Source organism: Shewanella sp. MF05913 (assembly GCF_059758095.1).
This window is the reverse complement of the sequence record NZ_JCAYNT010000001.1, coordinates 1-57,671: the sequence shown is the minus strand read 5'-3', so window position 1 is coordinate 57,671 and position 57,671 is coordinate 1. Positions and strand designations below refer to the sequence as shown.

Here is a 57,671-nt window from a genome sequence, read left to right as displayed (position 1 = left end):
GAGCAGATTTAATTAAATTTATGGTGACTCATATGCGCAGCAAAAACTGTGATCGCCTTGTATTATTCAGCTGTGGTGAACAACATCACAGTCAGGCTAGCCTTCGTTCTGATAACATGATTGTCGATTTAAAAGCCTTCAAGGAACAAGCCGATAAGTTTCAATTTTAATCAATCGGTTTTTACGTAAGCGTTCAAGATGAGTTTGTTGATCATAGAGACTTAACATTGGGCGAAACATTATCATTTAAGTATGCTTATTGTATTTAAAGAATATAATAAGCAGCCCATTTAGCCATTGAAATGGATTCACTCAATGTTAATGCGCAAATTGATTAATATTAACTCAACTCTACAATCTGACACGATGGACTATCTAAACAGATTGATTTTTAAGCAAACAGGAATACCGCCCTGTGATTAGCGCTGTGTATTACCCTAACATTGAAAAGCTCTCCAATGTAAAGAGTGTAAACACAACTTACTGAACTGCATGCTATATAAAACTTTAGTGCTACTTAAGTTATTGATAAAAAAGTAACTCTACACCATCTTCTTTAGAATAATTGCTCAATAATCTACCAATCTCGTTTTTTTTGTTAACATGCTTTTGACAAAGACGCAGGTTTCTGAAAAAGTAGACAATTATTCTATTTTATTGCGGCATCGACTGAGAACAAAAATAACAATTATGCCTAAAATTTTACTCTTTACATTGATTTCTATCTTAACTCTTTTTAGTTCATCGCAAACTAAAGCATTCACTGAGTCTGAATTCGACATTTCTCTCAACTACAATTCGTACACAGTTAAAGAGGGGCTATCCCAAGGAACCGTGACGAGTATTGCTGAAGATAATGAAGGATTTGTTTGGGTTGGAACCTTAAACGGTCTTAATCGATTTGATGGTAATAAATTTAAACAATATTTTGCACATGAAAACAATTCAGGCCTACCTAGTTCATTTATTCGAAATATATTAACAACAAATGATGGCGATATCTTAATCGGTACTGACAAAGGCCTTGTCCAGTACAACCCTGAACTAGATAACTTTATAACCCCTAGCTTTAGTCATAGTATAAATAATGAGCCAATTTGGTCATTAGACGAACTGAATGAAAACATTACCATTGGGTTACATAACAGATTTGTAATAGTTAACAATAAATTAAAAAAAATCACATTAGATTACTATGACAAAAGTATAAAAGAAATTAAAAAGGTAATACCTAGTAAAAATAGTGTATACATTAGAAATTACGATGGAACAATATTAAAGATTAAAGATGAAAAACACGAAGTAATTAGCGAACACTCAAATGAACTAATACGAATAGGGAATGACATCTTTTTAATCAACAATTCAGGGATATACAAAATAGATAAAGAAAGTGAGAAATTAATTAAAGTCAGCAATCTTATAATTAATAGTATCTCACAAAAAAAAGATAAAAGTGAACTATTAACCATACTTATTGGGAATAAGCTCTATAAAACAAAAGATCTTATTACACTTAATGCTCTCGGCGACATTAATAATACATCACTAAACTCTAAAAAAATATATATACAATCAGAAAACGACAATATATATATCTCAGATCTTGATAGAGGTTTTTTATCGATAAAAGAAAATAACAACTATGTAAAAAAAATAAACATTCCAGAAGAAAACATATGGTCAATATCTAAAAACTCTTCAAGAATTTTTATTGCGTCAGATGAAAGTTTTATTTCAACATACTCTTTGACTCTGAAAGAAAGAAAAAAAATAGATATAAAACTAACTGAAGGTTACAAGTTAATCGCATCATCAGAAGAATGGTTATATGTAGGTAATGACAATGAACTGGTATCAATAGATCTAGGTAGCAACAAGAAAGAAAATTTAATAAAAGGTCATATAACTCATTTAAAAAATCTAGGAGAAAATAAATTTATTGCAGGTACATTTGATGGTAAAATTTTATTTATAAAAAAAAATAAAATAACAAAAATCATAGATACTAAAACAAATTACCCCGTCCACGACACCTTAATAATTGATGGTAAACTATGGATAGCATCTCAAAGTGGAATATTAATTTATGACAATGGGATTACTACAAACGTATTTAATACTGATTTTGCGATCAATTTACTGAATTTAAATGAAAATATTATTTTTGGTGGAAGAACATCGATATACAAAATAAATACTAAAACTTTTTTTGTAAAAAAAATATCTGAAAACAAAAAACTGACATACTCACTAATAAATAAAAACAACATTTTAACCTCGAGTTCTAGTGGCGAGATAACAATAACATCTCAAGACAAAATCTTATCATTAAAAAAAAGCAATGGTGCTGCAGATGATTATAATGTTCAATCGAGCATTATAATAGGTAGCAATATAATCTTAGGTTCAACCACTGGGTTAAGCCTCTTAAACCCAGAAGAGTTAATAAACTCAACTTCAAATAACAAAATAATAAAGAAAATAAATTTAAACAATTTATACTTATTTAATAACATAATACAGAATGATGGCGGCATCCTAAAAAAACCGCTGAACAACACTAAAGAAATAACATTAAAATACTCAGATTATCCATTCACAATTGAATTTAATATCAATGGTCTTAGTAATGAAAACGTTGAGTTTTATTACTTTCTCGAAGATCTAGAAACAAACTGGCTTTCATCAAAAGGAAATAACTCTGCGACCTATACAAATTTGTCCAAAGGAAATTATACGTTTAAAGTATATGGTGTAGACTTATTTAACAATGAAAAAACTGAAATAAAAACTTTAAAAATAAAAATTACGCCTCCTTGGTGGTCTTCAAATTTAGCAATTTTTATTTATACGATAGTTTTATTTCTTTTTATATTTCTAATTTTTAGAACCATTAATAAACGCCGGCAAATACAAAAACAAATCGCTCAGAGTGAAGAAAGGTTAAAGTTATCACTTTGGGGCAGTGGCGATGAAATGTGGGATTGGGATATTGAAAGTGGCAAAATTTATCGCTCTAATATATGGGGCTCATTAGACTTCCCTCAAGACGGTCGCCGTTCAGGAAACCCTGACGAAGAAAGTAATATTCACCCACTCGATAGAGAGCGTGTCACTAAAGCCCTAAATGATCATTTTAATGCGTTAACAGATCATTTCGAAATAGCATATCGGGTGAAAGCACGTAACCAGCAATGGGTATGGATTTTAGACCGCGCTAAAATTGTAGAGCGCGACCAAAAAGATCAGCCGTTACGTATGACAGGCACGATTAAAGATATCAATAATATTAAGCAAGCCGAAGAACAACTGCGACTATTTGCTCGCGCCATTGAAAACATTTCAGAAGGAATGTTCATCCTCAACGAAAAATACCAGTTTGTTGAAGTCAATGATGCTTGTTGTGAACTAACCGCATCGACTCAAGAGAAGTACCTCAACGAAACACTGAGTTTTAATCGTTACCCTGACAGTTATTCAGAACAAATTCGCACAATCCTAAAACAACAGGGTCGTTGGAGTGGCGAAATTGAATCTTGCAAAGGTACAGATGATTTTTTCTTGATGGAGATCACCATTGACGCCATCTACAACGAGCAAGGCGAAACCAGTCATTACGTGGGAGTGTTCTCAGACATTACCCGCCGTAAGCAACAAGAAGAAGAGCTTAGGAAACTAACTAACAATGACTTGCTAACCGGATTACCTAACCGCTCGAGCTTACAAGTTACTTTAAGTAACCTGGTTAAGAAAGACATTCACCATACTCTGATGGTGTTGGATTTAGATAATTTTAAGCGCATAAATGATTCGTTAGGGCATCAAATCGGTGATGATTTATTGATTGGCGTTGCAGAGCGGATCAAACTAGCCATACCCAAGCACGCAAGTCTTTATCGATTGGGCGGAGATGAATTTGCCCTGCTTGTTGATCAGCATCCAGATATCGGTTCATGTGCCGCTATCGCCACTCAAGTGATTAATTGTTTAAAACCCGCATTTAATCTGAACAACGAATCACTGGTATTGGGGATCAGTATTGGGATAGTGCTCTATCCTGAAGATGAACAAAATGAGCAAGCCTTACTGCGTAAAGCCGATATCGCGATGTATCATGCTAAATCCGCAGGTGGGAGTCGTTATCAATTCTACTCAGAATCATTAAACCAAAATGCCTTGCGCCAATTAGAAATTGAAAATCTGATTAGAGAAGCATTAAAAGACGACTTATTTGAGGTTTACTATCAACCTAAAATTGACGTTAAAAAAGATCGCCTCACAGGCATGGAAGCGCTGGTTCGCTTAAATCACCCAACGCTAGGTTTGATTGGCCCCAATGAATTTATTCCATTAGCTGAAGAAAATGGTCTTATTGTAGAAATTGGTGATGTGGTATTACGCAAAGCCTGTTTTGCTGCGCAAAAATGGTTGGAGTCTGGATTATTTACGGGCCGTGTTGCTGTTAATTTATCGTCAAAACAGTTTGCTCTCACAGACTTGCAACAACGTATAGAGTCAATTTTACGACTGACAAAACTGCCAGCAAAGCATTTAGAGTTAGAAATAACAGAAGGCACTGTAATTAAAAACCCTGAACAAGCCATTAAGGTGATGCAGCAGCTGGCTAAGATGGGCATTAGCTTGGCACTGGATGATTTTGGTACCGGTTACTCATCATTATCGTATTTAAAACGCTTCCCAATTAATTGTTTAAAAATTGATAAGACTTTTGTTGATGATATCGACAAGTCTGATCGCGACCTTAAAATGGTCGATTCAATTATTACCATTGCGCACAATATGGGTTTAACGGTTGTTGGTGAAGGGGTAGAACAAACTGCACAACTTAACATACTAAAAGCATTAAATTGCGAAGAAATTCAAGGATATATATACAGCAAACCAATAAAGGAAGCTGACTTTGAATTAATGCTCACAGCAGAGAAACTCAAATTTGATACGTTTGAACAGACAATAATGAAAAAATAAATCATTCTCTTTAAGATTTGGCATGGTAAATGCTAATTAAAACTCAGTTGTCAAAATAATATTGTTATTTAACCCTGAGCTTGAATTATAAAAGAGAGAATAAAAATGATTAAAGGAATAATTACATTAGCGGTTTTATCTGCATTGTCTGTTGGAAGTTTCGAAATGATCGATAATGTAAAAACGGCTGGTTTCCCTAACGTTAAAGTTCTAGACACCCAAACCGCTGGTTTCCCTAACGTTAAAGTTTTAGAAACCCAAACTGCTGGTTTTCCTAACGTTAAAGTTTTAGAAACCCAAACTGCTGGTTTCCCTAACGTTAAAGTTTTAGAAACCCAAACTGCTGGTTTCCCTAACGTTAAAGTTTTAGAAACCCAAACCGCTGGTTTCCCTAACGTTAAAGTTCTAGAAACCCAAACCGCTGGTTTCCCTAACGTTAAAGTTCTAGAAACACAAACTGCTGGTTTTCCTAACGTGAAAGTCCTAGACACCCAAACCGCTGGTTTCCCTAACGTTAAAGTTCTAGAAACCCAAACAGCTGGTTTCCCTAACGTTAAAGTTCTAGAAACCCAAACCGCTGGTTTTCCTAACGTGAAAGTCTTAAACACCCAAACAGCTTAAGGAGAATATGATGTTTACTTCTCTTAAAATCGCACTTGGTTTAGCCAAACCGGCACGTAAAAAGGTGAAACTACCTGAAGGGTTGAATCATTTAGAAGTTATCCAAGCCAAAGCTTGGTGGAAGTAATTCACACGATGTCCAATCGTGATACCCAATAAAAAAGGAGCTTATGCTCCTTTTTTGTTAATCTACATTATGACTATCAGCAATCATTAATCCGTAATCCGTAATCATTAGCATTCGATTCGATACTTTCCGTAACGCAATAACTTTACATCAGCAAGACGCTTATGAGCGCTAAATAAGGGATAAGTCAGCGGACCGAGTAACAATGCTAAGCATGCCCATCGTTTCACCGCTAATCCTTGCTTATAAGCTGCTAATGCAAATGCAATACAACTGCTTGCACTCGATAATACAAGAATCACCAACAAACTCACCGGCATACTACTAACCTCTGCTATCAAAAATATCGTCCTTAGGACGTACACCAAAGAAGTTATCAAACCTCAGGAAGTTGAACTCACTCATTATACACTCAAGGCACTCTAGACAATCAAAACAAATCAGCCTTTTTAAACTAAAACGTTAAACCAAAAGATTAGACTAAAGAATGAGTATCACACTCTAACTAATGACGTTATTCGATTAAAAATCAGGCAAAGGTATGCCATACGATAACAAATAAGCGGCAAATTGTTGCCGGATTGTTACTTGCCAAAATAAAGGTAGGTCAAAAGTTTGACGCACCGCTAATCGGCAAAAATAGACTCCGTATGTATTTTGATCACATCTTTTATGGCAACTGAATCAGAAATGATGATTTTTATTATCAGGCCTTTCCGCAAACAAGCACACCCTTAATTCTTACCGAGCGATGGTATCTTTATACTGCTAATAATTGGGTAATAAAAAACCGCTCATGATGAGCGGTTTTAGGTTAACGTCTTTCAGTAATTAGCTATTGTAAAACTGGTTGCCGTCACTCGCCATCTTGACTAGTGTGTCACACGGCGCAAAACGATCACCGTAAAGTGACTGGTATCCATGTAATGTGTCGACCAGGTTCTTAGCACCCAATGTGTCGATATAACGGAACGGTCCACCTAAGAATGGTGGGAATCCAATACCAAAGATTGCCCCAATATCACCATCTCTTGCAGAAGCGATGATGCCCTCTTCTAAACAACGAACCGCTTCGTTTAGCATTTGGATGGTACAACGTTCAGCGACATCTTTAGATTCTTTATCTGAAGCAATTAAGATATCGAGCACTTTGTAAACCGACTCATCAACCAGTTTTGCTTTTTTGGCTTTAGGGCCATATTGATAGAAGCCTTTACCATTTTTGCGACCCTTGCGATCGTCAGCCAATAACTTATCAAACGCGGCAGGTGCTTTAAATCGCTCACCGAGCTCTTTCTCTAAAATAGGTGAAATCTTAGCGCCAACGTCGATGCCTACTTCATCAAGTAATGTCATCGGGCCGACAGGGAAACCAAACTTCACTAGAGCACGATCTAAATGCTCAATGCGCTGACCTTCTAATAACAGTTGAGCGGCTTCGTTCATATACAAGGCTAAGATACGGTTAACATAAAAACCGGCACCGTCTTGAACAACAATCGGGGTTTTACCCTGTTTGCGTGCAAATGCCACTGTCGTAGCAATAGTTTCAGGCGACGTGGTTTTATGGGCAATGACTTCAACTAACGGCATTTTTTCTACCGGAGAGAAGTAATGCAAACCAATCACATTTTCAGGGCGACTTGCCGCTGCAGCAATTTGACCAATAGGTAATGATGAGGTGTTTGATGCAAAAATAGTATGTTCACCACATTCACGCTCTACATCTTTAACCATCTGATGCTTAAGCGCTAAGTCTTCAAATACCGCTTCAACAACAATATCAGCGTCTTTGATGCCGGTGTATTCTGTGGTTGTGGTCATCAACGACATAATATTGTCACGGGCAATTGGCGTCATATGACGACGTTTAACGCCTTTATCTAATAATTTATAAGCATACGATAATGCGTTGCTTAAACCCTGCTCTGAAATATCTTTAACACGAGCAGGAATTTTCGCTTTGGTCGTGGTAACAGAGGCAATACCGCCCCCCATTAAGCCACCGCCTATCACCATCACTTTTTTCACTTTACGCGGTACAGCACCTTCAGCGCCGGTTTCTTTCTTCATTTCCGTAGTGGCAAAAAACAAACTACGTAATGCAGCAGATTCTTTTGACATCACTAAATTAGCAAAATGAGTCGCTTCAACCTCAAGACCTTGCACCATGCCTTTGTTCATACCTTGGCGCACACAATCAATGATCTTAGCTGGTGCAGGGTAATTACCCTGGGTTTTCTTCATCACTTGTTTGCGAGCTTGATCGAACATGATGTCGCGCGTAAACGAACTAGACTCTAAAAACTGGTTAATTTTAGATTGCTTAACAGGCTTAGCAGCTTGCTTGCCTTTTTTAGCAAGCTCTACTGCGGTTTCAACTAAAATTGAATTTGGCACAACGTCATTCACTAAGCCCATTTTTAACGCTTGTTTAGGACGAATTTGTTTGCCAGTCAGCATCATATCTAATGCAGTCGCAATGCCGACTAATCGTGGTAAACGCTGTGTTCCACCGCCACCAGGCAATAAACCTAATTGCACTTCTGGCACACCTAGCATGGTTTTTTTATCGTCACTGCATACACGTAAATGACACGCTAACGCTAACTCTAAACCGCCACCTAAACACGCACCATTAATGGCAGCTACAACAGGAATAGACAACCCTTCAAGTTCAGAAAAAACCACATGACCTTGTTGAGACAAAGCTTTCGCGTCGGCTTCACTTTTACATGCTGCTAGCATGGTAATATCAGCGCCAGCAACGAACGAATCAGCCTTACCTGAAGTCACAACCAAACCTTTAATGCTACTGTCAGCTTTGATCTCAGCCAGTATTTCGGTGATTTCAGGCCCAAATTGTTCTTTTAAGGTGTTCATGGTTTCACCAGGAACATCCATAGTTAAAATGGCAATACCATCTTCACGACGCGCTAAATTAAATGTCTTTTCCATGCTCATTACTCCACCTCTAAAATCATTGCTGCACCTAAACCACCAGCGGCACAAGCTGTTGCCAAACCAGTACCACCGCCACGACGTTTAAGTTCACGACACACTTGAGTAATCAAGCGAGTGCCAGTGGCTGCAAATGGGTGACCATAGGCTAACGAACCACCTAGCACGTTAAACTTGCTCATATCGATTTCGCCAATCGCGCGATTGCGCCCTAGCTTTTCTTCAGCAAACTTTTTAGACCCAAACATCTGCATGTTAGCTAATGTTTGTGCAGCAAATGCTTCATGCATTTCAATTAAGGTTAAATCTTCTAATTCCATACCCGCACGCTTAAGCGCTAATGGCGTTGCATAAGACGGGCCCATTAACATGTCTTGCCATACATCGATAGCGGTAAAAGCATAACTCTTAATGTAGCCTATCGGTTGATAACCTAAAGCTTTAGCACGGCCTTCGCTCATTAAAATAATCGCCGATGCACCATCGGTTAAAGGCGTACTGTTTGCGGCTGTTACGGTGCCGTGCTTGCGGTCAAACGCAGGACGTAATTTGGCATAAGACTCAAGCACAGAATTTTCGCGGATATTATTGTCGCGGTCGATAAACTGTTTATAAGGTGGAATGTGTGCCGTCATCACTTCTTGTTGAAGCACGCCAGAATTCCATGTTTCAGTCGCTAAAGTGTGTGAACGATGAGCTAATGCATCTTGATCTGCGCGACTTATATTGTATGTCTTAGCCATTTGCTCAGCCGTTTGCCCCATAGACAAACCGGTTGAATATTCTGCTACCGCTGGCGGTACTGGCATTAAATCTTTTAAGCCGAGACGACGTGCTATCGCAAACTTTTGCTTAAATGTGCGTGCTTTATTAAGGTCGACCAATGCGTGAGCTAATTTTTTCGACACGCCGATGGGTAATACAGACGATGAATCTGACCCACCCGCTAAACCAATTTCAATATTTCCGGTCATAATTGACTCAGCCACGTTGACCGCCGACTGGAAACTCGTCGCACAAGCACGGGTAACTGAATATGCATCGGTGGTGACATTCATACCGGTACCCAATACGATTTCACGCGCAATATTTGGCGCTGCAGGCATTTGAACAACCTGGCCATAAACTAATTGTTCAATAAGTTGAGGGTCTATTTCAGAGCGAGACAGCAACTCATTCACCACCATTTTGCCCATATCCAGCGCAGAAACACCATGGAAAGCAGTGGCTTGTTTAGCAAATGGAGTTCGTAAACCGGCAACAATCGCAATGCGTTCGCCCCGGGAATTCGTTACCTGTTGTCTATCACTCATATGTCATCCTCTATTATTGTTAGCTCATCAAGGCAGAGCCGATAAGTATTCTATTTTGCCAGATTATCTGGTCAGACCATCAAAGTGTGATCTGATTCTAACTTTTTATTGAATAGTTTTAAACAGGCGTTTACAACTATCTGATTCATTAATAGTTAAAATATGTTAATCCTACTAGCCAAAAACCCATAGAATTCATAACATAGGCTTCAATAACCCCAATGCCAACTAAATAAATTGAGTACAGCTATGCCGTTAAGTCGTTTCCACTCACTGCGCGCCTATTTAGATACTGTTGTCTTAGGTCAGCCCGTATTAACCGAAAACCTATTAATTGCACTTATTGCCAATGGCCACTTATTAGTTGAAGGCCCTCCAGGTTTAGCAAAAACCCGTGCAGTTAAAGCGCTTTGTGACGGGGTTGAAGGTGAGTTTCATCGCATTCAATTTACGCCAGACTTATTGCCTGCCGATTTAACTGGCACCGATATTTATCGTCAACAAACCGGTACATTCGAATTTGAAGCGGGGCCGATTTTCCATAATCTTATTTTAGCTGACGAAATTAACCGTGCACCGGCAAAAGTACAATCAGCATTATTAGAAGCGATGGCAGAAGGCCAAGTGACAGTGGGCAAAACCAGTTACCCATTACCACCACTCTTTTTAGTCATGGCGACGCAAAACCCATTAGAAAACGAAGGCACGTACCCACTGCCTGAAGCGCAGCTTGACCGTTTTTTAATGCACTTAAACCTTGATTATCCTAGTGCCGAAACTGAGTGCCTTATTTTGCGTCAATCGCGTAAAGAAGCACAAACGCATCAACTGCCAACAATCGACCCAGTTGCTCAAGCCGATGTTTTTGCGGCGCGCGATCAAGCATTAGAGATTTATTTAGCCGATCCGCTAGAGCAGTACATCGTTGAAATTATTATGGCCACTCGTCAGCCAGCACGTTACAGCGCCGAGTTAGCCAAATGGTTAGAATATGGCGTCAGTCCGCGTGCAACTATTTCATTAGAGCGCTGTGCCCGCGCCCGCGCGTGGTTACACAACCGTGACTTTGTCTCACCTGAAGATATTCAAGCCGTTGCACCTAATGTATTACGCCACCGTCTGCTATTGAGCTATCAAGCACAAGCAGAGGGTGTGACAGCGGATCAGGTTATCAACCATATTCTTAGCCAAGTAGCCGTACCTTAAAGGCGCAATTGCATGTTGATATTAGTAAGTATACTCGCGCTATGATTCACGATACTCAGTCATTGCCGCTTTATAGCGATGGTGTAAACCTCACCGAGCAAGAACTCATTGCCTGCCAAAGTCTGTCGCGGGCGATCCCCGATCGTCAATCGCGGGCTAAAGCCGCCTTGTCAGGGCATCGTAGTAGCCTGATTAAAGGTCGCGGTATGGAGTTTGCTGAAGTACGTCATTACCAAAATGGCGATGACGTCCGCACTATTGACTGGCGCGTCACTGCGCGTACTGGTGTGGCACACACAAAATTGTTTGTTGAAGAGCGCGAACGCCCTATTCTGCTGCTAATAGATTTAAGCCACAGCGCTTATTTTGGCTCACAACTCCTACTGCAATCTGTGCAAATTGCTCACCTTGCCACTACGCTAGGCTGGAATGCGATTAACCATGGCGACCGCCTAGGCGCACTGATTGCCAGTGAATCTACTCATTTAGAACTTAAACCTCGCAGTCGTCGCCAGGGTATTTTGCAGTTAACCTCAGGGTTAATTGACGTTCATCAACAACAGTTAAGCCAAATTAATCAGCTTGTGTCAGACCCTGACCATATGTTTAAAGCGTGTCAGCGGTTACAACGTATTGCTAAGCCGGGGTCATTGATTTGGATTATTAGTGACGGCCAACATATTAATCAGCAGTGTTTAGCCCCGCTTACAGAGTTGTCTCGTCACTGTGATATTGGCGCATTTTTGGTCACCGATCCTCTCAGGCAAGGCACATTAGCTTTGCCCAAGCAGTTCACTTTACCCGTGCGAGATGGTCAACAACAGCTATCGTTAACTCGCCAAAGCTATGAAGCATGGTTGGCAAACCAGCAATCACAACAACAGCAATTTATTAACCTAATGAATTTAATTAAAGTACAACCTAAATTAATTGATGCAGCAAAACCGCTCAGTGCCCAATTGGATATTTTACGTTAAATGACAAACTCAAATTCGCCAATGCCGCCAATAACAACCGATGCCAATGCGTCGCCATTAGCACAGTTGCAAGACATCAAACTTCCTGAACAGATTAGCTCAATGCCAATCGCACCCGGTTATTGGATAATTGCCGTATTCATTATTGCCGTTGCGATTTGGCTTGGTTATCAATTTTATAAAAAATATCAATATCATGCGCCAAGAAGAATGGCACTCACCCTGTTGAATCAATACGATATTAACGACGATGGCTTTGCCGCGCAGGTCAACAGCTTACTTAAACGTACTGCCATGACTTATTTACCTCGCGAAAACCTAGCCAAACTCAATGGTCAACCGTGGTTTGATTGGTTAGATACCCGCCTGCCTGACAAACAACAGCAAATCATAGGCCCATTACTGGTTAAGCGTCACCAGGCCAGTGGTCTAACGTTGGACGAAAAACAGCAATTGGCGTCACTTGCAAAAACATGGCTTAGCAACAAACACACCTTTAGCGACGCTTCGTTAACGCTTAACAATAATGTGCAGGAGGCCTAATGTTAGCTTTATATTGGCCATGGTTACTGCTGTTACTGCCTTTACCACTTTTGATAAAACAAACCAAAACCACTGATGTCGGCGGACACTTACACATACCCGGTATTGCGACAACCACCACGGTGACTCATACCCATAAAAATAAACAAAGCCGAAAACGTTACTGGGTAATGTGGACCTTGTTATTACTTGCCATCGCCAGACCGCAATGGTTAGGCGATCCCATTGAGTTGCCTTCAAAAGGCCGTGATTTAATGATGGCCGTTGACCTTTCAGGTAGCATGCAAATTGAAGACATGGAAATTAATGGCCAAACCGTTAATCGCTTTACCTTAATTCAACACGTACTCAGTGATTTTATTGAGCGTCGTAAAGGCGACCGACTCGGGCTTATCTTGTTTGCCGATCATGCTTATTTGCAAGCACCCTTAACCCAAGACAGACGCTCAGTAGCGACTTTTTTAGACGATGCCCAAATTGGTTTAGTCGGTAAACAAACGGCAATTGGCGAAGCTATCGCATTGGCGGTAAAACGCTTCGATCAAGTCGACGAGAGTAACCGCGTATTAATTTTATTAACCGACGGCTCAAACAACGCTGGTAATATTGAACCTGAAGTGGCAGCGCAAATTGCAGCTAAGCGTAACATCACCATTTACACTATTGGTGTCGGTGCAGAAGTACTTGAACGCCGCACTATCTTTGGTAAAGAACGCATTAACCCCTCAATGGATTTAGATGAAACGCAATTGAAAAAATTAGCCGAAATGACCAATGGTTATTATTTCAGAGCCCGCAACAGTGAAGAGTTAAACAGCATTTATCAACAAATCGATAAACTAGAACCGGTCAGTCGCGACCAACTGAGCTATCGCCCTAAAAGTGAATTGTTCTATTGGCCTTTATTATTGTCATTGCTCATCAGTTTATTCATTGTGTTACAACAGCAATGGCCAACGGTTTTTACTCCTAAAACCAAGGAGACAAACTGATTATGTTGCATTTTATTCGACCAGAGTGGCTATTTGCCCTACTCCCAGTAGCCTTAGTCAGCTTATTTTTTTGGCGCAGACACAGCCAGCAGTCGGCGTGGAAGCAATATATCGCGCCTCATCTAAGTCAGCTGTTAATCACGCAAGGTACAGACAATAAAAGCCAGCCTAAATGGTTGTTAATCGCGTGCTGGATTATCGCGGTTATTGCCTTAGCGGGACCTGCTGTTAATAAACAAAACTTACCCGTATTTGCAACAGAGCAAGGCCGAGTGTTGATCATGGACATGTCATTATCGATGTACGCCACCGATTTAAGTCCCAACCGTTTGTCCTATGCGCGCTTTAGAGCCACTGACTTATTAGCAGAGTTAAAAGAAGGTGAAACCGGCCTTATTGCCTACGCTGGTGATGCATATACCATCAGTCCTTTAACCCGCGACACGGCAACCATTCTTAATTTATTACCGACACTATCACCAGAGATTATGCCGACAAAAGGATCTAACCTCTCTTCAGCACTGACACTTGCCGAAAATCTACTGGCGCAAGGCGGACATGTACGTGGTGATATTATTTTAATGACCGACGGAGTGTCAGATGCCCAATTCAATCAAGCCGCTAAAGCATTAAAAAATAGCCGCTACCGCTTATCCATTATGGCATTTGGAAGTAAACAAGGTGCGCCAATTAGTTTAGGTGATGGCCAATTACTGCGCGACAACAGCAATGAAGTGGTGGTGGCTAAAACAGATTACGGTTTATTACAAAAGTTAGCTCAACAACACCAAGGGATTTTAGTGCCCGCACAAACCGACGGCAGCGATATCAACACGCTCACCGACTGGTTAGCCATTGATGGTGATGCCACCGAAACAGAACTTGCCGGTGAATCTTGGCAAGATTTAGGACCTTACCTCGCAATGTTATTGGTATTACCTATGCTCATCAGTTTTCGCCAGGGATTATTGACACTTCTATTAAATCCCGCTTTTTTACTTGGCAGCCTTATGGGGTTAACGGCTATCAATAGCCAACCTGCACACGCATCGCTATGGCAAGACTTATGGCAGACTCAAGATCAACAAGCACAATCGGCGTTTGAACAAGGCGACTTTACCCAAGCCGCTGATACCTTTAAAGATCCACAATGGCAGGCATCTGCACATTACAAAGCCGGTGATTATCAGCAAGCCCTTGAAGGTTTTGAGCAAGATAGCAGCGCCAATGGTTTATATAATCAGGGTAATGCATTAATGCAACTAAGCGACTACCAAGAAGCCATTAAGCGTTATCAGCAAGCTATTGAATTACAATCACCTTTTACTGAAGCTCAACAAAATTTAGAAGTCGCAAAAAAGAAACGTGATCAACAAAAAGAACAATCGTCAAATCAAGATGAATCTGGCGAGGGTGAGCAATCAAACGATTCAAACTCAGATCAATCTAGCCAAGACAAGTCATCATCGTCTGAGCAATCACAATCTGATGAGGCCGACAATCAACAAGACGGGCAGCAATCAGACAATAATCAACAAAGCGATGCTGACAATCAACAACAGCAATCGCCGCAAGATGATGCGAGTGAGCAGGCTAATGACTCACAAAGCAATCAATCACAAAACAATGACCAACAAAGTAATCAATCACAAAGCAATGCTTCAGATGATTCACAGCAAGATAGCCAGCAACAATCAGGCTCTGAACAACAAGCGGATAAAGAGCAACAGCCTAATGACAATAACCCAGCGTCAAATGAGCAATCTGCTGCCGACAGCGGGCAAAATGATCCACAGTCACAACAAACAGGCCAACAGCCTAGCGACAGTGAACCATTAAGTAACGAAGCCAGCATGCAAGCTGCAACTGAAGCCGCCGAAGAACAAACTAACCAACAACAGCAGCAAATGAGTGCAAACGCAGCGCCACAAGCGCCGACAGAAAAACCATCAGAAACATCTTCTGAAGTGATTTCAGCATCGCAAGTGAATCCAAATGATTTACCTGCAGATATGCAACGGGCATTACGTGCCATAAACGAAGATCCACAAGTGCTCATTCGCAACAAAATGCAGCTTGAATATCAAAAGCGTCGTCAAAATAGTCAACCGTCAAAGGATAATGAACAGTGGTAATCAGAACTCTATTTAGCCTATTGCTATTTATTATTGCTTCACCCGCTTTTGCACTTAGCCAAGTGCAAGCCACCGTCGATAGAAATCCCGTGGCTGAAGGTGAATACTTTGTATTGGATATCGTGGCCGATGACGATCTCAATGCCGGTGCACTCGACACATCCGTCTTACTTGATGATTTTATTGTGGGTAGAACCAGCGTCGGTCGCAGCACTAAAATGGTTAACTTTGACACCACGCGCGAAACCCGCTGGCAAGTCTTATTGTCGCCAAAAACCACCGGGACTGTCATCATCCCAGCATTTAATATCAAAGATGTCAGCTCAACACCCATTGCCTTGAAAGTGATGCCATCGGGCGCATCAGCAGATGAAGTACAAAATGTCTTCATTAAAGTACAAACCAATGCTTCTGAAGCGTATGTGGGCCAATTAATTACATACAAAGTTAAATTATATCTGGCAGTAGAGCTACAGCGCGGCGTATTAAGTGCCCCCGCCGTTGAAGGCGCTCAAATTAAACAAATTGGCGAAGACAAAGACGGCAGTGAAATACTCGACGGACGTCGCTTTAGAGTCATTGAGCGCACCTACGGCATTATTGCCGATCTGCCTGGCGAGCTTGTCATCAATGGCGCAAGTTTTTCCGGTGATGTCTTAGTTGAAGCGCAGCGTCGTGGTGGCATGTTTGGCTTTAATGAAAGCCGACCGATGCAAACAGAAGCCGAGCGTGAGGTGATTCAAATCAACTCAACACCACCCAGTTATCAAGGTAAATGGTTGGTGAGCGACATCGCCATGTTAAAAGAAACCTGGCCAGAAGATGTCACCGAATTTGAGGTCGGTAGCCCAATTACCCGTACCATTAGCCTTATTGCCTCTAATACTGACGACACTAGCCTGCCCGATATTGATATCCCGCTAGCGGAAGGATTGAAAGCATACCCAGAAAAACCGCTTAGACAAACTTTTGTGCGCGACAATCAAGTGGTGTCGCAATACAGCCTGACGACCGCCATAGTGCCAACAAAACCTGGCACGTATGTCCTACCTGAAATTCGCGTGCCATGGTGGAACCCGCACCTTAAAAAGCAACAGTTTGCCACCTTGCCACAACGCACCATCACAGTGATTGGCAGTAGCGCAACCACTACCGATATTCCCGCAGCAGATAGTTTCACTCCAACAACAAACAGTGAATACTGGCCAATCGTCAGTGCTGTGTTTGCGGTGCTGTGGTTAATCACTCTCGTGTTATGGCGCAGAGCGGTGGCGGCAAGTTACTTATTCAACCCAGATGAAAGCCCAAAAAAAGCGAATACACCGCGAAAAACAGCCACCACAGGGCTAAACGCGATTATTCATGCATGTGACAGAAATGACAGCAGCGCGGCCATTACTGCAGTACAAGCCTATTTTAGCGAACGTTGTGGTTCAGCCATGACCTTAAGCCAAATCAGCGAATTATCACCGGCTTTAGCCCTTGCCATTAATAAATTGCAAGCAGACAAATACAGCCGCCAGCCTCAAGCGATGGATAAAAAATCATTGATGGATGCTATTTTGGCGTATAAAGAGCAGCCTCATTCCAAATCAACATCCCTCATCGCAGACCTAAATCCTTAATGGCTTAGTCTTTCACCTCAGTGTCCAGTAACGGCTAAGTAAAGCATCAACGATGGTGCTGAGGTGATTTATCTTGCTATTGCCGCTCGGGCTTTTTAAGCTACTGGACATGTTTAACTAAAAAAAGTTAAAAAATGTTCGGATCCCTACGAAAGAAAAAGACAGATGTCGCGGTCTTATCTGACATGGTAACAAAACAACGACGATACGATAGCCTTGTCAGGGCACTTCACACCGACATTTTCCGTTACGCCTTTTGGCTATGCGGAGATAAACATGTTGCAGAAGATATCACTCAAGAAACGTTCTTACGAGCGTGGCGTGCTTTGGATTCTTTAAAAGATGATAAAGCCGCAAAAGCCTGGCTCATTACCATTTTACGACGGGAAAATGCCAGACGTTTTGAGCGCAAACAATTTGACTATAGTGATGTTGAACAAGAGTTACTTGAAGATGTTTTTTCGTCAAGTAATGAAGATCAAACAGAACAATATTGGCTTCGTCGCCAAATAGGTAAGCTCGATATCGAATACCGAGAACCTTTGTTATTGCAACTGATTGGTGGATTTAGTGGCGATGAAATTGCCGATATGCTCGAATTGAACCGCAATACGGTCATGACGCGCCTATTCAGAGCTAGAAACCAATTAAAAGAAGCATTAGAAGCACCAGAGGTAAGAGGTCAATCAAATGGATGATCTACAATTTCGTCGTCAAGCATATGGCGATCCAAACAATCAATCCGACGAGTTTTTAGCGCACCTTGCTGAAAATGAAGACGATGCTAAATTTGTCAAAGACCTAAAAGCATTTGACCAAAAATTGACTCAGGCATTGGCTATTGATGTACCTGAAGGACTGGCTGATAAATTATTATTGCGACAGCAATTAAGCCAACACCAACAGACCAAAAAGCGTGGCCGATATATGATGGCCATGGCAGCATCGGTTGCTTTTGTCGTGGGCGTCAGTTTTAGCATGTTACGGTTTACCCCAGTGAATTTATCTGAGAACTCATTAGCACACGTTCACCATGAAACTAAAGCATTAGTGATGGAACAAGACATAGGCTTTAATGATGTTAATTTTAAACTGGCTAGCCTAAAAGGTCTGAGCGACTCTAAATTCATCAAACAACCGGGACGAGTGTTTTACACCTCATATTGTGATTTCCAAGGGGTAAAATCACTGCACTTGGTGATGGCGGATGAATTAGGTAATAAAGTCACTTTATTTATTGTGCCTGCTGAAAGTCGCATGGTATTAGAAGAAGCCTTTGCAGACAATCAATACAAAGGACAAAGCTTTCAAACAGCAAATGCCTATATGGTTCTTGTTGGCGAGCCTGCATCTGACTTAGATTTTGTCAAAAAAGAAGTCGAAAACACCTTTATTTAACACTGAAGTTGTATCACTAAAAATCCGCTATTCCATTGAATAGCGGATTTTTTTTGATCATGAAAAAATCAAAGTGTGAGCCAGCGCAAAGTTCTGCTAGGATTGCGACATAAAAATAATCTACAGGACGAAAATATGGAAATTCAAACACCAATCATCATTACATTTGTTGGATATTTAATCCTAATGATGGGCATAGGCTACTGGGCTTATCGTAAAACAGACACGGTAGACGACTATATACTTGGCGGCAGGAAAATGGGCCCGGCCGTAACAGCACTGAGTGTGGGTGCTTCCGACATGTCAGGCTGGTTATTATTAGGCTTACCTGGCGCGGTCTATCTCAGCGGTTTAGGCGAAGCATGGATAGGCTTTGGCTTGATTTTTGGTGCATGGCTAAACTGGTTATTTGTCGCCAAGCGCTTACGTATTTACACCCAAATGGCAGATAACGCCCTCACATTGCCAGACTTTTTCGAAAATCGTTTTAATGACAGTCATGGTTTATTAAGATTAGTGTCTGCTGTGACCATTTTAGTGTTTTTCACATTTTATGCATCTTCAGGCATGGTAGGTGGCGCAATATTGTTTGAAAAAGTTTTCGGCCTCGATTATACCGTCGCCTTGATTATTGGCTCGTTCATTATTGTGTCATACACATTTGTAGGTGGTTTTTTTGCCGTAAGTTGGACTGATTTTTTCCAAGGTTGTTTAATGTTATTGGCCTTGATTATTGTCCCCGTAGCCATATTTAGTCAGCCCGATACACAAGTTGGTTTTGAACAAATAGACCCTGAGATGTTGTCATTTATTAACGACAACACCACGGTTTTAGGTTTAGTGTCTTTATTGGCTTGGGGCTTGGGTTATTTTGGGCAACCGCATATTTTGTCGCGTTTTATGGCCATTGGCGATCCAAAAGATTTAGTGCTGTCTCGTCGTATTGCCATGAGTTGGATGATGTTATCGTTAGTTGGTGCCTTGGCCACTGGTATAGCTGGCAGTTTGTACTTTGCCGCTGAGCCATTAGAAAACGCTGAAACGGTTTTCATTAACTTAGCACATGTAGCCTTTAACCCATGGATTGGTGGCTTACTGATTGCCGCCATTTTATCGGCTATTATGAGCACGATCGACTCGCAACTGCTGGTTTGCTCGAGTGTGATTACCGAAGATTTTTACCTTAAATGGTTACGCCCTAAAGCCAGTGACAAAGAGCTGATGCTGGTAGGACGCTTTGGTGTTATCGCCATTGCTTTAGTGGCTGGCATTGTGGCCTTAAACCCTGACAGCAGTGTGCTAGGGTTAGTGAGCTACGCTTGGGCAGGCTTTGGCGCAGCATTTGGGCCGGTGGTCTTAATGTCATTGTTTTGGCGTGGCTATAGCCGCAATGGTGCAATATTAACCATTCTTGTTGGAGCGATTACCGTGGTGGTATGGAAACAGCTTACTGGCGGCTTATTCGATTTATATGAAATCGTTCCGGGCTTTTTATTAGCCACATTAGTTGGCGTTGTGGTGAGTAAACTGTCACCTCCTGCCCCTAAAACAATGGCTGATTTTGATAACTTTAATGCTGCGTTAAAATCATAATTTGCTAACGACTTTGCGCTTAATTAATCATTAGCGCCTAATCCACCATTCGCATTTGGATAACACAATTGCACTTGGGAAACACAATCTCGCCCTGAGGTTGTGTTTCTTTTCCCGCCGGCTTATTTACCCTCTTGTTTTTTAACGTTTATATTACATTTTGTACAAATGAATGTTTTTTAATTAATGTATTTCTTAAAAATGTGAGTGAAGCGTATTTACATATACTGCCATGCTATCAAACACCTAGGACACAGTCACAAAGCATAATTAACTTAATATTAACAACAACTAACATCTGGTCGGAGTTGTTAGTGGCATACCACTTACCTAAGATGCACCAGACTTTACGCTGTGAGTGGTCCAACAAGTTAATTCTTGTTCGTCACAGTAATAATAAATGGGAAATAATAATGAATAAGTTCAACAAGACTCTTCTTGCTACAGCAGTATTACTTGCTAGCACTCAAGCTTCTGCTGCAGGCTTTCAACTTAATAGCCAATCAGCAACAGGCATTGGCCGTGCAATGGCCGGCGATGCAGTTATTGCCGACAATGCCTCAGTGTTATCACGTAACCCAGCAGCAATGGCATTATTTGATAACTCCTCATTATCTCTAGGTGCTGTGTACGCCGATATCGATGTGTCTGTGTCTGATGTAACGGGTTCATACGGTGGCCAGGCTGTTGACTATGGCAGCGAACACGATGCTGCAGACTCAAAAGTCATTCCTAATTTTTATTATATTAATCCAATCGATGATAAATGGGCCTTTGGTGTCGCTGCATTTAGTAACTATGGTACAGGTACAGATTTAACTGCATTAGCAGACCGAACGCCAACCGTTGGCGGTAATACTGTGCCATTACCAACACCGGTAGACTTACTGGGTAACACCGAAGTGGTTACCATTAACTTAAACACCAGTGTGTCATACCGTATAAACGAGCAGTGGAGCTTAGGTTTAGGCCTTGATGCCGTATATGGCAGCGGAACGTTGACTCGTACCACAGAAAACCCACAAATAGGCAGTATTGTTGACGTTGAAGCCGATGGTTGGGCGTTAGGCGGTATTGCTGGTGTGGTATATGAAATGAATGAAAATAATCGTTTTGGCCTAAGCTACCGTTTAAGCCCAACATTAACCGCTAAGGGTGATGTTAATTATGCTTATTCAGAATATAACGAAATTGATATCCCAATTGCCGATATTGCTCAGTTTGCCGGTTTTCACCAGCTAACCAATGATTTTGCAGTGCATTACACCGCACAATGGACTAACTGGAGCAAGTTTGACCGGATCGAAGTGATCGACGGCGACAACGGTGTTTCGCAAACTGACTTAAAAGAATACCACTGGAAAGACTCGTGGTTCTTAAGTTTAGGCGCGACCTACAATCTTACAGAAGATTGGACATTACGTGCAGGTATTGCCTCAGATGAAGGTGTTGTTGATCAGCACTCATCATTGTCAATCCCAGATTCTGATCGCACCTGGTATACCGCCGGCGTTAGCTATGATTTAACCAATAAATCTAGCATTGATTTTGGCATTGCATTTGTTCGCGGTGAAGATGTTACCGTATTAGAAAACAGTGCCATCCTGCCTATGGTACCGGGATTAGACAGCGAGATTTCAGCACAAACTCGCTCAAATGCGGTGTATTACTCAGTGCAGTACAACTACAGTTTTTAAGCCTGTCGGCATGTTAAATGCCTAACATGCAGCAGTGGTAAACACTAATAGGGTTTACCACTTCTGATCTATCCAACTAAACCGCCTTTAACTGGCGGTTTTTTTATATCTATTAGGACTAATATATAAATTTTTCTAATACACCTATTGCGTAAAAAACCAAAGTCCATTAGAATTTTCTTATAGACTTTATATAGGTGCTACCATTATGTCTCGCTTACTCACGTCATTTTCTCTTATTGGTGCACTATGCACTGCGATTTCTTTTCCGATATTTGCGGCATCTGAAGCATTTGATACACTGACAATACAATATTCTACTCATGCACAGCCACGCGTATTTGACGCAAAAGTAGAAGCAGTTAAAGCGGCTACGGTATCAGCACAAACCTCTGGTCGAATTATTAATATTCATTACGATGTGAATGATTTGGTACCTCAAGGCGCTGCATTACTTGAAATTACCAATAAAGAACAAGGTGCAGGACTGGCAGGCGCAGAAGCGGAACTCGCAAAAGCCGAAGCCGTAAACAGTGAAGCTCAAGCACAGTACACGCGTTATAAAGAATTATTTCCCAAAGGTGCCATATCAAAAGGGGCGATGGATGAAGCAACAGCAAAAGCAAAATCATCCGCACAAGCAGTAAGCAGTGCTAAAGCTCAGCTTGTTAAAGCCAACGAAAGCTTAAATTACACGATTGTCAGTGCGCCTTTTAGTGGCCGTGTTACCCAGCGTTTTGTCGAACAAGGCGAAACCATTTCATACGGTCAGGCACTGTTTTCTGGTTACGACACTCAACATCTTAGAGTGGTGTTTCAAGTATCACAGCAAGATTTACTCAGCATTCAACAACTTGAGAATATCCGCATTCAATTAGCTAACGGCAAGGTCATTGAGGCGAACGATATCAATCCATTTAACTTTGCCGACCCGATCACTCACAGCCATGCTGTACGCGTCAATTTTATTAACCCAAACGACACCGACAACCTTGTTGGGCAATGGGTAAAAGTATTGTTTGAGCAAACGAGTCAACCAAGCTTAATGGTGCCAATGTCTGCGATTCATCAGGTAGGTGATCTCACCTCTGTATACCGCAAAAACGGTGACAAAATTGTACTCAGCCAAGTGCGATTAGGGTTTATGGATAGCGCCAAACAACAAGCTGAAGTGTTATCGGGTTTGATGCCATCGGATGAGATCATCATCGACGCGGCACAATACTTAATTAATGCCAATGTCACCAAGGTGAAGGAGTAATTTATGTCACCTTCAGAGCGCTCATCTCGTTTAGGCATCTCAGGCAAAATCGCCAGTGCGTTTCAACACAGTGCAATAACGCCTTTATTAGCCATATTGGGGTTATTGTTAGGTATTTTTGCCGTCATCATTACCCCTAAGGAAGAAGAGCCGCAAATCGATGTGACCTTTGCCGATGTATTCATTCCATACCCTGGCGCTACGCCAACCGAAGTTGAAAACCAAGTTACCCTTCCGGCTGAACAGATTATTTCAGAAATTAAAGGCATTGATACCCTGTACTCATTTTCGCAACCTGACGGGGCATTAATTATTGCGATTTTTGATGTCGGTGTACCACGAGATGAAGCCGTGGTTAACCTCTACAACCAGTTATATTCCAATAGTGATAAATTTAATTATGCTGCCGGAATTGGTGAACCGCTCATCAAGCCTCGTGGTATCGATGACGTGCCGATTGTCGGACTCACTTTATGGTCGAAAGACCCTAACATGACAGCGGAGCAGCTAACCTCGGTAGCCTCTGTGGTAGAAACGGAGCTTAAACGGATCCCTGGCACCCGCGAGATATACAGCCAGGGCCAACATGAGTTGGTGTTAAATGTGCGCTTAGACCCCATCAAGATGAACAGTTATGGCATCACATTTACCGACATCAGCAGCGCGTTACAAGACAATAATCAGACGTCTGCATTAGGGTCACTCACGCAATACAATCAAGAAATCAAACTGCAAACCGGCGAGTTTTTACGCAATATCGATGATGTAAAGAATTTATTAATCAAGGTCAATCAAGCCACCACAACGGGCGCTGCTGGCGTAGTGTATTTGGCAGATGTTGCCGACATTCAATTACAAAGCGACATTCCTAAACAAAGTGTATGGCATGTTAATCAACAAGGCAGTTACCCCGCTGTAACCATAGCCATCGGTAAACAAGCTGGCCAAAATGCCGTCGATATTGCCAATGCAGTGTTGGCCAAAGTTGAGGCGGTCAATAATGTGCTGATCCCTGATAATGTTGAGGTGGCTATCTCACGTAATTACGGCCAAACCGCCGGTGACAAGTCCAACACGCTTATTTTTAAACTGATATTTGCGACTTCTGCTGTAGTGCTATTAGTACTGTTCACTATGGGAGTTCGCGAGTCCGCGGTGGTGGGTATTGCCATTATCATTACCCTCGCTATCACTTTGTTTGCCTCGTGGGCGTGGGGATTTACCTTAAATCGCATCTCGTTATTTGCGCTTATCTTTTCCATCGGGATTTTGGTCGACGATGCCATTGTGGTGGTTGAGAATATTCACCGTCATATGGCGCTCAGTAATAAATCCATCAGCGAGCTTATTCCGCATGCTGTCGATGAAGTGGGTGGCCCCACTATTCTAGCAACGTTCACTGTTATCGCGGCGTTACTCCCCATGGCGTTTGTATCAGGCTTGATGGGGCCTTACATGAGCCCTATTCCTATTAATGCCAGTATGGGTATGCTGATATCATTGTTAATTGCTTTTATCATGACCCCCTGGTTAAGTAGTCACTTGCTCAAACCACATAAACATCACAGCAATGATGATCATAATACCGAACAAGAAACGGCACTTTCCCGCTTTTTTACAACGTTAATGAGTCCATTTTTAATCGGTGAACATGCCTCTAAAGCCCGTAAAGGATTAATGCTTGTTATCACGTTGCTTATTGCATTTGCCGTGGCGTTACCGGTATTTCAAGCGGTAGTGCTCAAAATGCTGCCGTTTGATAATAAGTCTGAGTTTCAAGTAATGGTTGATATGCCTGAGGGAACACCAGTTGAGCAAACTCAGCGTGTACTGCAAGAGTTAAGTCAATACCTGACAACCGTTGAAGAAATTGAGCACATTCAGCTTTACGCTGGTACTCATGCGCCAATGAATTTTAACGGTTTGGTAAGACATTACTTTTTACGCAGTAGCCAAGAACTAGGCGATATTCAAGTCAATTTGGTGGATAAAAAGCACCGCGATCGCGACAGTCACACTATTGCATCATCAGTACGTGAACCCTTACAACGTATTGCCTTGCAATATAACGCCAACGTAAAAATTGTTGAAGTGCCCCCTGGACCACCGGTGTGGTCACCCATTGTGGCGGAAGTGTATGCTCCAACAACACAATTACGAGAGCAAGCCGCCAATGACTTATTACAGCGGTTTAAAAATACTGATTATGTCGTCGACATGGACATCTTCTTACCCGCTCAACAACAGCAATGGCAAGTCGTGATAGACCGCAGTAAAGCGCGTTTACTTGGCGTGTCTTACAACAGCATTATCGATGCGATTAACAGTGCAGTTAATGGCAATGACGCCAGTTATTTGCACATACCTGAACGTAAGCACCCTACGCCAATTCGCTTACAAGTCGATGAAGCTGCAAAAGTGAATTTACAGCAAGTACTGCAATTGCGGGTGGCAAGTCAAAACGGCGCTCAAATTGCCCTTACCGAACTGGTTACAGTTAAACAACGCACCATTGATGCACCTATTGTTCACAAAAACATGGTCCCGATGATCATGGTTGTTGCTGATATGGCTGGCCCTACGGGTAGTCCATTGTACGGGATGTTTGACATGGTGAGCCAAATTAACCATGAAGCAGAACAAGGTGAGCTTAACTACCCTATTGAACAACATTTAGTTAACCAGCCAGATGGGTTAACTGATGTGGCCATTTTATGGGATGGCGAATGGAAAATCACCTACGAAACCTTCAGAGATATGGGCATTGCTTATGCCGTTGGTATGATTGCGATTTACTTACTGGTCGTCGGACAATTTAAGTCTTATGTCGTCCCCTTAGTGATTATGGCTCCTATTCCATTAACCATTATTGGTGTTATGCCGGGTCATGCATTATTAGGGGCGCAATTTACCGCACCGTCAATGATTGGCATGATTGCACTCGCCGGGATTATTGTTCGAAACTCGATTTTGCTGGTCGATTTTATTAACCAGCAAACGGCTGCCGGCTTGCCATTAGAGCAGGCTGTCATTCACTCTGGCGCGGTCAGAGCCAAACCGATTATGTTAACCGCGATGGCGGCCATTATTGGTGCCCTATTTATTATCGACGACCCTATTTTTAATGGGTTAGCGATAAGCTTAATTTTCGGAATTTTTATCTCAACCATTTTGACGCTAATTGTGATCCCAATACTGTATTTTTCAGTGATGAAATCAAAAATGGCTGCAAAAATTACTCAGTAGTTATTTTGTTATTGGGCATTAAGCCCAAAGGAGCTCTCGATGTCGTTAGAAAGAAGTATTATGGCCTTTGCTGGCTTTATGATTTTGTTGTCTTTAGTGCTTATGGCAACCGTTAGCCAACATTTTATCTGGCTTACTGTGTTTGTTGGCGCTAACCTATTCCAAAGTGCATTTACAGGTTTTTGCCCTGCAGCGATGATCATGAAGAAATTAGGGATTAAAACGGCAGCGCAAATAGCCTTAAACAAATAACCTCTGTAAAGGTTAACAATAAGGAATCTTGTGTTGAAAAAAGCTATTCTAATCACAATAAAACCAATATTGGCAGCATTGTTTATGGTGTCGGCGTGGTGTGCAACACCGGCGTTGGCAGTAGAGCAACAACCCAATGTGGCATGGCAAAAAATTAATAATAGCGCAACGTTAATCGATGTGCGCACCCCTGAAGAATTTGCAGCTGGTCATGTGAAGGGGGCTATTAATATTCCATTTCAAAATATTGTGACAGAGCTCGGAAAACTCAACCTCGCCAAAGATACTGAAGTCGTATTGTATTGCCGCAGTGGTCGCCGCAGCGGTATTGCTCAAAGTGCATTAGTCGATCAAGGTTATACCGCCACATACAATGCGGGTGGAATTGACTCATTAATGTCTGCACAATAATCATTTATGGCCTTAATCACATTAGGGCCATATATTTCTACATGATAGCCTCACAATCGAATGTCGACACTAAAGCCATTGCAACTCGTCATGTTTTATCTTCTTAATGATGGCCTTCTGACTGACTAGCTGATGCCAAATAAAAATACACGAATAAGTGTCACATAATCCAACTTTTTAGTTAAGCGCTTTCATCGAACACAACCCCCTACAAATGCAGTAAAACCACGCAACAACCTCACTCCACAAGAGAATACTAATTCAATAAAATCTAATAAAAATTCAAAATCAATATGTTAGAACACTTGTTAAAAAAGATCTTTTGTTAACATTTTATTTACAACAGGTTAATTTTTGATTACATTTTATTCCGTTAAGCAAACATAGCTTATCGATAAAACATAATTAGAAAGACAATATTTAACCCTGATAACATGGAAGATAAAATGAAAAAAAATCAACATAAGGCTGTTGTGCTTAGCATGACAGCATTGGCGTTAGCCATCTCAACTCAAGTCAATGCCGCACCAAGCCCGTTAACCCTTTCTTTAACAAATCAACAGATTGAACAACAGCCCCCTTTGCCTAAGCGTTATATCGTTAAATTTAGAAACGACAATGCAGCGCAAGTGATGAGTAATATTGCACTTAGCCAAAGCGCTAACGATGTCACTGATACCAGTAGTATGGACTATCAACCTCGTACCAATGAAGTCTTCAGCCAGCTAAGAGCGCTTAACAGTGTTAAAGCACGAGAAATGAAACGAATTGGTCGAAGCAATAGTTATTCAACCAAGCTCGACAGCACGTCTATTAGGGCATTGCGTCTGCGTCAAGATGTCGAATACGTAGAAGAAGATTTACCGCGTCGCTTATTAGCTGAAACCACCCCGTGGGGGCAAACTTATGTCGGCGCGACAGTATTGAGTGACAGCCAAGCAGGAAACCGTACCATTTGTATTATTGATTCGGGTTACGATCGCAGTCACAACGACCTAAGCGGCAATAATGTCACGGGGACCAATAACTCAGGTACCGGCAACTGGTATCAGCCAGGCAATAATAATGCGCATGGTACACACGTTGCGGGCACCATAGCGGCGATTGCCAACAATGAAGGCGTGGTGGGTGTTATGCCAAACCAAAATGCCAATATTCATGTAGTTAAGGTGTTTAACGAAGCCGGATGGGGTTATTCTTCTTCACTTGTTGCGGCTATCGATACCTGTGTTAATTCAGGTGGCGCGGATGTGGTCACAATGAGTTTGGGCGGCAGCGGCTCAACCACCACCGAGCGTAATGCATTAAATACCCATTTCAATAATGGCGTATTATTGATTGCTGCTGCAGGTAACGCCGGTGACAGCAGTTACAGTTACCCAGCATCGTATGACAGCGTGATGTCTGTTGCTGCGGTAGACAGCAATCGCGACCATGCTGCATTTTCACAATACACCGACCAAGTTGAGATTTCTGGCCCGGGTGAAGCGATTTTATCAACGGTGACTGTCGGCGAAGGCCGCACTGCAGATATCACTATTGCTGGCCAATCTTACTTTAATAATGGTGTTGTTCCGCATAATCGCTTAACGCCATCTGGCAGTAGCTATGCGTCAGCACCCATTAACGCAAGCGCTACTGCGACATTGGCAGAGTGTAGTGTCAATGGCACAAGCTTTAATTGTGGCAGCATGAGTAATAAAATTTGTTTGGTGGAGCGTGTAGGTAATCAAGGCGCTAGCTACCCAGAAATCAACGCCGTTAAAGCGTGTAAAACCGCAGGTGCAAAAGGCATTATTGTTTACAGTAACACCGCATTGCCTGGCTTACAGAATCCGTTTTTAGTTGATGCAAACAGTGAAATTACAGTGCCATCTATGTCTGTTGACCGCGCAACAGGTTTAGCGCTACGAGCCAAAATTGGCCAATCGGCTACGGTTTCAAACTTGGGCAATCAAGATTATGAATACTATAACGGCACGTCAATGGCGACACCGCATGTGTCGGGCGTCGCAACATTAGTGTGGAGTTACCACCCAGAATGCAGTGCGACTCAGATCCGTGCAGCACTAAATGCAACGGCAGATGACTTAAATGTGGCAGGCCGCGACAACAAAACTGGCTTTGGTATGGTCAATGCTACTGCTGCAAAAGCTTATCTAGATGAATCATGTACTGGCCCAACCGATCATGGTACCGGCTCAGGTGATAACGAGCTTGAAAAAGGGGTAGTTAAAACCGGTTTAGCTGGGGCAAAAAGTGATGAACTTTATTATTCGCTTGATGTACCAGCAGGGGCAACAAATCTAAGCTTTACCATGAGTGGTGGTACGGGTGATGCTGACATGTATGTTCAGTATGGCGCTTCGCCAACCACGAGCAGTTACGATTGTCGTCCGTGGAAAAGCGGTAATGCAGAGTCTTGCCCTATTGCTACGGCGCAATCAGGAACCTATTACGTGATGGTACAAGGTTACAGTGCCTTTAGCGGCGTAAGCTTAGTGGCTAATTATACTGCGGCAAGTTCTGGCAGCGGAACGGGTGGTCCAGCGATTTACACCAATACAAACAACTATACCATCCCAGATAACAACACCACGGGGATCACTAGCCCTATCACGGTAAGCCGTACGGGCAACTCTGGAACGGTATCGGTGTCGTTAGGTGTGATCCACACCTATATTGGCGATTTAAAAATCCAACTGATTAGCCCAACAGGCCAAAGCGTTGTGTTACATAACAATACCGGTGGCGGAACCGACAATATTACCCAAACGTACAGCGCAAAAATGACAGGCGTTGAGTCGAGCGGTGTATGGACACTGAAAGCGGTTGATAACGCTAACAGAGATACGGGTTATATTGATACTTGGACTTTAAGCTTTCAGTAACAGTCTTTGTTGAATTAAAAATAGCCACATTATGTGGCTATTTTTTTGTTCAACAATGCGTAAAATATTAAAAGTGTGGTTGTAATGTATTTAATACCGCAGGCTGTTGAATTTTACTGATCACATCAAAAATCGCTGCAAATGAATTGGGAGTACTGACATCGACCGCTAATTTTAATCTGCGAGCAATATCATTAGCTGATAGCACACCACGAATAGCATGATTTTTTCTATCTAACACTAAACAATGCTGCTGGCCCGCTGACTTTAACGTTTCAATTACGTCGCCAATTCTGGCATAGCTTAAGTCGTCATAATCGATAGCTTTTAACTGATCTTTGGCAATCATAAAGTCTGTGACGTTAAGTTGTTCACGTTGGTGCCCTTCAGCGACGCGTTTTAAAATCTCTTGGTTGTGTAAAGATTCAAAGCTTATCAAGCCAATAAATTCATTTTTATGATTAACCACTAATTTAAGACGTACATGAGACTTTTGCATCAAGCTTTCAACTTCTACAGCAGATGCATTAGATTCAATCACTAACGGGGTCACTTTCTTAAAGTCAGTGAAGATATTGACAGCAGAAGAAAGGATTGATATATCTTCGTGTGCTTCTGGAGAGGTTAACTCGTCGATTTTCTCTACTGGGTATAATGCTAATTTTTTCACAATAACATCCTTAATCAACTACCACCGCAGAATAACAAAATCATTGTTAATCAAACGGATAAGATAAACATATTGTTTGAAACATGCTTTGATTATCTGCCTGCGATTTTATTAGTACAATACCCTTTGAATTAAACTTTATTCATAATTAGTAAATTAAGGTTAAATTCACATTGTAATGATATGCAATGTGCTAAGCGCTTAGCGGCATTAAAGTAGTCGCATTAAAAGGCGCTTATCATTAAAAGCTTATCTTGATGTTTAAAAAGCGAATATTTTTGGTGAGATAAATACCTAGCTCATATGCTAATTAATCTGCTAACTAACCTGATAACTAATATGATGTGATAACCAATCTAATGTGATAACCAATTAATATGATAACCAATTAATATGATAAATAATGCAGAGTTAACACAGCGATGAGACATCGCTGTGTTTGATTAAATAATGTTTGAGCCTTAACACGAGAGGAAGCGTTAATATTAACTGCCTGACTCCCTCAGGATAAAGTAGGCCTAATGCGAATAACCAAAGGTCGAGTACCCCAAGTGCTCATTACTTAAGCTTTTCAGGTTCTATCATGACGCTGTTGTCTTTGTCAGAAAACCATACTTGCCCTTCACTAATACTGACTTGAAGCGCCATATTACGAGTGACAAAGACCTCGAGTTGCTTAACGGCTTCTTCAGGAAAGTTAACTACCGACAAGTTGTCATAACGACTTAATGCTTGTTGGTTTTGTTGCCACCAAATAGGCACACTGCGCCCGCCATAGGTATACAAAATAACTTGCTTGGCTCGGCCACTGGCTTTACGTAACCACTTTTCATCAGCTTGACCAAACTCAACCCACAAGTTAATTTCATCGCTTAAACTTTTATCCCATAATTCGGCTTCGTCATCGACACATAACCCTTTGCTAAACGCTAATGACTCCGATGCATTTAGTGCATAGGCTAATAATCGAACCATCATCCGCGTATCGGTTTCTGAAGGGTGCTGAGCAAGTGTAATAGCATGATCAGCATAGTAATGACGATCCATATCAGCAATTTGAAGTGCAACTTTATATACGGTAGCTTTGGCGGCCATTAGGCGATCTCAATAGGCATAAAAAAGCCGAGTCTACTACAAACTAGACTCGGCGTGTTAGTTGAGCACGCTTAAAACGTTATAACGCACCCGGTCGCAAATGTTTTGCCATCGGGAAATAAGCAATTAACTGAGCCACTTTGTCAGGGCTGGCGACAATCAGCATACGCTCGCCTTGCTCATAATGATCCGCAATCTCACTTAATTTAGGAATAGAGGTTCTATTTGCATCTCGGCGCAACAACTCATTGGTATCGCTATCAACGGCTTCATCACTAAAAATCACATCCAGTTTTTGCAATAATGGCATTGCCGCTATCGGTAACAAGTTTGCTGGAGTGTGCTCGGTCAACAATAAAATTTCACCTTGACGACTCATCTCTTGAAAAGCATCTGCATAACGCTGTTCAGTGAGATTATCGAATTTATCTTGATTGCTGTTAAAGAAGCGCTCCCAAAAGAGTCGGCGGTCTTTACCGTCGGCGAGGGTTTGCTGAACTTCCTCGCGTTTACTGGCCACAAAGTCAAATAATGGGGCTAAAGATGGTGGCAACATGGTTTCTAAACGTGAGCGGATAGTCCGAGCAAAAACAGGCGCAGCACCCGCGGTGCTAATCGCAACAACTAAGCGGCCACGGTCGACAATTGAAGGGGTAATAAAGCGACAATACGACGGATTATCGACCACATTGACCCAGATACCACGTTCATTGGCTAAGTCAGCAAAATCCATATTAAGCTGTTCATTTGCTGTGGCTAAATACACGATATCCACATGTGCAATATCGGCATCTGTCACTGCACGACGTGATAACGTAATACGTCCCTTTGCATGATAGGTCTCAATATCTTTAGCAACGTCAGGTGCAATAACATGAATAATGGCATCTGTACGCGACAACAAATCGAGCTTTCTCGTTGCCACCTCACCTGCGCCAACAAGCAACACACGTAAACCTTGAGTATCAACAAACAGTGGAAAATATTGCATTTAAATCTCAGTCTTGAACAATAGGGAATTGATGTTGGATCCAGGCTCGATAACCCCCAACCATAGAAGCAACTTGGGTATAGCCCATCAATTGCAAATTATAAGCTGCCAATGCAGCACGCTGGCCTGCACCGCAGTAGAGCAAAACTGGCGTATTTTTATCCGGAAAACGGTGTTCAATATCTCGTTCAATAATACCGCGACTTAAATGCTTAGCATTAGGCAAATGCCCCTGCAACCATTCATTGTCTTCACGTACATCGATTAATTGCCATTGTTCTTGTTGCTGATACTGCTCGATAGTCACTAACGTAACATGGGGCATAACTGATTCAACTAAACGAGCAAATGCAGGAGAGGCTTGCATAACGAGTCCTTAAAAAGATAACGCCACTTGATACAATGGCACCTACATACGTCAAAACCATAAAAAAGGTTTATTCAATAGCTTAAGAAAATAACAATTTTATACAAGTGTTTAGATAGATTTTATCTGTCTGTTTCAGTGAATGTTACGTAATATTCGTTAATCACTCATTAAAATAACAGTGGGAGGATTCATATCAGTTAATTGATATAGCTTATGAGTGTATACCCAATCACAGTCACCCACTTGGCTATAACATTCAGTTATGCGTTTCACTCTTTTGCGCGCTGCACTGCCAGCATAATTCAAAGCTGCCTTCATTTATTTCATGGCACTGAACACATTGCCATTGTGGCTGTTCTATTTCGAGGGCATCAAGTAACGTTTGTGCAGCTGCTAACTGGGTGTTCATCACCCATAATTCGACAGTTTGCATTTCGATAGGAAGGCCACCCACGCCACCTATCAGCGCTTCACCTTTAAGATCAACTTCAATACCACTGGTTTCCAGTAGCCCTTTCCATGTGTGAGCCTGTAACAGATTGCCACCGGCCAATAATACTTTTCGTTGTTCCATGCGTTATCCTACTGCATTGCTCTGCTGGCAAATTTTGTTTAATCCTACTGCCTCAACTAAAATCTGTCGAGTATTGTTTATAATACCAATCCGCATTAAGTAAGTGACCACTCAGAATGCGTCCAGCGTTTTTTGATTACGGCATCGCAATGCTGTCATGGATGTTCCCTTTCAAATAGCGACAACGCAAAGTAAAACTGCAGGGGCATTCCTTTCTGGCGAGTGTAAAAAAGGCTTACACTGCATTGCATGACTTCGAAAGAGAACCACTATTCATTCATGCACCTTATTTAAGCCCTTTTACACTCTCGCTTAATCATCACTTATTAACACGGAATGGTATAAATTGGACATTTCTGTTAAACAATGATTACCTTAAGCTTATCGATAACATAGAGCAAAGCTCGTGTTCAAAAGGACTCAACATGACCAAGGTTGTCTTAAAAGGCGTTTTTCAAATCACCCAATGGAATGAAACGTCATACGCAGAGCATGACGATGGCACGAAGCAAACGATTGCAAACATAAAACAAACTTACTCTGGAGACATCACCGGCTTGGCGGAGATCCGTTATGTAATGTCATATCAACAAGATACTACTGCGGTATTTACCGGTATAGAGGAGCTAACGGTTACAACACCAGAAATCACAGGCCGGATCATATTTCAGCATAATGGAACATTTATCGCAGGCGTAGCTCAAAGCCAATTTACGGTTATTGCGGGTTCCGGCACACAAAATCTGACAGAATATATTGGTCAAGGCGAGTTTACGTCAACCGAGAATGGTCAAGCTGAATATGTGATAACGTTTAACTTACCTTAATAGTGGATTAATCACTGCATAACGTTCGCGTTATATCACGCCAAAAAACACGCTATAAAATAAGATTATTATAGCCATGCTTATTTGTCAGTAAAAAGTATTAGCCTACACATAGATAATGACTTTATTTCAAAGAGAGTATTTTGAACACTTGAACGCAATGGCACAAAAACGGTGTATCAATGGCTTAGATTTAAATAGATGCCTCATTATGAGTAGCAAGTTTATATCTTAATTAAAGCTTGAATGCTGGCCCATCTTAGCGTTGAGTTATGGTCTCAACTTGAGGCTAACTCATTGTTGATTTACATAAATAAAAACATTTCTGACCTCAACCATACTCATTAAAAAATGAATAAAAACCACAGACTTAATTGTTAAATGGTGACATATACTCTACACTCAGAAATTCATTATAAACGGGTTACTTCAATTAATAGCTCGTCAAAAAAACAATATAATTCACTATTAAGAGCCCTGACTAATGCGAATATCCAAAATAATCTTGCTTTGTTTAAGTTTATTGGTCGGGTTATATCTTTTAGTTATATTAACGCTAAACCAAAGTTTACAAGTCTTTAATCGCGATAATAACAACGTCAATTTACAACAATTCGATCAACGTAATGTGACCCCAGTAAACAATCATTGGGCAAACATGTTGTTGAACTACAAAATTGTGTCCGACAACGAAAAAAACTATGTTGTGTTGTCAAAGATTGATAATAAAATAAAAGTAATCAGTCTTGATGAAGCCTTTAATAACATTATGCTATTCAGCAACTTGCCTTTGTTGCTTTTAGGCAGTTTTGCCATAGGCATTCCGTTTTATATTACTCGCCGACAAAAGAGAAAGCTTGATAAGTCTTTAGAAGTGGTCAACAACGAAACCAATAAGCTATTGGCAGCCTTTAATATTACTCCGCCTCAGGTTGAACAACAAAATACTATCTCTAAACTGAGCCTGGCACTGATTGAGCTCAATAAACAAATTCATGAGCAACAGCATAAAAATATCATTAGCCAACATCAAGATAAATTGACAGGACTGATAGACCGTCATGCTTATTTACAACACCTGCAAACTCAACTTGAAAAAGCCCAAGCCCTAAAGATAAAACAGGCATTATTGTTTATCGACCTTGATGGCTTCAAACAGGTGAATGACTCGTTTGGCCACAGTTTTGGTGATGAAGTATTAATTCAGGTAGCCCAACGACTTGCGACTGTGGTGCGAAACCGCAAACTCAGTCATTTTGCACCAACATTAGGCTTGGAGTTAAGTTTATCGCGATTAGGTGGTGATGAGTTCTCGATATTTATTGAAGACTTACAAGATGAAAACATCGCTATAGAAGTTGCTCAAAATGTATTACAAGAAATAGAAGGCGATTTTGTATTAGGCAATAAGTTAATTAAAATTGGTGCAAGCATTGGGATTGCGGTTTATCCCGACAGTGCGGCAAATCCCAACACCTTATTACAAATGGCCGATGTTGCAATGTATCGCGCTAAAACGGATGGACGAGGTATTTACCGTGTTTATTCGCCTGAAATGGGCAATAAAATGCGTCGTTATCACTATTTACTTGAAGAAATGCGCCTGGCTATGGCGAGCCAAAACTTTAGTTTATCCTTTCAACCCATTGTGAATGTGAACGATTTCAGCATCGATTACTTTGAATGCCTCGTACGCTGGCACCATCCAACAGAAGGCTCTATTTCGCCTGCTGAATTTATTCCCATTGCAGAAGACTCTAACTTAATCTTAGAACTGGGTAATTGGATCATGATTGAAGCCTGTCGCCAAATGGCGGCTTGGTATAATGCAGGTATGAATAAGGTAAGAATATCTGTCAATATTTCTGGGGTGCAGTTAGCCCATATCCCGCTTCATGATTGGGTGATGGAAATCATTAATAAGGTCGGATTACCGCCTAAAGCACTATTATTGGAAATCACCGAGTCTTGCTTTATTGATGCTTCTGAAAACGTGATATCAGATTTAGAAAAACTGCGTCAAGCCGGAGTGTTAATTGCCATTGATGACTTTGGTACTGGCTTTAGTTCGCTGTCCACCTTGGCTAATTTACCTGTGGATGTGATTAAAATTGATAAACTGTTTATTGACCAAGCTAACATTAACCCAAAATATGAAAAGATTTTAAATTCAATTAGTGGCTTGGGTAAAACCCTTGATTTAAAAATTGTTGCTGAAGGTGTTGAAACCGCGCCACAGTTTGAATTAGTGAAAAAGCTCGGCATTGATTGCATTCAAGGCTATTTAATTAGCCGTCCAGAAACCTCTAAAGATGTCGGCAGTAAAATGATTAGCAAAAATTTTAATCATATTGCAATGACAGGCACTGGTGTATATGCGCCGCAAGCCACTAAAGCTCCTGTAGTACAAATAAAAGCGGGTTAGATGTTTTATGATATCAACGACATTACGTCGTGATAAAGGACGTTAGGCGATGATAAGCATAAATACTCAAACCGCTAACCGCAAACTGATTAACATTAGTCGATTAAACACTGCGGTAGGAACATTTAGGCTAACGGTAAACAATGATCGCTCGCTTAAATTAGTTACCGTAGAGATATTGAGTACCGATGGCTGGGAAGCCTTAGTCATCGAAACTGACACGCCTTGGTATCAAACCCTAGTTACTGCCTGTGAACAACATCTTCGTGAACAATCTGCTCAGCGATAAAACCAACAACATCCAGCCTAATACTTCATGCTAGCAACGATAACGTTTTATACCAATCCGCATTAATAAGTGACCACTCAGAATGCGCTCAGTGGTGTTTGGTTAAGACGTCGCAATATAGTTATGGTTGTTCCCTTGCAAATAGCTAGTACGCAAAGAAAAAGCTGCTGGGGGCATTGATTTCAGGCGAGTGTTAAAACACATTTAATAATTGATAACGATAAAACAACAAACCCCAGCAAGCTGGGGTTTGTTGTGAGCAATTGAGCAGTAACAATGCGTGTTAAGGCACCATTGAAGGCTGATCTGCGCCCTCTTTCTCAATCTCTACCGGTAGCATGTGTTCGCGGTTAATACCCAATTTAATGGCTAAATAACTCGCCACGTAAATTGATGAGTATGTACCCACAAAAATACCCAATAGCAATGCAGTCGCAAAGCCGTGGATCATGGTGCCACCTTTAAGGAATAGCGCAATAACCGTAATCAAGGTCGTACCGGTAGTAATAACAGTACGGCTCATAGTTTGAGTAATTGAGGTATTCACAATTTCTTCAGGTGTGCCTTTACGCATTTTCAAGAAGTTTTCACGAATACGGTCATACACTACGATGGTATCGTTAAGTGAGTAACCGACAACCGTTAACAAACCAGCTAATACCGTTAAGTCAAACTCCAGCTGTAATACCGAAAACACCCCTAAGGTCACAATCACGTCGTGAGCGAGTGCCGCAACAGAACCTGCTGCTAGGCGCCATTCAAAACGAAATGAAACGTAAATAAGAATACAGATTAAGGCAACGATAACCGCGAGGCCGCCTTGTTCTGCTAACTCTTTACCGACTTGTGGACCCACAAACTCAACACGCTTTTGCACTACACCAGCATCAATTGATTGAGCCGCCGTTAATACTGCAGCCACCTGAGCATCACTTTTCAGTTCGCTTCTTACAGGTAAACGCACTAAAACGTCGCGGCTAGAACCAAAGTTCTGTACCACTGCACCTTCAGCGTCATCCGTTGTCATGGTTGCACGCAACGCATTTAAGTCAACCGGTGCTGAAAACTCCATCTCAACAACAGTACCGCCAGTGAAGTCTAATCCCCAGTTAATGCCCTGCACGCCTAGCGACACAAAAGAAGCAATCACTAAGACAAGCGACATAACACTGATAGGAAATGCATGACGAAGAAAGTCGACTGTGTTTTTTACTGAAAATATCTGAAACATATTCAACTTCTCCTTTAGATAGATAATGACTTAACGCGCTTACCACCCCAAATCGCATTGACGATTGAGCGTGTGCCAACAATGGCTGTAAACATCGAAGTCGCGATACCTATCATTAAGGTAACAGCAAAGCCTTTGACCGCACCGGTACCCACAGCAAACAAGATAAGTGCTGTCATAAAGGTGGTGATGTTAGCATCGGCAATGGTTGAAAACGCATTACCATAACCTTCATGAATGGCTTGTTGTACGCTTCGACCGCCTAGAATTTCTTCTCGGATACGTTCAAAAATAAGCACGTTTCCGTCAACAGCCATACCGACTGTTAGCACCATGCCAGCAATACCAGGCAAGGTTAATACCGCACCAGGGATCATCGACATTACGCCCACAACCATAATCAAGTTAGCCATCAATGCAAGGTTGGCGATAAAGCCAAATGCACGGTAGTAAACCATCATAAATACCAGCACAACAACCATGCCCCATACCATTGCTTGTACACCGTTTTCGATGTTTTCAGCACCTAGGCTTGGACCAATAGTACGTTCTTCTACGATTGTCACTGGCGCAATAAGCGCACCAGCACGAAGCAGTAATGCAAGGCTCTGGGCTTCACTGTGCTCAAGACCCGTAATCACAAAGTTACGACCTAAACGCGCCTGGATCGTCGCAACCGAAATGACTTCTTCAATACGTGTCATTTTAACGGTGCCATCAGGATTACGTAAGCCGCTGTCTTTGTACTCAATAAACAATGTTGCCATTGGTTTACCGATGTTGTCTTTGGTCACGTTAGAAAAAATCGAGCCGCCTTTCGCGTCAAGATTAATCGCAACTTGCGGACGGCTGTATTCATCAAATGCCGGTTGTGCACCGGTAATATGATCACCCGTTAGCATCACTTCTTTTTTCAGAACGGCAATGCCACCTTCACGGCGCTGATACACTTCAGCTCCGGCTGGTACGCGGCCACTCGCCGCTGCACTCACATCAGCTTTGTCGTCAACCATACGAAACTCAATCGATGCTGTTGCACCTAGAATCTCTTTTGCACGGGCGGTATCTTGCACACCAGGTAGTTCAACAATAATGCGCTCAGCGCCTTGACGTTGTACTACCGGTTCGGCAACACCTAACTCATTAACACGGTTACGAATAGTCGTGATATTTTGTTGTAATGCTTCTTCCTTAATTTGCTTAAGGTATACATCACTCATCGTTGCCAGTAATACAAACTCTTTATCAGTGCTTGCATCGGTATAGACCATATCGTTGCTGCGAGTTTTTAAATAATTCTCAGCTTTGCTAACCGTATCAGCATCACGAAACTTAATTGCAATGCCTTTAGGGGTTTTACGAACACCAGCGTAACGGATGTTTTCTTCACGTAGTTGGCTACGGAAATCAGCCACTTTGGCTTCTTCCATTTTGCGGATCGCTTCGCCCATATCCACTTCCATTAAGAAGTGAACACCACCACGTAAGTCCAAACCTAACTTCATTGGCGAACCACCAACAGCTTCAAGCCATTCAGGGGTTGCTGGCGCTAAGTTAAGTGCGACGGTAAATTTTTGTCCGAGTTGCTCAGCAATGGCCTCTTTAGCCACTAACTGTTGCTCAGGGTTTTGTACTCGAACTAACAATTGTCCGTTTTCAAGCTCAGCACGCTTAATTGCAATGCCCTTACCTTCTAACATTTGTACAACGTTGGCTTGAGTTGACGCAGTTACTTCTGCACCACGAGTTGCCACTACCTGAACTGCATGGTCTTCACCAAACAGATTCGGTATGGCATAAAAACCACCAATGGCGATGATAAGCACCACCATGATGTTTTTCCACATTGGGTATTTATTTAACACACCATAGCCCTCTTGGCTTATAACGACTGGATAGAACCTTTAGGTAATACCGCTGCGATGTAATCCTTTTTAATCGTAATTTGGTTGTTATCGTTAATAGCTAATAACACGTAATCACTTTCTTCGCTGATTTTGGTTACTTTGCCTAAAATACCACCGCTAGTTAACACTTCATCACCTTTTGAAATTGCTGCCATTAGGTTTTTGTGTTCTTTAACGCGCTTTGACTGTGGACGGAAAATCATGAAGTAGAAAATCAACCCGAACATCACAAGCATAAAAATTAACTGCATGGTTTCGCCACCGGCAGCGCCACCCATTGGGCTTGCATAAGCATTTGAAATTAACATAGTTCTCTCTTCTTATTAGCTAAAATTAATCGATTAACTCAGGTACTTCACGACCAAGACTGGTATAGAACTCCTTCACAAAGGCGTCTAATGTACCTGTCTGAATTGCGCCGCGCAAACCTTCCATCAACATTTGGTAGTAACGTAGGTTGTGAATGGTGTTTAAACGCGCACCGAGAATCTCATTACAACGATCTAAATGGTATAAATAAGCACGTGAATAGTTTTTACAGGTATAACAATCACATTTAGCGTCAAGCGTTGCGGTATCATCACGATGACGCGCATTACGGATTTTGATTACCCCTTCACTGGTAAACAAATGGCCATTACGGGCATTACGTGTTGGCATGACACAGTCGAACATGTCAACGCCACGACGCACACCTTCTACTAAATCTTCAGGCTTACCTACCCCCATTAAATAGCGAGGCTTATCAGCAGGGATCTGCGGACAAACATGCTCTAAAATGCGGTGCATATCTGCTTTAGGCTCTCCAACCGCTAAGCCACCAACGGCATAACCATCAAAGCCAATGTCTAATAATCCTTTGACACTTTCATCGCGCAAATCTTCGTAAACACCGCCTTGGATAATGCCAAACAGTGAATTAGGATTTTCTAAGCGGTCAAACTCATCACGCGAACGTTTTGCCCAGCGTAGTGACATTTGCATTGATTTACGCGCTTCGTCATGTGTTGCAGGGTATGGCGTACATTCGTCAAAAATCATCACGACATCAGAACCTAATGAATCCTGAATTTGCATTGATTTTTCTGGATCTAAAAAGATTTTTTCACCATTAATCGGTGAACGAAAATGCACGCCTTCTTCGGTGATTTTACGAATGTCGCCTAAGCTAAACACCTGAAATCCACCCGAATCAGTCAATATTGGACGTTGCCAGTTCATAAAGTCATGCAAGTCACCATGTTTGCGCATGATTTCTTCGCCAGGGCGTAGCCATAAATGGAAAGTATTACCCAATAAAATGTCTGCACCAGTGGCACGCACTTCTTCAGGCGTCATACCTTTAACGGTACCGTAAGTACCTACAGGCATAAATGCTGGCGTTTCTACTGTGCCACGGTCAAATATCAAACGTCCGCGTCGCGCACGTCCATCCGTTGTGTCTAATTCAAATTTCATAAATCACCTTGCCAGATAAACAGTCTGACTTGTTTAGTTTCTATAGTAATGAGGGCAAATTTTAATGCTTCAAGGTTAAGAACACATTAAAACATCAAAACGCCCACTGTTTGCGGGCGTTTATTGGCGGCTATTGTAAATCAATTTCGGCTATTAGGGGGCTTTTTTCGTCACAAACATGGCATCGCCATAGCTAAAAAAGCGATATTTTTGCGCTATAGCATGTTGATACGCAGCCATGACCTCATCGTAACCAGCAAACGCACTGAGTAACATGATTAACGTTGACTCGGGTAAGTGGAAGTTAGTCACCATCGCATCAACAATCTTAAACTGATAACCAGGGTAGATGAAGATATCAGTATCGCCGCTAAACGTTTCAAGAGGCGCATCACCACAAGCGCGAGCAGCACTTTCTAGCGAACGTACTGACGTCGTACCAACGGCGACAACTCGGTGACCATTGGCTTTCGTTTGTGCAATAAGATCGACAACATCTTGCGAAACATTTGCCCATTCAGAATGCATTTTATGTTCAAGCACATTATCAACACGAACAGGCTGAAATGTCCCCGCGCCAACATGCAAAGTAACAAAGGCAACATTGACGCCCTTTTCTTTTAACGCGGCTAACATTGCTTCATCAAAATGCAAACCAGCGGTAGGCGCAGCTACGGCTCCTGGCGTTTGATTATAAACAGTTTGATAACGCTCTTTGTCCGCATCTTCATCAGGACGGTCGATATACGGAGGAAGAGGCATATGTCCGACTTGCTCAAGGACGGCTAAAATAGTGTTATCGCCTAATAATTCTAGTTCAAATAAAGCATCATGACGCGCAAGCATCTTCATTTGATAACCTGAATCTAAGTGAATTAATGTATCCACTTTTGGCGATTTTGAGCTACGAACATGGGCAAGGATACGCTTATCATCAAGCATACGCTCAACTAGGATTTCAAGCTTGCCACCTGTGGCTTTTTGGCCAAATAAGCGTGCTGGGATCACTCGGGTGTTATTGAACACCATTAAGTCACCTGGGTTAATTAACTCAAGTAAATCAGTGAATTGCTTATCCGCTAACTGTCCGTCTATACCATTAAGGGTTAATAGACGCGACGCATTGCGCTGTGCCGTTGGATAGCGAGCAATAAGCTCATCTGGAAGGTCAAAAGAAAAGTCAGCAACGCGCATAGTAATATCTCAACAGTAAAAACGGCCGCTAGTCTATGGCGAGCGCAAGTTAAGATCAAGTTTACTGATTACTTTGTCGGCTTTTGTAGTGATGTGGGAGAGTTGAGACTGTTGTGTTCCAACGTTGCCGTTGTTGGCTGCGCTGTCGTTTTATCAGACTTAAAAGAATGAACTTCGTAACGCATATCAATCTGTACTTTATTTGTTTTAGCCGCAATCGGCCTGCCGAAGATTTTTTTAAGCCAGTCTTTCATCATCCATGATCCCTAAATAAAGCCTTAATTTTTATAATCAATTAGCTAACACTAATTTATAGCCGTTATTCCAACACAGTACACAATACTCCATGACATTTGTGTATAAAGCGTTATGATTGAACCAAGCAGCTTGTCATTATTGTAATGCTTTGTTACAAACGGCTTGTATCATACTGTAAAATAATAAAATTAGAAGCACAAAATATGAACTTTTTAGCTCACTTACATTTAGCTGACATAAGCGATACCCACCTAGTCGCTAATTTGTGCGGTGATTTCGCCAAAGGAAAAATTGAAGATCACCCTCAACATCTTCAACAAGGAATTTGGTTGCATCGTCAAATAGATCAAGTCACTGATAGCCATGAAATTATTATCGATTTATTGAAACAATTCCCTAAAACGTCTCGCCGAGTCGCCCCGATATTAATCGATTTAACGTTTGACCATTACTTAGCGTTTTATTGGGAAGAATACCATCATCAAGAACTCGATGTCTTTTGCCAAAAAGCCTACCAGGAACTTAATACCACTGCTGAATTACCTGCAAGTTTACAAGCTATCGCACCTAAAATAATCCAACAGGATTGGTTGAGTAGCTATCAAACGAAGCAAGGGTTAAATCAAGCGATAAAAGGGGTTAGCCAGAGATTGTCAAAACCGGAACTATTTGACCATGCGATACGTGACGTTGATAAACTTTACGTTGAGATTGAAATAGCGTTTCGAACTTTTTACCCACAGTTAATGGCTTACAGCAAGATCTACAGTCGTAAAACCCCAAGCCAATATTTACCCTAAGATGAAGTAAGCTCTCAATATGCCAATATGGATAACCCGTGTAATAAAGACTGTCGGTAGCAACGTTCGTTCACCGCGTTTTTGGCTATTGGCTTTACGAGACAGCGCAATATTCGCGGTGCTGATGTTTGCCGTTGCCAGTTACCTTCATCGTGACATGCAAACAGGTACAGCTCCTCCTATTAATGCCAGCTTAGTAAAGGGCGACTTAATAAAAAGTAGCTTGGTCAATAACCATTTTATCAACAACGATAAGGTGTCACTCTTTAATACTGCTGCGCGGGCCAATAAAGCAACCTTAGTGTATTTTTGGGGAACATGGTGCCCAGTGTGTAAAGTCACCTCGCCAATGGTCAATAATGTGGCTAACGCTCAAGATTACCCCGTTGTTTCTGTTGCTGTCGCTTCTGGTTCAAATGCCGACATTGACGCTTTTATGCAACATAATGATTACCAATTTGCGGTCATCAATCAACACATCAATGGCAACGATTATAGCCAACAATGGGGGGCAACCGCCCTACCTGCAATTTATATTGTCGACAGTAACAATCAAATTCGCTTTGTGACATCGGGGGTCACCAGCAGTTGGGGCATGTCTCTTCGCTTGTGGTTTGCAAGCTTGTAGTTAACCTCTACTTGAGATATTAAATGGCAGCATGTTGTTATTTGATCCTAAACATTCCACTTATATCCTCTATTGACGTTATCTTATTTTCGTTGCTTAACAAATTTTGTTAGTATGCGCGCGTTACTTTCAGGCATAACTTTAGTTTATTAAAGAGACAATTCCATCATGCACATCTTTACTTATCGACCACCGTCAATTCCTTGGTTGGACATCCGTTATAAAGACCGTGATATTATTGTGATTAATAAACCTTCTGGATTGTTATCAAATCCAGGGCGCTCACCAGACACCCATGACACCGCGATAACGCGCTTACAGCAACGTTACCCAGAAGCGATTTTAATCCACCGTTTAGATTGTGATACTTCTGGCATTATGATTTTTGCGCGTACCAAAAAAGCGGAATCTCACTTAAAAATTCAGTTTCAAAACCGCCAAGCCAAAAAAGTGTATATTGCTGAAGTATTTGGCCAGGTATTGGAACAGCAAGGTAAAGTGAATTTTGCACTCGGCCCAAACCCTGATACCCCCCCTTTTCAGATGTTAACCGAGTCAGGTAAAGCAGCGCTGACTTATTTTGGTGTGCTAGAACTCCGCAAAAATTCAACCTTAATGGAACTTAAGCCTCATACTGGCCGCACCCACCAATTAAGGGTGCACATGCTGGCGCTGGGTCATCCTATATTAGGTGATGAGTTTTATGGCGATGCAGAAATCATACAAGCCAGTAAACGCCTCAATTTACATGCGCAATCATTAACCATTACACACCCGTACACCCAAGTTGAAATGAACTTTTTTAGCCAACATCCATTCTAAAAGCCTGAACTCAGAATAAGAATAACGGTATAAATTAATCACAAAAATGCCGGCGCCACAGTTATCCCATGGGCCGGCATTTTTTGTACACTATAATTTAACTTGCTTGAGCCGCTTCTTTCGCTTCGGCAGCTTCACATGCCGCAGCCGTAAAGATAACGTCAGTAGAGCTGTTTAACGCAGTTTCAGCTGAGTCTTGAATAACACCTATAATAAAGCCTACCGCGACAACCTGCATTGCAACGTCATTTGAAATACCAAATAAGCCACAAGCTAATGGAATTAACAATAACGACCCACCAGCCACACCAGACGCACCACAAGCTGATACCGACGCAACAATACTCAATAACAACGCGGTCATAAAGTCGACCGGAATGTTAAGTGTGTGTGCTGCAGCAAGGGTTAACACGGTAATGGTAATAGCCGCGCCGCCCATGTTGATGGTCGCGCCTAATGGGATAGATACAGAGTAAGTGTCTTTATGCAACTTTAACTCTTCACACAACGCCATGTTAACTGGAATATTGGCTGCACTCGAACGAGTAAAGAAGGCCGTTACGCCACTTTCACGTAAGCACTTTAGAACCAATGGATAAGGGTTGCGCTTAATTTTAGCAAATACAATGAGTGGGTTAACCACTAAGGCAATAAATAACATTGCGCCAACGAGTACCGCTAATAACTGAGCATAACCTGCTAGTGCTTCGAAACCTGTTTCAGCAAATGTAGCGGCCACTAAGCCGAAAATACCGATTGGGGCTAAGCGAATCACAAAGCGAACAATATTGGATACGGCATCGCTTAGATCTGACAGCATTTGCTTAGTGCTTTCACTGGCGTGATGCATGGTAATACCTAACCCTGCGCCCCACACTAAAATACCGATATAGTTACCAGTTAACAATGCGTTGACAGGGTTATCGACAATTTTAAATAATAACGTATTTAACACCTCGGTAATACCTTGAGGTGGGTTAGAACCTTCAATTCCGGTTGCCAGTAATAATGTCGTTGGAAATGCAAAACTGAAAATAACCGCAGTAAACGCCGCAGCAAAGGTCCCTAAAAGGTATAAACCAATGATTGGGCGCATATTGGTGTGACTGTTTTTCTTTTGATTAGCAATCGATGATGCGACCAATACAAATACAAGTACGGGTGCAATGGCTTTTAGTGCGCCAACAAACAGCGAACCTAAAAATGCCACGCTGTGGGCACCGGTTGTTGAAACACTGGCTAAGATCACTCCCAAAATGATCCCGCTGATAATTTGTAGCACTAAGCTACCGCTAGCGATTCGAGCTAACAGTGATTTTTTCTGATTCATTGCTTAACCTATGATTATTATATTAATGGCTTTTTAATCGTTAGTAATCGCTAAAGCTAATGCAGTGGTTAAGAGCGTAGTACCTTATAAAACAACTGTTGTTAGCCTATAAAGCGATACACAAATTAACCTATATCTCTGAAAATTATTATGTTGTTGGCATCCATGTTAACAATTTAACTCAACATAAGCGTTTCAGAAATAACTCAACGGTTTTAGCTTTAGGCTATCACTAGGCGCGGTGCACCGAAAAAGCCTTGTAGCTATATATCAGGATGGAACATAAGAAGTCTAGTGTTGAGCACAAAAGAGTAAAAAAAATCAATCGTTGTGGTTTAAATGAACAATAATTTATCTGTTCTATATAAAATGCAATCAAGTTGTTAAACATGTTGCAAGCCCAAGGCTATAGAAAATATTGATGTTTTTACTGTTTATCAAACAACTTGTTTTGTTTGAGCGCCGCGCAACATAGCGTCAATCAACTCTTTGGCATCAAACTTAGTTAATGCTTCATTAGCCCCAACTTGCTTAGCCTGACTCACGCTGATCTCACTAGATAATGATGTGTGTAGGATAATATAAGCATTGGCGATATCGGGATTATTTTTAACTTCGAACGCGAGTTCATAACCATCTAAGCCAGGCATTTCAATATCACTGACAAGTAAATCTATCGGCGCACGCTCTTTTGCAGCTTGCAACATCATTTGCAATGCTTCGTGGCCGTCTGATGTCACTTGATAGGCAATGTTGATTGAATCTAATGCATCAGATAACTGCTTACGAGCCACTTTTGAATCATCGACTAAGAGAATGCGTAACGGTTTGAGTTTCTCTCGTTGAACGTCGGTCAAAATAGCGCGATTAGTGATGGGATCGTCAGGAAATATTTTTGATAATAATAACTCTACGTCAAGAAGCTGTACTAGTTTGTCATCAAACCGAGTCACTCCAGTTAAAAAAGCATTTTTGCCTAAATTATCTGAAGGTGCCTCAATGTTGCGCCAATTACACTCAATGATTTTATCGATTGCGCGCACTAAAAAACCAATCACCATGCGTTGGCAATCGGTAATGATGATGTAACAATCTTGACGTTCTTGATCTGTCACAGGCTTAAAACCAATGCCAGCAGCCATATCAATAACAGGAATCGTCATGCCACGGATTGTTGCTGCGCCCATAATAGCGGGATGAGAATGAGGGATTTTGGTTAACGGCGTATACGGAACAAGCTCACGAATTTTTAAGGTACCCAATGCAAACTGTTGGGTTTGGTTCAACCTAAAAAGCAATAGACCTTGCGATTGATTCGCTTTGCTCATTTTTGGACTCATTGTTTCCCCTTGTTCACACGTTTGTCTTTTTCACTATAGCATTTATCGCCAAAGTTTAGCGTGCCTTTAACACATACGGATCACAATACAAAAAAATTCACAGTGATGACGATTTCACAAAAAATAAAGGGAAACATTGAGATAAATCTTAACGATCTATCTTGATGTTTCCCTTACACTCGGTGTTGAGTGTGTATTCAATCTGCTTGCAAGTACCTTAACAAACAGAATGACTTATTAATTTGATGCTGACTGTAACTCATAAAGCACATCATAAACAAATTGATCCCAGCCATCTGCATCAAATGCTAAACCACTGGCATTACGCACCTGGCTTACTGCATGTACAGGGGCGGCACCATTTTCCATCATGTAATACGCCATCACCATTTCGGTGCGGTTAATACCAGAGCGACAATGCAATAATACCGGTAATCCCTCAGCTTCACATTGACGAATAAAGGCCAAAATTTGCGGCAAAATTTCCGCACATACCGCTAAATCTTGCGGTTTAGGTGGAATGTTGTCTGGTAAATTAAAGACCCTATGCTTTAAACCTATTTGTGCCATGGCAGCAGTATCACAGCCTTCACCATTGTTTAATGATGCAATCGCGCCAAACCCGGCTTGCTTTAACTCTGCTAAGTCCCATGCATCTTTATTAGGACCACTTCGCCCTGCGATTTGATCATCAACTAACCAAAAAATATGTTTCATATTACCTACTACTAATCTGGTTTTTTAGCCCAAATATCAACATTAATTGGGGGTGACTTTTTGCGTTTTTTCTTACCTGTACCTTCCGCTTTTGCAACGGGTTTAGGTTGTTCTAACACAACATCAGGCATATTATCGTCGGCTTCGAATCCGCCAACTTGTTCACGTTCAAGACGAATTTTATTCTTTTTCTCAATAACTGAGAAATGATGATACTCATCATGCGATAACAAGGTTAACGCTAAACCAACCTCTCCTGCGCGGCCACTTCGGCCAATGCGATGCATATAATCTGCTGGACTGCGTGGTAAGTCAAAATTAATTACTACGGGCAGTTTTTCAATGTCCAAACCCCGCGCGGCTATGTCGGTTGCAATCAATACCTGTATCTCTCCAGCTTTAAAGCTTTCGAGTACTCGACTACGTGCACCTTGCGCTTTATCACCGTGAAACACTTCAGCGCTAATGCCACGTTTAGCCAACTTTTGCGCTAAGTGATTACAGCTATTTTTAGCACTGACAAAAATCAATACTTGGCGCCACTGATGTTCTAGTAATAAATGCGCAAGCAAAGCGGTTTTCTTCTCGCGGTTAACCGTCATAACACGTTGTACCAGAGTACTTGCTTCAGCGCTTTGTAACTGTACTTCTAAAGGCTCAACCAATAACGCTTGAGTTAACTGGCGCACTTCTTCAGGAAATGTGGCCGAAAACAGCAGTGTTTGCTTTTTCTTTGGCAGTAAGGCGATAAGTTGCGATAACTCTTCAGTAAAGCCCAAACTGAGCATTCTGTCGGCTTCATCAAGTACTAATGTGGTCACTGCAGATAACTTAATCGCATTGGATGACACTAAATCTAATAATCTACCGGGTGTTGCCACAACAACATCTGCACCGCCACGTAAAGCGAGCATTTGAGTATTAACCGATACACCACCAAACGCAGCAACTACTTTGATGTCGCCATTTAAGTGCACGGCATAAGATTTAAAACTGTCGGCGACCTGTTTGGCAAGCTCGCGTGTCGGCACTAATACCAAAGCACTGGCAAAGTTTCCTTTGGTGGCATTAACATTGGTGCGTTTCATTAACTGCTGCAATATCGGCAATGCAAACGCTGCGGTTTTACCTGAGCCAGTATTAGCGCCTGCTAATAAATCTTTGCCCGCTAAAATACTGGGTATTGTGTGGGCTTGAATCGGCGTAGGCTGAAGATATTGAAGCTCTGCCAATCGAGCCAACAACGAAGTGTTTAGGCCAAATTCTGCAAAGGTGGTAGCTAATGAAGCTTGTGTCATGGATCTGATGCGCTCAACAATGGATAACAATCGGACATTTTACCGCACTTTGGCGCATCAGTCAGATTAATTACGATTTATTCGCTCGCTTCTAGGTTAAGCAACCATTGCTTCATGCCCAGACCATAAGCATAACCGGTTAACTTACCGCCTTTACCTATCACGCGGTGGCACGGAACAATAATAGCGATAGGATTAGCGCCATTAGCCGCACCAACGGCCCTAACCGCTTTGGGCCGACCTATGATATTGGCTATATCGCTGTAACTGCAGCTTTCACCAAAAGCCAGTTCACTTAATGCTTGCCACACTTGTAGTTGAAACTCAGTACCTTTGGCGGCTAGCGTGACACTAAACTGCTGCCTTGTGCCGGAAAAATACTCTGCTAACTGCTGGATTGTCACCTCAATATGTCGTTTTGCTTCAGCGGTTAATGAGTCATCTTCGTGATGACTCATTAACGTTGTCGATGATTGAATCATCACATCTGCACAAATCAGCGCTAAATCATAAACTTGTAAATGGGTTAAACCATGCTCGGATGCTTTGAGCGAAAGCAAACCCACGGGGCTAGAAACAATAGCGTGTATTCTTGGGGGAGCAATTATTGGCATCATTTTACTCTTCTGTTGGGTTCAGTGGGTCTTCATCCCATAACTGAAACGTTAAATAACTGCCCCAAGGGCTGACAAGTTGGCTAATTTCTTTGGCTATTTGGGCATATATTTTAGTTGATTCAATAGGTTTGTTAGCGAGTTGATGCAACGCATAAAGGCGATTTTTTATCACCAAATCAGTGGCCAAAAATACATTAGGGTCACTTAAGCCTCGCATTTGAGCATAAGCCACCGTCCATGGGCCAATACCTTTAACCGCTAGCCAATCTTGTGGTGTAGAGTCTGGATATTGCTCAACAAATTGGCCCAAAGCAATCAATGCGAGTTTACGTGCTCCAGGCATTTTTAACTCATCAAGTGAGGCTTGGGCGATGACTTGGGGTGAAGGAAAGAGTCGCCACGTTTTGCCGTTTATGGTGAGTGCGTCACCATAATACTGCACTAACGTATTGAGTAACTTAGTCGCTTGCACCACACTGACTTGCTGCCCTAAAACCGCCCTGCATGCAGCTTCAAATACATTACCTGTGCCGGGGATCCGTAAACCAGCATCCACTTTAGCCCCTAGAGATGAAATAGGAACGAATGCTTTTTCAATGACCTGCATATCTGCATCCAAGTCGAATATAGACCTGATTTTGGTAACAATTTTGTGCAAATGCTTCACGTCGTCTACGTTAACAAAATAAATGCTCACATCAAGTTGCGATTTTTGGGCATTCGGACTCACCGAAAAGACACCGTTAACACCAAAGAACGAAAAGCTTCTCGCATAACCGCCGTTTCCATCAATGACCTCCATGTGTTCGACTTGGCGAAAAGCATAAAAGCGATTCATTTTTTGCCAATTTAGTGGCGGTCGATAGGCTAAGGCGAGTTGAATAGGGTTCACTGACATGACTTCATTATCCGAATGGATTTTCGTTAATGTCAGTGTATTATGCTGTTTGCGTAAATCTGATGGTGTAAGCATAAGCTCTTGTTTAAAAACTTCATTAAAACGTCGAATACTATTAAAGCCTGCCGCCATGGCGACATCAGTCATAGATAATGACGTTTGATGAATAAGTTGTTTTGCAAACATCAATTGCTGATAAATCGCAAACCGTTTAGGCGAGGTGCCGACACCTTGATTAAAAAGCTGACTTAAATATCGACTAGTGATCCCAAGCCGATCAGCAAGCTCAGTGATCGTTCCTGCATTATCACCACTTAAAAATCCCTGCTCAATTAATGTAATTGCACGATTTAATGTGGTGTCAGTACCCCACCAAGCATGCGAACTGGGTGCGCTATCGGGACGACATCTAAGGCAAGGTCGTAAACCTGCATTAGCGGCTTTTATTGCAGAATCAAAATAGCGGACGTTTTTTTCATGAGGGGGCGGAGCCGGACAAATTGAACGACAATAAATCCCCGTTGTTAGCACTCCGGTAAAGAATTGACCATCAAAACGTGCGTCACGACTAAGCCTAGCCTGCTGGCATACTTGTGCTGTCAATGTGCAATCTATTGAAGCCCCCATCAATTGGCGTAACCTATACCTGCAACTGAATAAAAATAAAAAGCATACTGAACATTCATCTTAAGAGTCTCGTATAACGTGCCATTGGGTTATTTTACCTAAGGCAAAATACCACACCTAGCGGAAAACGGAACTCAATCGCATTTGTATACGGTAACAATTTAACCCATTACATTTGTCATTTTTACGTTATCCTATGCATCAGAAATCTCACTAACCATGTTAGAGCAATAGATGTTTAAATTTTTTGAATCTTTGACCCAAGCTTTACCACCAGAAGAACCGACTCAACCGCCTAATACCTTATACGCATTCTGTCGTCATTATACTCGCGGGTTTGGTTGGCCATTAATTGTTATGTCTGTACTCACGGCAATGCTTGCCATTCTCGAAGTGTCGTTATTTGGATTTATGGGAAAATTAGTTGATTGGTTAGTCACTAAGAACCCACAGACATTATGGCAAGATGAACATGTAACCTTAATTGGTATGTCAATTATTGTAATATTTGTTATCCCTTTTTTAGTCTGGTTGCATGCATCCATTGTCTATCAAACGTTGCTCGGCAACTACCCAATGGCCATTCGCTGGCAGGCACACCGTTATTTACTTAAGCAGAGTATTTCGTTTTATCAGGACGATTTTGCTGGCCGCGTAGCCACTAAAGTGATGCAAACCTCGTTAGCTGTGCGCGAAACAGTCATGAAATTATTAGATGTACTGATGTACATTTTGATTTATTTCACCTCGATGCTAGTCATGATTGCCAGCGCCGATGTACGCCTTGTATTGCCTATGCTGATTTGGTTAGCCGCCTATGTTGCTATTCAATGGAAATTAGTGCCTAAACTAAAAGCTGTAGCCACTGAGCAAGCTGATGCCCGTTCAACAATGACGGGCCGTATTGTTGACAGTTACACCAATATTTCCACCGTAAAATTGTTTTCTCATACCAAGCAAGAAGCGGATTATGCGCGCGACAGTATGAGCATCTTTTTAAACACGGTTTATGGCCAAATGCGTTTAGTCACAGTGATTAACGTGTTAGTTCAAATCATTAATTATTTATTGGCATTCACTATCACTGCTGTTTCAATTTGGCTATGGGCAGACAGTGCCATTACCGTTGGCGCAATAGCAATTGCTGTGAGCTTAGCACTGCGTTTGAACGGCATGTCTCAATGGATTATGTGGGAAATTAGCTCGTTATTTGAAAATATCGGTACCGTAACTGACGGCATGAATACTTTGTCAAAACCTATTGCGATTCAAGATAAACCAGATGCAAAGGACATTGTTGTTAACCACGGTCAAATTGATTTTAACCAGGTAAGTTTTCATTACGGTGAGAAAAAAGGGGTTATCGATGCGCTTGACTTACATATTAAACCAGGTGAAAAAGTCGGTTTAGTGGGTCGTTCAGGTGCAGGAAAATCGACATTAGTGAACTTACTGATGCGTTTTCATGATGTCGAGCAGGGACAAATTATTATTGATGGCCAACCATTAACGGACATTACTCAAGATTCATTACGTGCCAACATTGGCATGGTGACTCAAGATACATCACTACTACATCGCTCGATTCGCGAAAATATTCTTTATGGCGATCCACACGCTAGCGAAGAAAAATTGATGGCCGCAATTACTCAAGCCCAAGCATTTGATTTTATTGATACGTTAACGGATCCTTTCGGTAATAAAGGCTTAGATGCACAGGTTGGTGAGCGCGGCGTTAAGTTGTCTGGTGGTCAACGCCAGCGTATCGCAATAGCAAGAGTCTTACTTAAAAACGCCCCGATATTATTACTCGATGAAGCCACTTCAGCGCTCGACTCAGAAGTCGAAGCAGCTATTCAAGAGTCTTTATACGAATTAATGGAAGGTAAAACGGTTATTGCGATTGCCCATAGGTTATCCACCATTGCAGCAATGGACCGTCTGATTGTATTGGACCAAGGCAAAATTGTAGAACAAGGCACTCATCAAGAGCTGATTAAAGCTAATGGAATATATTCACAACTCTGGTCACATCAAACTGGTGGTTTTTTAGGGTTAGATTAATGTCATAATTTTCAGCGTTGTAACACCAGGAAGCCATTCTATTTGAGTGGCTTTTTTACGGCCAAAATATGAAGAAAATTATCAGTACAATTGAATTGTAACAATCGGATTAGAATAATCTAAACAAAATTTAATTACCAAAATGAGATATGAGTTTCTTAAATATGGAAGGATATTGACTAAATTTGAGGGCATAACGAAGAATATGGTGGTCGCTACTGGGCTCGAACCAGTGACCCCCTCCTTGTAAGGGAGGTGCTCTCCCAGCTGAGCTAAGCGACCTGGGATATAACGTAGATATTATGGTTTGATATGGTGGTCGCTACTGGGCTCGAACCAGTGACCCCCTCCTTGTAAGGGAGGTGCTCTCCCAGCTGAGCTAAGCGACCTGGGATATCAAGCTTTAAACGCATAAAATATGGTGGTCGCTACTGGGCTCGAACCAGTGACCCCCTCCTTGTAAGGGAGGTGCTCTCCCAGCTGAGCTAAGCGACCTGGGATATTTTACGTTTGAGTCCGACCTTTCTATTGGAGAAATGGTGGTCGCTACTGGGCTCGAACCAGTGACCCCCTCCTTGTAAGGGAGGTGCTCTCCCAGCTGAGCTAAGCGACCTGGGACTCTACACATCATTTTATCAGATTACATGGTGGTCGCTACTGGGCTCGAACCAGTGACCCCCTCCTTGTAAGGGAGGTGCTCTCCCAGCTGAGCTAAGCGACCTGGGATGTAATCAACATAAGAATATCTTCATCAATGAAGATATGGTGGTCGCTACTGGGCTCGAACCAGTGACCCCCTCCTTGTAAGGGAGGTGCTCTCCCAGCTGAGCTAAGCGACCTCATGCTGTGTGGGGCCGTATTATAGGGGGCAAGTAAAACCTGTCAACGCTTTTTAATTAAAAAAATGTCAGTCGACCTAAAATTGTTCGCTTTGATGCTTTGTTAATCAATAGATTGTTATAGATTATTTATATTCATAATCAAACTTGAATTGATTAATCGCTCTTATAAATAGCAATAACAAACTTTGTATTCAATGGCTAAAATGGATTGTTATCGTCAAGCATTCAAGCCTATTCTTTTCACTATAGATAAAGTAAATTTAAAAACTATCTCAGGTTTGCCCCCCCTCACCATTTCAACTACTGAATTTGACTGTTAGAATAGCAACACATTTTTTTGTTTGTCTTTATTTAGACGTTTATAAATAGGTTAGTGTCCGATTATGACTACTAAGACGCGTTTTGCTCCAAGTCCAACAGGCTTTCTTCATGTAGGTGGTGCTCGTACTGCACTTTATTCATGGTTGCACGCACGTGCTAACAATGGTGAATTCGTGCTTCGTATTGAAGACACTGACATTGAACGTTCAACTCAAGAAGCATGTGATGCCATTCTTGATGGTATGAACTGGTTAGGACTAACATGGGATGAAGGCCCTTATTACCAAACTAAACGTTTTGATCGTTACAACGAAATTATCGAGCAAATGCTAGATACCGGCACTGCATACAAATGCTATTGCTCGCGTGAACGCATTGAGAGCATGCGTGAAGATCAGGCTGCGCAAGGTTTGCAACAAAAATATGACGGTTGTTGTCGTAACCTTGCACCTCGTGACACTGACGAACCTTTTGTCATTCGCTTTAAAAACCCAATTGAAGGCAGTGTTATATTTGATGATCACGTTCGTGGTCGAATCGAAATTTCTAACGATATGCTTGATGATTTAATCATTAAGCGTACCGATGGCGTACCGACCTATAATTTCTGTGTTGTAGTAGATGACTGGGACATGGGTATTACCTGCGTTGTACGCGGTGAAGATCATATCAATAATACGCCACGCCAAATCAATATCCTTAAAGCATTAGGCGCACCGATCCCTGAATATGCACATGTGTCGATGATTCTAGGTGACGATGGCGCCAAGCTATCTAAACGTCATGGTGCTGTGGGCGTTATGCAATACCGTGATGATGGGTATCTACCAGAAGCACTATTAAACTATCTTGTTCGCTTAGGTTGGTCTCATGGCGATCAAGAAATATTTTCAATGGAAGAGTTGAAAACGCTGTTTAAGTTAGATGATATCAATAAAGCTGCTTCAGCTTTTAATACTGATAAGCTCATTTGGTTAAACCAACATTATATCAAGTCTCTCGATCCTGTTTATGTCGCATCACATTTGCAATGGCATATGGAAGATCAGAAAATTGATACTAGTAATGGTCCAGCGTTAACTGAAATTGTTACCGCATTATCTGAACGAGCAAAAACATTAAAAGAATTAGCCGCTTCAAGCCGTTACTTCTATGAAGATTTTGATAACTTCGATGAAGCACAAGCTAAGAAGCATCTACGCGGCGTGGCACTAGAGCCTTTAACATTGTTCAATCAAAAGTTATCTGAACTAAATGATTGGAGTGTAGAGAATATTCACAACGTTATTGAAGCGACAGCGACAGAACTTGATGTGGGCATGGGTAAAGTCGGTATGCCTTTACGCGTTGCGGTTACTGGCGCAGGACAGTCTCCTGCGTTAGATTTAACCTTGTTCTTAATCGGAAAAGAAAGATCTGCACAAAGAATATCCAAAGCGATTGAATTTGTAGCAGATAGAATAAATTCCTAAAAAACGAGTTGACACTTTTGGGTATGCTGCATAGAATGCGCCTCGCAGTTGAGACATGATGTTAGATTTTTTCTAGTAGCATATTCAAAAGCATTAAGTAAGACGGGGTTATAGCTCAGCTGGGAGAGCGCTTCGCTGGCAGTGAAGAGGTCCACGGTTCGATCCCGTGTAGCTCCACCACTTACTTAACAGTCTTTAAGTAGATGATTAGCATTGATGTTTAGCCTACAGACATTAATGAGTATTCACTCGATACAGAGTATAACGTATCAAATGTGTCCCATTCGTCTAGAAATAGAGATTAGGACATCGCCCACTTGGTTTATAAAGAGTCGGCGGTAACAGGGGTTCGAATCCTTAGGGTT

Annotated in this window: 46 protein-coding genes and 7 tRNA genes (1 of these 53 running past the window's edge); 27 read left to right on the top strand and 26 right to left on the bottom strand. The window is 41.7% G+C overall.

Going from position 1 to position 57,671, the window contains the following annotated elements:
- From AC19MV_RS00265 to AC19MV_RS00255, 3 genes are all read left to right on the top strand, one after another.
- Positions 1 to 170, top strand: the 3' portion of a protein-coding gene (locus AC19MV_RS00265) for an insulinase family protein (RefSeq protein WP_498299438.1). 2,620 nt of this gene lie to the left of the window's left edge; only the last 170 of its 2,790 coding nucleotides appear in the window; the start codon falls outside the window, past its left edge; its stop codon occupies positions 168 to 170.
- Between the two features lie 664 nt (positions 171 to 834).
- Entirely contained in the window at positions 835 to 4,992 is a 4,158-nt protein-coding gene (locus tag AC19MV_RS00260; protein ID WP_498305155.1) for an EAL domain-containing protein, read from the top strand.
- A gap of 105 nt (positions 4,993 to 5,097) precedes the next feature.
- A complete protein-coding gene (locus AC19MV_RS00255; protein WP_498305153.1) occupies positions 5,098 to 5,613 on the top strand; it encodes a hypothetical protein in 516 nt (171 codons plus the stop codon).
- 234 nt (positions 5,614 to 5,847) lie between these two features.
- On the opposite strand, the gene AC19MV_RS00250 is transcribed toward AC19MV_RS00255, so the two are convergent.
- The 3 genes from AC19MV_RS00250 to fadI all read right to left on the bottom strand — a co-directional run bounded on the left by AC19MV_RS00250 (position 5,848) and on the right by fadI (position 10,014).
- On the bottom strand, positions 5,848 to 6,081 hold the full coding sequence (locus AC19MV_RS00250; protein WP_498305151.1) for a hypothetical protein: 234 nt from the start codon (positions 6,079 to 6,081) through the stop codon (positions 5,848 to 5,850).
- A gap of 490 nt (positions 6,082 to 6,571) precedes the next feature.
- The gene (gene fadJ / locus AC19MV_RS00245) at positions 6,572 to 8,698 is read right to left on the bottom strand and encodes a fatty acid oxidation complex subunit alpha FadJ (RefSeq protein WP_498305149.1); all 2,127 of its coding nucleotides are present in this window, start codon (positions 8,696 to 8,698) and stop codon (positions 6,572 to 6,574) included.
- 5 nt (positions 8,699 to 8,703) lie between these two features.
- Complete coding sequence (gene fadI, locus AC19MV_RS00240; RefSeq protein WP_432401804.1) at positions 8,704 to 10,014, bottom strand: acetyl-CoA C-acyltransferase FadI; 1,311 nt, start codon at positions 10,012 to 10,014, stop codon at positions 8,704 to 8,706.
- 249 nt (positions 10,015 to 10,263) lie between these two features.
- Between fadI and AC19MV_RS00235 the strand changes: the two genes are divergently transcribed.
- The 15 genes from AC19MV_RS00235 (at position 10,264) to AC19MV_RS00165 (ending at position 30,241) form a co-directional block, all read left to right on the top strand.
- Positions 10,264 to 11,220: an AAA family ATPase gene (locus AC19MV_RS00235; RefSeq protein WP_432401802.1), complete on the top strand. Its 957-nt coding sequence runs from the start codon at positions 10,264 to 10,266 to the stop codon at positions 11,218 to 11,220.
- A 41-nt stretch (positions 11,221 to 11,261) separates the two neighbouring features.
- Positions 11,262 to 12,197 (top strand): DUF58 domain-containing protein, encoded by a 936-nt coding sequence (locus tag AC19MV_RS00230; protein WP_498305147.1) that lies wholly within the window; start codon positions 11,262 to 11,264, stop codon positions 12,195 to 12,197.
- Positions 12,198 to 12,740: a DUF4381 domain-containing protein gene (locus AC19MV_RS00225; protein ID WP_498305145.1), complete on the top strand. Its 543-nt coding sequence runs from the start codon at positions 12,198 to 12,200 to the stop codon at positions 12,738 to 12,740. It abuts the gene before it with no gap.
- Positions 12,740 to 13,732 (top strand): vWA domain-containing protein, encoded by a 993-nt coding sequence (locus AC19MV_RS00220; RefSeq protein WP_432401796.1) that lies wholly within the window; start codon positions 12,740 to 12,742, stop codon positions 13,730 to 13,732. The genes AC19MV_RS00225 and AC19MV_RS00220 overlap by 1 nt, the downstream gene beginning before the upstream one ends.
- Before the next feature lie 2 nt (positions 13,733 to 13,734).
- A complete protein-coding gene (locus AC19MV_RS00215) occupies positions 13,735 to 15,867 on the top strand; it encodes a VWA domain-containing protein (RefSeq protein ID WP_498305143.1) in 2,133 nt (710 codons plus the stop codon).
- Complete coding sequence (locus AC19MV_RS00210) at positions 15,861 to 17,492, top strand: BatD family protein (RefSeq protein ID WP_498305141.1); 1,632 nt, start codon at positions 15,861 to 15,863, stop codon at positions 17,490 to 17,492. Before AC19MV_RS00215 ends, AC19MV_RS00210 begins: the two co-directional genes overlap by 7 nt.
- A 134-nt stretch (positions 17,493 to 17,626) precedes the next feature.
- Complete coding sequence (locus tag AC19MV_RS00205) at positions 17,627 to 18,190, top strand: sigma-70 family RNA polymerase sigma factor (protein WP_432401792.1); 564 nt, start codon at positions 17,627 to 17,629, stop codon at positions 18,188 to 18,190.
- The gene (locus AC19MV_RS00200) at positions 18,183 to 18,890 is read left to right on the top strand and encodes a DUF3379 domain-containing protein (RefSeq protein ID WP_160055596.1); all 708 of its coding nucleotides are present in this window, start codon (positions 18,183 to 18,185) and stop codon (positions 18,888 to 18,890) included. Before AC19MV_RS00205 ends, AC19MV_RS00200 begins: the two co-directional genes overlap by 8 nt.
- A gap of 135 nt (positions 18,891 to 19,025) precedes the next feature.
- Positions 19,026 to 20,483, top strand: coding sequence for a sodium/proline symporter PutP (gene putP, locus AC19MV_RS00195; RefSeq protein WP_498305139.1), 1,458 nt, complete (start codon positions 19,026 to 19,028; stop codon positions 20,481 to 20,483).
- Positions 20,484 to 20,896: 413 nt separating this feature from the next.
- Complete coding sequence (locus AC19MV_RS00190; protein ID WP_498305137.1) at positions 20,897 to 22,180, top strand: OmpP1/FadL family transporter; 1,284 nt, start codon at positions 20,897 to 20,899, stop codon at positions 22,178 to 22,180.
- Positions 22,181 to 22,388: 208 nt separating this feature from the next.
- Positions 22,389 to 23,441 (top strand): efflux RND transporter periplasmic adaptor subunit, encoded by a 1,053-nt coding sequence (locus AC19MV_RS00185; RefSeq protein WP_498305135.1) that lies wholly within the window; start codon positions 22,389 to 22,391, stop codon positions 23,439 to 23,441.
- A 3-nt stretch (positions 23,442 to 23,444) separates the two neighbouring features.
- On the top strand, positions 23,445 to 26,687 hold the full coding sequence (locus tag AC19MV_RS00180) for an efflux RND transporter permease subunit (protein ID WP_498305133.1): 3,243 nt from the start codon (positions 23,445 to 23,447) through the stop codon (positions 26,685 to 26,687).
- Between the two features lie 39 nt (positions 26,688 to 26,726).
- Positions 26,727 to 26,939: a YgaP family membrane protein gene (locus AC19MV_RS00175; protein ID WP_432401781.1), complete on the top strand. Its 213-nt coding sequence runs from the start codon at positions 26,727 to 26,729 to the stop codon at positions 26,937 to 26,939.
- Positions 26,940 to 26,969: 30 nt separating this feature from the next.
- Positions 26,970 to 27,350 (top strand): rhodanese-like domain-containing protein, encoded by a 381-nt coding sequence (locus tag AC19MV_RS00170; RefSeq protein WP_498305131.1) that lies wholly within the window; start codon positions 26,970 to 26,972, stop codon positions 27,348 to 27,350.
- Between the two features lie 446 nt (positions 27,351 to 27,796).
- Positions 27,797 to 30,241 carry a S8 family serine peptidase gene (locus tag AC19MV_RS00165; protein ID WP_498305129.1) on the top strand — a complete coding sequence of 815 codons (2,445 nt, stop codon included), beginning with the start codon at positions 27,797 to 27,799 and terminating at the stop codon, positions 30,239 to 30,241.
- Positions 30,242 to 30,308: 67 nt separating this feature from the next.
- Here AC19MV_RS00165 and AC19MV_RS00160 read toward each other — a convergent pair whose 3' ends face one another.
- The 5 genes from AC19MV_RS00160 to AC19MV_RS00140 form a co-directional block, all read right to left on the bottom strand.
- On the bottom strand, positions 30,309 to 30,911 hold the full coding sequence (locus AC19MV_RS00160) for a CBS domain-containing protein (protein ID WP_498305127.1): 603 nt from the start codon (positions 30,909 to 30,911) through the stop codon (positions 30,309 to 30,311).
- A 558-nt stretch (positions 30,912 to 31,469) separates the two neighbouring features.
- A complete protein-coding gene (locus AC19MV_RS00155; RefSeq protein WP_432401773.1) occupies positions 31,470 to 32,006 on the bottom strand; it encodes a YaeQ family protein in 537 nt (178 codons plus the stop codon).
- Positions 32,007 to 32,085: 79 nt separating this feature from the next.
- Positions 32,086 to 32,997: a precorrin-2 dehydrogenase/sirohydrochlorin ferrochelatase family protein gene (locus tag AC19MV_RS00150; protein ID WP_498305125.1), complete on the bottom strand. Its 912-nt coding sequence runs from the start codon at positions 32,995 to 32,997 to the stop codon at positions 32,086 to 32,088.
- A gap of 7 nt (positions 32,998 to 33,004) precedes the next feature.
- Entirely contained in the window at positions 33,005 to 33,364 is a 360-nt protein-coding gene (locus AC19MV_RS00145; RefSeq protein WP_498305123.1) for a rhodanese-like domain-containing protein, read from the bottom strand.
- Between the two features lie 259 nt (positions 33,365 to 33,623).
- Complete coding sequence (locus AC19MV_RS00140; RefSeq protein WP_432401767.1) at positions 33,624 to 33,941, bottom strand: putative signal transducing protein; 318 nt, start codon at positions 33,939 to 33,941, stop codon at positions 33,624 to 33,626.
- Positions 33,942 to 34,366: 425 nt separating this feature from the next.
- On the opposite strand from AC19MV_RS00140, the gene AC19MV_RS00135 reads away from it, so the two are divergent.
- The 3 genes from AC19MV_RS00135 to AC19MV_RS00125 all read left to right on the top strand — a co-directional run bounded on the left by AC19MV_RS00135 (position 34,367) and on the right by AC19MV_RS00125 (position 37,482).
- Entirely contained in the window at positions 34,367 to 34,768 is a 402-nt protein-coding gene (locus AC19MV_RS00135) for a DUF3224 domain-containing protein (RefSeq protein ID WP_498305121.1), read from the top strand.
- Positions 34,769 to 35,252: 484 nt separating this feature from the next.
- Entirely contained in the window at positions 35,253 to 37,193 is a 1,941-nt protein-coding gene (locus tag AC19MV_RS00130; RefSeq protein WP_498305119.1) for a putative bifunctional diguanylate cyclase/phosphodiesterase, read from the top strand.
- A 49-nt stretch (positions 37,194 to 37,242) separates the two neighbouring features.
- Positions 37,243 to 37,482, top strand: a complete 240-nt coding sequence (locus AC19MV_RS00125; RefSeq protein ID WP_498299409.1) for a hypothetical protein — start codon at positions 37,243 to 37,245, stop codon at positions 37,480 to 37,482.
- 283 nt (positions 37,483 to 37,765) lie between these two features.
- Here the strand turns inward: AC19MV_RS00125 and secF are convergent, their stop codons facing one another.
- The 6 genes from secF to AC19MV_RS00095 form a co-directional block, all read right to left on the bottom strand.
- Positions 37,766 to 38,713: a protein translocase subunit SecF gene (gene secF, locus AC19MV_RS00120; RefSeq protein ID WP_498305117.1), complete on the bottom strand. Its 948-nt coding sequence runs from the start codon at positions 38,711 to 38,713 to the stop codon at positions 37,766 to 37,768.
- A 14-nt stretch (positions 38,714 to 38,727) separates the two neighbouring features.
- The gene (gene secD, locus AC19MV_RS00115; protein WP_498305116.1) at positions 38,728 to 40,578 is read right to left on the bottom strand and encodes a protein translocase subunit SecD; all 1,851 of its coding nucleotides are present in this window, start codon (positions 40,576 to 40,578) and stop codon (positions 38,728 to 38,730) included.
- A gap of 17 nt (positions 40,579 to 40,595) precedes the next feature.
- On the bottom strand, positions 40,596 to 40,928 hold the full coding sequence (yajC, locus tag AC19MV_RS00110; RefSeq protein ID WP_432401757.1) for a preprotein translocase subunit YajC: 333 nt from the start codon (positions 40,926 to 40,928) through the stop codon (positions 40,596 to 40,598).
- Between the two features lie 25 nt (positions 40,929 to 40,953).
- Positions 40,954 to 42,078 carry a tRNA guanosine(34) transglycosylase Tgt gene (tgt, locus tag AC19MV_RS00105; protein WP_432401755.1) on the bottom strand — a complete coding sequence of 375 codons (1,125 nt, stop codon included), beginning with the start codon at positions 42,076 to 42,078 and terminating at the stop codon, positions 40,954 to 40,956.
- 153 nt (positions 42,079 to 42,231) lie between these two features.
- Positions 42,232 to 43,272 (bottom strand): tRNA preQ1(34) S-adenosylmethionine ribosyltransferase-isomerase QueA, encoded by a 1,041-nt coding sequence (gene queA, locus AC19MV_RS00100; RefSeq protein WP_498305114.1) that lies wholly within the window; start codon positions 43,270 to 43,272, stop codon positions 42,232 to 42,234.
- 68 nt (positions 43,273 to 43,340) lie between these two features.
- Positions 43,341 to 43,529 carry a hypothetical protein gene (locus AC19MV_RS00095; RefSeq protein WP_498305112.1) on the bottom strand — a complete coding sequence of 63 codons (189 nt, stop codon included), beginning with the start codon at positions 43,527 to 43,529 and terminating at the stop codon, positions 43,341 to 43,343.
- Positions 43,530 to 43,733: 204 nt separating this feature from the next.
- Between AC19MV_RS00095 and AC19MV_RS00090 the strand changes: the two genes are divergently transcribed.
- The 3 genes from AC19MV_RS00090 (at position 43,734) to AC19MV_RS00080 (ending at position 45,780) form a co-directional block, all read left to right on the top strand.
- Complete coding sequence (locus AC19MV_RS00090) at positions 43,734 to 44,330, top strand: acyl carrier protein phosphodiesterase (protein WP_498299404.1); 597 nt, start codon at positions 43,734 to 43,736, stop codon at positions 44,328 to 44,330.
- Between the two features lie 19 nt (positions 44,331 to 44,349).
- Positions 44,350 to 44,958 carry a protein disulfide oxidoreductase gene (locus AC19MV_RS00085; RefSeq protein WP_498305111.1) on the top strand — a complete coding sequence of 203 codons (609 nt, stop codon included), beginning with the start codon at positions 44,350 to 44,352 and terminating at the stop codon, positions 44,956 to 44,958.
- 168 nt (positions 44,959 to 45,126) lie between these two features.
- Positions 45,127 to 45,780, top strand: coding sequence for an RluA family pseudouridine synthase (locus AC19MV_RS00080; protein WP_498305109.1), 654 nt, complete (start codon positions 45,127 to 45,129; stop codon positions 45,778 to 45,780).
- Between the two features lie 97 nt (positions 45,781 to 45,877).
- Here the strand turns inward: AC19MV_RS00080 and sstT are convergent, their stop codons facing one another.
- From sstT to AC19MV_RS00050, 6 genes are all read right to left on the bottom strand, one after another.
- The gene (gene sstT, locus AC19MV_RS00075; RefSeq protein ID WP_498299401.1) at positions 45,878 to 47,110 is read right to left on the bottom strand and encodes a serine/threonine transporter SstT; all 1,233 of its coding nucleotides are present in this window, start codon (positions 47,108 to 47,110) and stop codon (positions 45,878 to 45,880) included.
- A gap of 437 nt (positions 47,111 to 47,547) precedes the next feature.
- Positions 47,548 to 48,450, bottom strand: coding sequence for a chemotaxis protein (locus AC19MV_RS00070; RefSeq protein ID WP_432401741.1), 903 nt, complete (start codon positions 48,448 to 48,450; stop codon positions 47,548 to 47,550).
- A gap of 237 nt (positions 48,451 to 48,687) precedes the next feature.
- Positions 48,688 to 49,167 (bottom strand): protein-tyrosine phosphatase family protein, encoded by a 480-nt coding sequence (locus tag AC19MV_RS00065; RefSeq protein ID WP_498305107.1) that lies wholly within the window; start codon positions 49,165 to 49,167, stop codon positions 48,688 to 48,690.
- Positions 49,168 to 49,178: 11 nt separating this feature from the next.
- Positions 49,179 to 50,465, bottom strand: a complete 1,287-nt coding sequence (locus tag AC19MV_RS00060) for a DEAD/DEAH box helicase (protein WP_498305105.1) — start codon at positions 50,463 to 50,465, stop codon at positions 49,179 to 49,181.
- Between the two features lie 77 nt (positions 50,466 to 50,542).
- Positions 50,543 to 51,082 carry a methylated-DNA--[protein]-cysteine S-methyltransferase gene (locus tag AC19MV_RS00055; RefSeq protein WP_498305103.1) on the bottom strand — a complete coding sequence of 180 codons (540 nt, stop codon included), beginning with the start codon at positions 51,080 to 51,082 and terminating at the stop codon, positions 50,543 to 50,545.
- Position 51,083: 1 nt separating this feature from the next.
- Positions 51,084 to 52,583, bottom strand: coding sequence for a DNA-3-methyladenine glycosylase 2 family protein (locus AC19MV_RS00050; RefSeq protein ID WP_498305101.1), 1,500 nt, complete (start codon positions 52,581 to 52,583; stop codon positions 51,084 to 51,086).
- 258 nt (positions 52,584 to 52,841) lie between these two features.
- Between AC19MV_RS00050 and AC19MV_RS00045 the strand changes: the two genes are divergently transcribed.
- Entirely contained in the window at positions 52,842 to 54,671 is a 1,830-nt protein-coding gene (locus AC19MV_RS00045; RefSeq protein ID WP_498305099.1) for an ABC transporter ATP-binding protein, read from the top strand.
- Between the two features lie 206 nt (positions 54,672 to 54,877).
- Here the strand turns inward: AC19MV_RS00045 and AC19MV_RS00040 are convergent.
- The 6 genes from AC19MV_RS00040 to AC19MV_RS00015 form a co-directional block, all read right to left on the bottom strand.
- Positions 54,878 to 54,953 (bottom strand) — tRNA-Val (locus AC19MV_RS00040).
- A gap of 31 nt (positions 54,954 to 54,984) precedes the next feature.
- Positions 54,985 to 55,060, bottom strand: a tRNA-Val gene (locus tag AC19MV_RS00035).
- A gap of 30 nt (positions 55,061 to 55,090) precedes the next feature.
- A tRNA-Val gene (locus AC19MV_RS00030) sits at positions 55,091 to 55,166 on the bottom strand.
- A gap of 42 nt (positions 55,167 to 55,208) precedes the next feature.
- A tRNA-Val gene (locus AC19MV_RS00025) sits at positions 55,209 to 55,284 on the bottom strand.
- Between the two features lie 32 nt (positions 55,285 to 55,316).
- Positions 55,317 to 55,392: transfer RNA gene (locus AC19MV_RS00020), tRNA-Val, on the bottom strand.
- Positions 55,393 to 55,434: 42 nt separating this feature from the next.
- A tRNA-Val gene (locus AC19MV_RS00015) sits at positions 55,435 to 55,510 on the bottom strand.
- Between the two features lie 386 nt (positions 55,511 to 55,896).
- Here AC19MV_RS00015 and gltX point away from each other — a divergent pair.
- The gene (gltX, locus tag AC19MV_RS00010) at positions 55,897 to 57,306 is read left to right on the top strand and encodes a glutamate--tRNA ligase (RefSeq protein ID WP_432401729.1); all 1,410 of its coding nucleotides are present in this window, start codon (positions 55,897 to 55,899) and stop codon (positions 57,304 to 57,306) included.
- Positions 57,307 to 57,410: 104 nt separating this feature from the next.
- Positions 57,411 to 57,486 (top strand) — tRNA-Ala (locus AC19MV_RS00005).
- Positions 57,487 to 57,671: the final 185 nt, after the last annotated feature.

Bases quoted from the DNA above. Each gene is read 5' to 3' on its own strand.
- AC19MV_RS00135 (WP_498305121.1), top strand. From the start codon at position 34,367: ATGACCAAGGTTGTCTTAAAAGGCGTTTTTCAAATCACCCAATGGAAT.
- fadI (WP_432401804.1), bottom strand. From the start codon at position 10,014: ATGAGTGATAGACAACAGGTAACGAATTCCCGGGGCGAACGCATTGCG.
- AC19MV_RS00215 (WP_498305143.1), top strand. From the start codon at position 13,735: ATGTTGCATTTTATTCGACCAGAGTGGCTATTTGCCCTACTCCCAGTA.
- AC19MV_RS00095 (WP_498305112.1), bottom strand. From the start codon at position 43,529: ATGATGAAAGACTGGCTTAAAAAAATCTTCGGCAGGCCGATTGCGGCT.
- putP (WP_498305139.1), top strand. From the start codon at position 19,026: ATGGAAATTCAAACACCAATCATCATTACATTTGTTGGATATTTAATC.
- AC19MV_RS00230 (WP_498305147.1), top strand. From the start codon at position 11,262: ATGATTCACGATACTCAGTCATTGCCGCTTTATAGCGATGGTGTAAAC.
- AC19MV_RS00220 (WP_432401796.1), top strand. From the start codon at position 12,740: ATGTTAGCTTTATATTGGCCATGGTTACTGCTGTTACTGCCTTTACCA.
- AC19MV_RS00060 (WP_498305105.1), bottom strand. From the start codon at position 50,465: ATGACACAAGCTTCATTAGCTACCACCTTTGCAGAATTTGGCCTAAAC.
- AC19MV_RS00125 (WP_498299409.1), top strand. From the start codon at position 37,243: ATGATAAGCATAAATACTCAAACCGCTAACCGCAAACTGATTAACATT.
- AC19MV_RS00205 (WP_432401792.1), top strand. From the start codon at position 17,627: ATGTTCGGATCCCTACGAAAGAAAAAGACAGATGTCGCGGTCTTATCT.
- AC19MV_RS00165 (WP_498305129.1), top strand. From the start codon at position 27,797: ATGAAAAAAAATCAACATAAGGCTGTTGTGCTTAGCATGACAGCATTG.
- AC19MV_RS00065 (WP_498305107.1), bottom strand. From the start codon at position 49,167: ATGAAACATATTTTTTGGTTAGTTGATGATCAAATCGCAGGGCGAAGT.
- tgt (WP_432401755.1), bottom strand. From the start codon at position 42,078: ATGAAATTTGAATTAGACACAACGGATGGACGTGCGCGACGCGGACGT.
- AC19MV_RS00145 (WP_498305123.1), bottom strand. From the start codon at position 33,364: ATGCAAGCCTCTCCTGCATTTGCTCGTTTAGTTGAATCAGTTATGCCC.
- AC19MV_RS00200 (WP_160055596.1), top strand. From the start codon at position 18,183: ATGGATGATCTACAATTTCGTCGTCAAGCATATGGCGATCCAAACAAT.
- AC19MV_RS00225 (WP_498305145.1), top strand. From the start codon at position 12,198: ATGACAAACTCAAATTCGCCAATGCCGCCAATAACAACCGATGCCAAT.
- sstT (WP_498299401.1), bottom strand. From the start codon at position 47,110: ATGAATCAGAAAAAATCACTGTTAGCTCGAATCGCTAGCGGTAGCTTA.
- fadJ (WP_498305149.1), bottom strand. From the start codon at position 8,698: ATGGAAAAGACATTTAATTTAGCGCGTCGTGAAGATGGTATTGCCATT.
- queA (WP_498305114.1), bottom strand. From the start codon at position 43,272: ATGCGCGTTGCTGACTTTTCTTTTGACCTTCCAGATGAGCTTATTGCT.
- AC19MV_RS00235 (WP_432401802.1), top strand. From the start codon at position 10,264: ATGCCGTTAAGTCGTTTCCACTCACTGCGCGCCTATTTAGATACTGTT.
- AC19MV_RS00155 (WP_432401773.1), bottom strand. From the start codon at position 32,006: ATGGCCGCCAAAGCTACCGTATATAAAGTTGCACTTCAAATTGCTGAT.
- secF (WP_498305117.1), bottom strand. From the start codon at position 38,713: ATGTTTCAGATATTTTCAGTAAAAAACACAGTCGACTTTCTTCGTCAT.
- AC19MV_RS00140 (WP_432401767.1), bottom strand. From the start codon at position 33,941: ATGGAACAACGAAAAGTATTATTGGCCGGTGGCAATCTGTTACAGGCT.
- AC19MV_RS00090 (WP_498299404.1), top strand. From the start codon at position 43,734: ATGAACTTTTTAGCTCACTTACATTTAGCTGACATAAGCGATACCCAC.
- AC19MV_RS00175 (WP_432401781.1), top strand. From the start codon at position 26,727: ATGTCGTTAGAAAGAAGTATTATGGCCTTTGCTGGCTTTATGATTTTG.
- AC19MV_RS00255 (WP_498305153.1), top strand. From the start codon at position 5,098: ATGATTAAAGGAATAATTACATTAGCGGTTTTATCTGCATTGTCTGTT.
- AC19MV_RS00190 (WP_498305137.1), top strand. From the start codon at position 20,897: ATGAATAAGTTCAACAAGACTCTTCTTGCTACAGCAGTATTACTTGCT.
- AC19MV_RS00150 (WP_498305125.1), bottom strand. From the start codon at position 32,997: ATGCAATATTTTCCACTGTTTGTTGATACTCAAGGTTTACGTGTGTTG.
- AC19MV_RS00080 (WP_498305109.1), top strand. From the start codon at position 45,127: ATGCACATCTTTACTTATCGACCACCGTCAATTCCTTGGTTGGACATC.
- AC19MV_RS00045 (WP_498305099.1), top strand. From the start codon at position 52,842: ATGTTTAAATTTTTTGAATCTTTGACCCAAGCTTTACCACCAGAAGAA.
- AC19MV_RS00085 (WP_498305111.1), top strand. From the start codon at position 44,350: ATGCCAATATGGATAACCCGTGTAATAAAGACTGTCGGTAGCAACGTT.
- AC19MV_RS00055 (WP_498305103.1), bottom strand. From the start codon at position 51,082: ATGATGCCAATAATTGCTCCCCCAAGAATACACGCTATTGTTTCTAGC.
- gltX (WP_432401729.1), top strand. From the start codon at position 55,897: ATGACTACTAAGACGCGTTTTGCTCCAAGTCCAACAGGCTTTCTTCAT.
- AC19MV_RS00130 (WP_498305119.1), top strand. From the start codon at position 35,253: ATGCGAATATCCAAAATAATCTTGCTTTGTTTAAGTTTATTGGTCGGG.
- yajC (WP_432401757.1), bottom strand. From the start codon at position 40,928: ATGTTAATTTCAAATGCTTATGCAAGCCCAATGGGTGGCGCTGCCGGT.
- AC19MV_RS00185 (WP_498305135.1), top strand. From the start codon at position 22,389: ATGTCTCGCTTACTCACGTCATTTTCTCTTATTGGTGCACTATGCACT.
- AC19MV_RS00180 (WP_498305133.1), top strand. From the start codon at position 23,445: ATGTCACCTTCAGAGCGCTCATCTCGTTTAGGCATCTCAGGCAAAATC.
- AC19MV_RS00070 (WP_432401741.1), bottom strand. From the start codon at position 48,450: ATGAGTCCAAAAATGAGCAAAGCGAATCAATCGCAAGGTCTATTGCTT.